This window comes from Bacillus sp. N5-665 (genome assembly GCF_022637375.2).
Classification (GTDB): Bacteria; Bacillota; Bacilli; order Bacillales; family Bacillaceae_G; genus Bacillus_A; species Bacillus_A wiedmannii.
On the sequence record NZ_CP093325.1, the window covers coordinates 4,555,578 to 4,613,248 of the forward strand.

57 protein-coding genes and 4 pseudogenes (2 of these 61 cut by a window edge) are annotated in these 57,671 nt (G+C 34.9%); 23 read left to right on the top strand and 38 right to left on the bottom strand.

From position 1 onward, the window contains the following. A protein-coding gene (gene dhaK / locus MNO09_RS26015; protein ID WP_088106925.1) for a dihydroxyacetone kinase subunit DhaK crosses the window boundary here: on the bottom strand, positions 1-1,264 show its 5' portion. Its footprint begins 488 nt before the window's first position; 1,264 of the gene's 1,752 nt are visible here — the first part of the coding sequence; it begins with the start codon at positions 1,262-1,264; the stop codon falls past the left edge of the window. 178 nt (positions 1,265-1,442) lie between these two features. On the opposite strand from dhaK, the gene dhaS reads away from it, so the two are divergent. Continuing rightward, the gene (gene dhaS, locus MNO09_RS26020; protein ID WP_000204220.1) at positions 1,443-2,009 is read left to right on the top strand and encodes a dihydroxyacetone kinase transcriptional activator DhaS; all 567 of its coding nucleotides are present in this window, start codon (positions 1,443-1,445) and stop codon (positions 2,007-2,009) included. A gap of 19 nt (positions 2,010-2,028) precedes the next feature. Then, a complete protein-coding gene (gene dhaQ / locus MNO09_RS26025) occupies positions 2,029-3,027 on the top strand; it encodes a DhaKLM operon coactivator DhaQ (protein ID WP_078182889.1) in 999 nt (332 codons plus the stop codon). Between the two features lie 91 nt (positions 3,028-3,118). Here the strand turns inward: dhaQ and MNO09_RS26030 are convergent, their stop codons facing one another. After that, positions 3,119-3,772, bottom strand: a complete 654-nt coding sequence (locus MNO09_RS26030; protein ID WP_088106924.1) for a DUF2306 domain-containing protein — start codon at positions 3,770-3,772, stop codon at positions 3,119-3,121. A gap of 124 nt (positions 3,773-3,896) precedes the next feature. Further along, positions 3,897-4,526, bottom strand: a complete 630-nt coding sequence (locus tag MNO09_RS26035; protein ID WP_070168500.1) for a VanZ family protein — start codon at positions 4,524-4,526, stop codon at positions 3,897-3,899. A 153-nt stretch (positions 4,527-4,679) separates the two neighbouring features. Here MNO09_RS26035 and MNO09_RS31100 point away from each other — a divergent pair. The 4 genes and pseudogenes from MNO09_RS31100 to MNO09_RS26055 form a co-directional block, all read left to right on the top strand. Continuing rightward, a pseudogene (locus MNO09_RS31100) lies at positions 4,680-4,844 on the top strand (IS3 family transposase); the annotation flags it as partial. A 194-nt stretch (positions 4,845-5,038) separates the two neighbouring features. Further along, a complete protein-coding gene (locus MNO09_RS26045) occupies positions 5,039-5,350 on the top strand; it encodes an ArsR/SmtB family transcription factor (protein ID WP_000433539.1) in 312 nt (103 codons plus the stop codon). Between the two features lie 287 nt (positions 5,351-5,637). Continuing rightward, positions 5,638-6,813, top strand: coding sequence for an MFS transporter (locus MNO09_RS26050; protein ID WP_070168499.1), 1,176 nt, complete (start codon positions 5,638-5,640; stop codon positions 6,811-6,813). Positions 6,814-7,407: 594 nt separating this feature from the next. Further along, entirely contained in the window at positions 7,408-7,512 is a 105-nt protein-coding gene (locus MNO09_RS26055; protein ID WP_075310385.1) for a YjcZ family sporulation protein, read from the top strand. A 105-nt stretch (positions 7,513-7,617) separates the two neighbouring features. On the opposite strand, the gene MNO09_RS26060 is transcribed toward MNO09_RS26055, so the two are convergent. Genes MNO09_RS26060 through MNO09_RS26070 form a run of 3 tightly spaced genes read right to left on the bottom strand, consistent with a single transcriptional unit; the run spans position 7,618 to position 9,047 of the window. Next, positions 7,618-7,989 (bottom strand): ATP synthase subunit I, encoded by a 372-nt coding sequence (locus tag MNO09_RS26060; protein ID WP_000620589.1) that lies wholly within the window; start codon positions 7,987-7,989, stop codon positions 7,618-7,620. A gap of 22 nt (positions 7,990-8,011) precedes the next feature. Then, on the bottom strand, positions 8,012-8,596 hold the full coding sequence (gene pssA, locus MNO09_RS26065; protein WP_140399210.1) for a CDP-diacylglycerol--serine O-phosphatidyltransferase: 585 nt from the start codon (positions 8,594-8,596) through the stop codon (positions 8,012-8,014). After that, the gene (locus tag MNO09_RS26070) at positions 8,589-9,047 is read right to left on the bottom strand and encodes a MarR family winged helix-turn-helix transcriptional regulator (RefSeq protein ID WP_088106922.1); all 459 of its coding nucleotides are present in this window, start codon (positions 9,045-9,047) and stop codon (positions 8,589-8,591) included. Before MNO09_RS26070 ends, pssA begins: the two co-directional genes overlap by 8 nt. A gap of 431 nt (positions 9,048-9,478) precedes the next feature. Between MNO09_RS26070 and MNO09_RS26075 the strand changes: the two genes are divergently transcribed. After that, positions 9,479-9,745 carry a YmzC family protein gene (locus MNO09_RS26075; RefSeq protein WP_088106921.1) on the top strand — a complete coding sequence of 89 codons (267 nt, stop codon included), beginning with the start codon at positions 9,479-9,481 and terminating at the stop codon, positions 9,743-9,745. A 295-nt stretch (positions 9,746-10,040) separates the two neighbouring features. Further along, positions 10,041-10,151 (top strand): YjcZ family sporulation protein, encoded by a 111-nt coding sequence (locus MNO09_RS26080; RefSeq protein ID WP_000505686.1) that lies wholly within the window; start codon positions 10,041-10,043, stop codon positions 10,149-10,151. 67 nt (positions 10,152-10,218) lie between these two features. Here the strand turns inward: MNO09_RS26080 and MNO09_RS26085 are convergent, their stop codons facing one another. Further along, positions 10,219-10,647, bottom strand: a complete 429-nt coding sequence (locus MNO09_RS26085; RefSeq protein ID WP_088106920.1) for a hypothetical protein — start codon at positions 10,645-10,647, stop codon at positions 10,219-10,221. Between the two features lie 181 nt (positions 10,648-10,828). Between MNO09_RS26085 and MNO09_RS26090 the strand changes: the two are divergent. The 3 genes and pseudogenes from MNO09_RS26090 to MNO09_RS26100 all read left to right on the top strand — a co-directional run. Continuing rightward, a pseudogene (locus MNO09_RS26090) lies at positions 10,829-11,251 on the top strand (pyocin-S2/colicin E7-DNase domain-containing protein); the annotation flags it as partial. Positions 11,252-11,270: 19 nt separating this feature from the next. Then, on the top strand, positions 11,271-11,486 hold the full coding sequence (locus MNO09_RS26095; RefSeq protein ID WP_001086227.1) for a bacteriocin immunity protein: 216 nt from the start codon (positions 11,271-11,273) through the stop codon (positions 11,484-11,486). 177 nt (positions 11,487-11,663) lie between these two features. After that, the gene (locus MNO09_RS26100; protein WP_255289658.1) at positions 11,664-11,792 is read left to right on the top strand and encodes a hypothetical protein; all 129 of its coding nucleotides are present in this window, start codon (positions 11,664-11,666) and stop codon (positions 11,790-11,792) included. A gap of 414 nt (positions 11,793-12,206) precedes the next feature. Here MNO09_RS26100 and MNO09_RS26105 read toward each other — a convergent pair whose 3' ends face one another. Further along, entirely contained in the window at positions 12,207-12,452 is a 246-nt protein-coding gene (locus tag MNO09_RS26105; protein WP_000013662.1) for a hypothetical protein, read from the bottom strand. A gap of 199 nt (positions 12,453-12,651) precedes the next feature. On the opposite strand from MNO09_RS26105, the gene MNO09_RS26110 reads away from it, so the two are divergent. From MNO09_RS26110 to MNO09_RS26125, 4 genes are all read left to right on the top strand, one after another. Beyond that, complete coding sequence (locus MNO09_RS26110; protein WP_000540385.1) at positions 12,652-12,777, top strand: YjcZ family sporulation protein; 126 nt, start codon at positions 12,652-12,654, stop codon at positions 12,775-12,777. Positions 12,778-13,000: 223 nt separating this feature from the next. Further along, a complete protein-coding gene (locus MNO09_RS26115) occupies positions 13,001-13,342 on the top strand; it encodes a PadR family transcriptional regulator (protein ID WP_000683172.1) in 342 nt (113 codons plus the stop codon). Next, the gene (locus MNO09_RS26120) at positions 13,335-13,817 is read left to right on the top strand and encodes a hypothetical protein (RefSeq protein WP_000606993.1); all 483 of its coding nucleotides are present in this window, start codon (positions 13,335-13,337) and stop codon (positions 13,815-13,817) included. Before MNO09_RS26115 ends, MNO09_RS26120 begins: the two co-directional genes overlap by 8 nt. Continuing rightward, positions 13,814-14,341 (top strand): permease, encoded by a 528-nt coding sequence (locus tag MNO09_RS26125; protein ID WP_140399208.1) that lies wholly within the window; start codon positions 13,814-13,816, stop codon positions 14,339-14,341. Before MNO09_RS26120 ends, MNO09_RS26125 begins: the two co-directional genes overlap by 4 nt. A gap of 42 nt (positions 14,342-14,383) precedes the next feature. Here the strand turns inward: MNO09_RS26125 and MNO09_RS26130 are convergent, their stop codons facing one another. Continuing rightward, positions 14,384-15,859 (bottom strand): MDR family MFS transporter, encoded by a 1,476-nt coding sequence (locus MNO09_RS26130; protein WP_088106918.1) that lies wholly within the window; start codon positions 15,857-15,859, stop codon positions 14,384-14,386. A 142-nt stretch (positions 15,860-16,001) separates the two neighbouring features. On the opposite strand from MNO09_RS26130, the gene MNO09_RS26135 reads away from it, so the two are divergent. Both MNO09_RS26135 and MNO09_RS26140 read left to right on the top strand, forming a co-directional pair. Next, positions 16,002-16,577: a TetR/AcrR family transcriptional regulator gene (locus MNO09_RS26135; protein ID WP_088106917.1), complete on the top strand. Its 576-nt coding sequence runs from the start codon at positions 16,002-16,004 to the stop codon at positions 16,575-16,577. A 206-nt stretch (positions 16,578-16,783) separates the two neighbouring features. Further along, positions 16,784-17,671 (top strand): DMT family transporter, encoded by an 888-nt coding sequence (locus MNO09_RS26140; RefSeq protein WP_088106916.1) that lies wholly within the window; start codon positions 16,784-16,786, stop codon positions 17,669-17,671. Positions 17,672-17,840: 169 nt separating this feature from the next. On the opposite strand, the gene MNO09_RS26145 is transcribed toward MNO09_RS26140, so the two are convergent. Continuing rightward, a complete protein-coding gene (locus MNO09_RS26145) occupies positions 17,841-18,608 on the bottom strand; it encodes a TSUP family transporter (protein ID WP_088106915.1) in 768 nt (255 codons plus the stop codon). Between the two features lie 110 nt (positions 18,609-18,718). Between MNO09_RS26145 and MNO09_RS26150 the strand changes: the two genes are divergently transcribed. Continuing rightward, the gene (locus MNO09_RS26150; RefSeq protein WP_088106914.1) at positions 18,719-19,504 is read left to right on the top strand and encodes a TrmB family transcriptional regulator; all 786 of its coding nucleotides are present in this window, start codon (positions 18,719-18,721) and stop codon (positions 19,502-19,504) included. Positions 19,505-19,600: 96 nt separating this feature from the next. On the opposite strand, the gene dnaB is transcribed toward MNO09_RS26150, so the two are convergent. The 10 genes from dnaB to dcm all read right to left on the bottom strand — a co-directional run bounded on the left by dnaB (position 19,601) and on the right by dcm (position 34,618). Further along, positions 19,601-20,887, bottom strand: a complete 1,287-nt coding sequence (gene dnaB, locus MNO09_RS26155) for a replicative DNA helicase (protein ID WP_241950067.1) — start codon at positions 20,885-20,887, stop codon at positions 19,601-19,603. Next, a complete protein-coding gene (locus MNO09_RS26160) occupies positions 20,884-21,747 on the bottom strand; it encodes a DnaD domain-containing protein (RefSeq protein WP_088106912.1) in 864 nt (287 codons plus the stop codon). The genes dnaB and MNO09_RS26160 overlap by 4 nt, the downstream gene beginning before the upstream one ends. A 197-nt stretch (positions 21,748-21,944) precedes the next feature. Beyond that, on the bottom strand, positions 21,945-22,271 hold the full coding sequence (locus MNO09_RS26165; RefSeq protein WP_088106911.1) for a nucleoside triphosphate pyrophosphohydrolase: 327 nt from the start codon (positions 22,269-22,271) through the stop codon (positions 21,945-21,947). A 51-nt stretch (positions 22,272-22,322) separates the two neighbouring features. Continuing rightward, complete coding sequence (locus tag MNO09_RS26170; protein WP_088106910.1) at positions 22,323-23,066, bottom strand: MerR family transcriptional regulator; 744 nt, start codon at positions 23,064-23,066, stop codon at positions 22,323-22,325. Positions 23,067-23,074: 8 nt separating this feature from the next. Continuing rightward, positions 23,075-23,326, bottom strand: a complete 252-nt coding sequence (locus MNO09_RS26175) for a hypothetical protein (RefSeq protein WP_140399206.1) — start codon at positions 23,324-23,326, stop codon at positions 23,075-23,077. 3 nt (positions 23,327-23,329) lie between these two features. Then, positions 23,330-23,668 carry a magnetosome magnetite crystal formation protein family gene (locus MNO09_RS26180; RefSeq protein WP_088106908.1) on the bottom strand — a complete coding sequence of 113 codons (339 nt, stop codon included), beginning with the start codon at positions 23,666-23,668 and terminating at the stop codon, positions 23,330-23,332. Between the two features lie 620 nt (positions 23,669-24,288). After that, positions 24,289-29,373 carry a DNA phosphorothioation-dependent restriction protein DptH gene (gene dptH, locus MNO09_RS26185; protein ID WP_241950068.1) on the bottom strand — a complete coding sequence of 1,695 codons (5,085 nt, stop codon included), beginning with the start codon at positions 29,371-29,373 and terminating at the stop codon, positions 24,289-24,291. Beyond that, positions 29,354-30,739: a DNA phosphorothioation-dependent restriction protein DptG gene (gene dptG / locus MNO09_RS26190; RefSeq protein WP_088106905.1), complete on the bottom strand. Its 1,386-nt coding sequence runs from the start codon at positions 30,737-30,739 to the stop codon at positions 29,354-29,356. Before dptG ends, dptH begins: the two co-directional genes overlap by 20 nt. A 3-nt stretch (positions 30,740-30,742) precedes the next feature. After that, a complete protein-coding gene (gene dptF / locus MNO09_RS26195) occupies positions 30,743-33,109 on the bottom strand; it encodes a DNA phosphorothioation-dependent restriction protein DptF (RefSeq protein WP_088106904.1) in 2,367 nt (788 codons plus the stop codon). Positions 33,110-33,334: 225 nt separating this feature from the next. Then, entirely contained in the window at positions 33,335-34,618 is a 1,284-nt protein-coding gene (gene dcm, locus MNO09_RS26200; RefSeq protein ID WP_088106903.1) for a DNA (cytosine-5-)-methyltransferase, read from the bottom strand. A gap of 342 nt (positions 34,619-34,960) precedes the next feature. On the opposite strand from dcm, the gene MNO09_RS26205 reads away from it, so the two are divergent. After that, a complete protein-coding gene (locus tag MNO09_RS26205; protein WP_088106902.1) occupies positions 34,961-36,346 on the top strand; it encodes a Sau3AI family type II restriction endonuclease in 1,386 nt (461 codons plus the stop codon). Between the two features lie 116 nt (positions 36,347-36,462). Here the strand turns inward: MNO09_RS26205 and MNO09_RS26210 are convergent, their stop codons facing one another. From MNO09_RS26210 to MNO09_RS26240, 7 genes are all read right to left on the bottom strand, one after another. Then, complete coding sequence (locus MNO09_RS26210; RefSeq protein ID WP_098116490.1) at positions 36,463-37,938, bottom strand: Sau3AI family type II restriction endonuclease; 1,476 nt, start codon at positions 37,936-37,938, stop codon at positions 36,463-36,465. Positions 37,939-38,053: 115 nt separating this feature from the next. Then, positions 38,054-39,007, bottom strand: a complete 954-nt coding sequence (locus MNO09_RS26215; RefSeq protein WP_088106900.1) for a helix-turn-helix transcriptional regulator — start codon at positions 39,005-39,007, stop codon at positions 38,054-38,056. An 88-nt stretch (positions 39,008-39,095) separates the two neighbouring features. Then, positions 39,096-39,512 carry a hypothetical protein gene (locus MNO09_RS26220; protein ID WP_088106899.1) on the bottom strand — a complete coding sequence of 139 codons (417 nt, stop codon included), beginning with the start codon at positions 39,510-39,512 and terminating at the stop codon, positions 39,096-39,098. Positions 39,513-39,580: 68 nt separating this feature from the next. Next, positions 39,581-41,431, bottom strand: coding sequence for a PDDEXK-like family protein (locus MNO09_RS26225; RefSeq protein ID WP_088106898.1), 1,851 nt, complete (start codon positions 41,429-41,431; stop codon positions 39,581-39,583). 137 nt (positions 41,432-41,568) lie between these two features. Further along, complete coding sequence (locus MNO09_RS26230; protein WP_088106897.1) at positions 41,569-42,537, bottom strand: tripartite tricarboxylate transporter substrate binding protein; 969 nt, start codon at positions 42,535-42,537, stop codon at positions 41,569-41,571. Then, positions 42,534-43,211 carry a response regulator gene (locus MNO09_RS26235; protein ID WP_048561559.1) on the bottom strand — a complete coding sequence of 226 codons (678 nt, stop codon included), beginning with the start codon at positions 43,209-43,211 and terminating at the stop codon, positions 42,534-42,536. The genes MNO09_RS26230 and MNO09_RS26235 overlap by 4 nt, the downstream gene beginning before the upstream one ends. 19 nt (positions 43,212-43,230) lie before the next feature. After that, positions 43,231-44,820: an ATP-binding protein gene (locus tag MNO09_RS26240; RefSeq protein ID WP_088106896.1), complete on the bottom strand. Its 1,590-nt coding sequence runs from the start codon at positions 44,818-44,820 to the stop codon at positions 43,231-43,233. A 224-nt stretch (positions 44,821-45,044) separates the two neighbouring features. Here MNO09_RS26240 and MNO09_RS26245 point away from each other — a divergent pair, with 224 nt between their 5' ends. Continuing rightward, positions 45,045-46,367, top strand: a complete 1,323-nt coding sequence (locus MNO09_RS26245; RefSeq protein ID WP_088106895.1) for an MFS transporter — start codon at positions 45,045-45,047, stop codon at positions 46,365-46,367. 710 nt (positions 46,368-47,077) lie between these two features. On the opposite strand, the gene MNO09_RS26250 is transcribed toward MNO09_RS26245, so the two are convergent. Next, positions 47,078-47,983, bottom strand: a complete 906-nt coding sequence (locus MNO09_RS26250) for an IS3 family transposase (RefSeq protein ID WP_116480688.1) — start codon at positions 47,981-47,983, stop codon at positions 47,078-47,080. Next, positions 47,953-48,273 carry a helix-turn-helix domain-containing protein gene (locus MNO09_RS26255; protein WP_070169591.1) on the bottom strand — a complete coding sequence of 107 codons (321 nt, stop codon included), beginning with the start codon at positions 48,271-48,273 and terminating at the stop codon, positions 47,953-47,955. The genes MNO09_RS26250 and MNO09_RS26255 overlap by 31 nt, the downstream gene beginning before the upstream one ends. 85 nt (positions 48,274-48,358) lie before the next feature. Here MNO09_RS26255 and bla point away from each other — a divergent pair. Further along, positions 48,359-49,255: pseudogene (bla, locus tag MNO09_RS26260) on the top strand (class A beta-lactamase); the annotation flags it as partial. 170 nt (positions 49,256-49,425) lie between these two features. Here bla and MNO09_RS26265 read toward each other — a convergent pair. From MNO09_RS26265 to MNO09_RS26275, 3 genes are all read right to left on the bottom strand, one after another. Further along, positions 49,426-49,584: a hypothetical protein gene (locus MNO09_RS26265; protein ID WP_000548946.1), complete on the bottom strand. Its 159-nt coding sequence runs from the start codon at positions 49,582-49,584 to the stop codon at positions 49,426-49,428. Between the two features lie 173 nt (positions 49,585-49,757). Beyond that, entirely contained in the window at positions 49,758-49,895 is a 138-nt protein-coding gene (locus MNO09_RS26270) for a hypothetical protein (protein ID WP_170771053.1), read from the bottom strand. Positions 49,896-50,183: 288 nt separating this feature from the next. Next, the gene (locus tag MNO09_RS26275) at positions 50,184-50,579 is read right to left on the bottom strand and encodes a hypothetical protein (RefSeq protein WP_061672102.1); all 396 of its coding nucleotides are present in this window, start codon (positions 50,577-50,579) and stop codon (positions 50,184-50,186) included. Between the two features lie 433 nt (positions 50,580-51,012). Here MNO09_RS26275 and MNO09_RS26280 point away from each other — a divergent pair, with 433 nt between their 5' ends. Both MNO09_RS26280 and MNO09_RS26285 read left to right on the top strand, forming a co-directional pair. Continuing rightward, the gene (locus tag MNO09_RS26280; protein ID WP_061672103.1) at positions 51,013-51,585 is read left to right on the top strand and encodes a tyrosine-type recombinase/integrase; all 573 of its coding nucleotides are present in this window, start codon (positions 51,013-51,015) and stop codon (positions 51,583-51,585) included. Between the two features lie 120 nt (positions 51,586-51,705). Next, the gene (locus MNO09_RS26285; RefSeq protein WP_088107418.1) at positions 51,706-52,491 is read left to right on the top strand and encodes an ABC transporter ATP-binding protein; all 786 of its coding nucleotides are present in this window, start codon (positions 51,706-51,708) and stop codon (positions 52,489-52,491) included. Positions 52,492-52,672: 181 nt separating this feature from the next. Here MNO09_RS26285 and MNO09_RS26290 read toward each other — a convergent pair. The 6 genes and pseudogenes from MNO09_RS26290 to MNO09_RS26315 form a co-directional block, all read right to left on the bottom strand. Continuing rightward, positions 52,673-52,947 (bottom strand): annotated as a pseudogene (locus MNO09_RS26290) (BA_1872 family lipoprotein); the annotation flags it as partial. Positions 52,948-52,971: 24 nt separating this feature from the next. Then, positions 52,972-53,943: an ABC transporter ATP-binding protein gene (locus MNO09_RS26295; RefSeq protein ID WP_140399258.1), complete on the bottom strand. Its 972-nt coding sequence runs from the start codon at positions 53,941-53,943 to the stop codon at positions 52,972-52,974. After that, positions 53,936-54,928 carry an ABC transporter ATP-binding protein gene (locus MNO09_RS26300; protein ID WP_088107420.1) on the bottom strand — a complete coding sequence of 331 codons (993 nt, stop codon included), beginning with the start codon at positions 54,926-54,928 and terminating at the stop codon, positions 53,936-53,938. The genes MNO09_RS26295 and MNO09_RS26300 overlap by 8 nt, the downstream gene beginning before the upstream one ends. A gap of 26 nt (positions 54,929-54,954) precedes the next feature. Beyond that, positions 54,955-55,806, bottom strand: a complete 852-nt coding sequence (locus MNO09_RS26305) for an ABC transporter permease (protein WP_088107421.1) — start codon at positions 55,804-55,806, stop codon at positions 54,955-54,957. A 6-nt stretch (positions 55,807-55,812) separates the two neighbouring features. Continuing rightward, on the bottom strand, positions 55,813-56,763 hold the full coding sequence (locus MNO09_RS26310) for an ABC transporter permease (RefSeq protein ID WP_088107422.1): 951 nt from the start codon (positions 56,761-56,763) through the stop codon (positions 55,813-55,815). Positions 56,764-56,823: 60 nt separating this feature from the next. Continuing rightward, positions 56,824-57,671: the 3' portion of an ABC transporter substrate-binding protein gene (locus MNO09_RS26315; RefSeq protein WP_088107423.1), read on the bottom strand. 742 nt of this gene lie beyond the right edge of the window; 848 of the gene's 1,590 nt are visible here — the last part of the coding sequence; its start codon lies off the right edge, out of view — the gene reads right to left on this strand; the stop codon is at positions 56,824-56,826.

The following is a 57,671-nucleotide window of genomic DNA, read 5'->3' on the forward strand; positions in this document are numbered from 1 at the left end:
CAATAGAATGCCACTCACGTTTTAATTGCTTAAATCCTTTTGCCACACTCATTCCGAAGTCGCCGTCACCAGCGTGCGTGTCTAACTCACAGAACGGCACTTCATTTTTAATAATAATGTCGCTCATTTTATCAACGAGATAGATCATGTTGTTTAATGTAATGACATTATCGTTTATAACAGCGTGCTCTTCCGCTGTTTCTATTTCAAAGGAAACTTCCTTCTCTTCTGCTCCTTCAAGCACATTCATGTACTCGACACTTTCAACTGGTCCATCTACTTTAAACGCTGGTGTATTACACTCTTTCGATATTAATGTTTTTAGCTCATCATCTAATTTCATTACTGTTAAAGACATACCAGCCATATCGATACTCGTCATATAGTTACCGACAAATACTCTATTAATTGTAATGTTTCTAGCAGCTAGTTCTCGCGTCACTGCGTTGTTAAATAAGTAAAGTTCTTGCAGTGGTGTTCCGCCAAAACCGTTAACTAGAAGCGCAATTTCTTCGCCATCTTTTACTCCTAAATCTTTTACAAGATCGTTTGTCATACGGTTCGCTAGTTCATCTGCTGACAACATTTTTTCACGCTTAATTCCTGGTTCACCGTGAATACCTACGCCGTATTCCATTTCATCTTCTGCAAGTGTGAAAGTAGGTGATCCGCTCGCTGGAACTGTACAAGACGTTAACGCTAAACCGATTGTGCGCACGTTAGCCGCTGCTTTTTCCGCGACAGCTTTCACCGCACCTAAATCCATACCTGCTTCCGCTGCTGCGCCGGCAATTTTATGAACGAGAATAACGCCCGCAACGCCGCGGCGTCCTACTGTATACAAGCTATCTTCTACCGCAATATCATCGTCCACTTTTACGTAGTCGACTTCAATTCCATCTTCTGTCGCTAAATGCGCACCGTTTTTGAAATTCATAATATCGCCGCTGTAATTTTTAATAATTAATAACGTTCCTTTTTTACTAGCTGTTTCTTTAATTGCTTGATATACCTGAATTTGTGAAGGCGAAGCAAACACATCTCCGCACACTGCCGCATCTAACATTCCTTTTCCGACTAGTCCTGCATGCGCCGGCTCATGACCACTACCGCCACCACTAATTAACGTTACTTTATTTTCGTTCATTTCTTTCTTCTTAATGACTTTATATTTTTTCAAAAGCTCAAGCTCTGGATGAGCCATAACCATTCCGTTACACATTTCCATTACTAATGTTTCTGGTTTATTTATAATCTTTTTCATTGTGATTCTCCCTCAATTCCTTTAATATATTGTGATATATTTGAAATCTTCTTCTTACTATCCATGTTAAAATGAAAGCGTTTTATAGTAAACGGACAAAATGGACAATCTGTCTAAAGACACCGCTCTCATTTGTAGGTAGGATTTTTATATTACTAACATTCTAGGGATGATTCAGATGACCTCTTCTATAATTTCTAAAAAGATAATCGCGAACTCATTGAAGTATTTAATGGAAACAGAGTCATTTCATAAAATATCAGTGAGCGATATTATGTTACACTGTCAAATGCGTAGGCAAACTTTTTATTATCATTTTAAAGATAAATTTGAACTATTAAGCTGGATTTATAGAGAAGAAACGAAAGAGAATATTATCGACTTTCTCGACTATGAAACGTGGGAAAACATTTTCGATTTATTATTTGATTACTTTTATGAAAATCAAAAATTTTACCGAAATGCTTTTAAGGTCATTGAACAAAACTCGTTTAATCACTATTTATTTGAGCATACGAAAAACCTATATATGAAGATTATTGATGAACTATCTGTGAGCTGTGGATTCAGCCTATCTGATGAGACGAAAAATACGATTGCCTCCTTTTATAGTCACGGCTTCGTTGGAACGATAAAAGATTGGATTGAAAGCAAATGCGAAGTAGATCCTTCCATTATGTCTTCTCTCATGAAAAATATGATAAACAATCAATTACTACTATTACTGGAGCAATCAGCAAAGTAATTAAAGGGTGGCAAAAGCAATGAAAAAGATTATGAATGATGTACAAAATATCGTTCAAGATATGATGCATGGTTTTTATTTTGAACATAACGACAAAGTAAATTACGACGAAACAAATAACATCATTTATGTAAAAGATATAGAAAAACTGAAGCAAAACGTTGTTATCATAAGCGGCGGTGGTAGCGGACATGAACCTGCTGATATTGGTTATGTAGGAAAAGGTATGCTTACTGCGGCAGTAAACGGCAGTATTTTCACTCCGCCTACAGTGGAACAAATTATTGCGGCAACTCGCCTCATGCCAAAAAATAAAAGTATTTTATTCATCATCAAAAACTTTAAAGATGACGTAGCAAACTTTCTTGCGGCTGAACAAATTGCTAAAGAAGAAGGAAGAAAAATTGACCATATCATCGTAAATGATGACGTTTCAATTGAAGATGATGCTTCTTTTAATAAAAGAAGACGCGGCGTCGCTGGTACTGTTTTCGTTCAAAAAATACTTGGTGCGGCTGCTGAGAGCGGACATTCTTTAGAAGAACTAACAACACTTGGCCGTTCTATCACCGAAAACTTACACACATTAGGAGTCGCCCTTTCACCTGCAAACGACCCAGTGAAAGGAAAAGCTTCATTCACATTAAACGACGACGAAGTCTTTTACGGCGTCGGCATTCACGGAGAAAAAGGATACCGTAAAGAAGCGCTATCTTCTTCTGAAATATTAGCGATCGAACTAATGAACAAACTAAAAAGCATTTACCGCTGGAGAAAAGGTGACAACTTTGCTATTCTCATTAACGGATTAGGTGCAACTCCACTAATGGAACAATACATTTTCGCAAATGATATTCGCCGTTTATGTGAGCTGGAAGGCTTACATATTACATTCGTAAAAGTTGGTACGCTACTAACTTCTTTAGATATGAAGGGTGTTTCGCTCAGTTTGCTTAAGGTGGAGGATTTGGATTGGGTGAAGTGGTTGAAAGAACGTACGGAAACTGCTAGTTGGTAATACAAATAGGATGACTTCAATTGGCCATCCTATTTTTGTACGAAATTCAGCTATAAAAAAATTCTGCCCTCAATATGACAGCAAATTTACATTAAAAATGTAAATCCTCATTTCCCTGGTACTTTCCTTTATTAAGTCTTTTTCTTATGAATAATTCTGCAACAATTAAATTGGGTACCCACGCTAACCAAGCAATAATAGCGTAACTAAGTTCAAACCGCTCTATTCCAAATAGAACGATAAACAACGGTAGCCAAATTCTTAATGTAACTGCTCCAAAGGTTAAAGAATAATTTCTAATCATCCAATTCCGATGGTCTTTAATTTTTTTATTCTTAACTCTATTTAATGCTTGATATGCTGATGTTAGCCAAAATATGGATAACAAACCGAAACCTAACTTCGCTACCAACCCTCCCGTAGCATAAAAGGATAGGTACAGTCCAGAAACGCCTCCTAATAATATACCAACCATATAGATTTTCCCAACTATTCGATGACGGTTGATATTCTTTTCTCTAAATTTAGTGGATAATGTAAAAGGGCCAGTTACTAATGCTACTATACTAGTTGTAATATGTATAAATAGCATCATATACCAGAACGCACTTAATTTAGATCCAAACATAAGCTTCGCTTTTACAAGCCCTGTTTGAAATCCATCCATAATAAAATATTGGACAACAACATAGCCAGTTACTAAAAGAGCAAAAAAAGTAAATACAAACCAAATTTTCCTGTTCAAATTTTACTGCCTCCTTATTACATTAAGTAATTAGATTATACATTACTGTTCATTCTAGGGAAAAATAGAAAAGCATTCTTTACTGATTTATTCAATACATTGTTTTTATAAACGAGATTGTAGCTTACAGGTCTCCAGGATAATAAATGAACATCGCACCTACAAATGAACACACTAAACAAAAAACAGCTTCGTATTTTATAACTAAAGAAGAGTTCGTATCCAGCTTTTTTCCCTCTCTTCTTAATATCATTTTAAATAATGCTGTATATAATACTTTATATAATACATACCCAATAATCGCCCCGAGGGTATTCGTAAATAAATCATCAATATCTGTAATTCTATTATTTAGTAATTGATTTAACTCAATTGCCAATGAAAAAAAGAATCCCGCACATACGGTGTTTTTCATTTTTCTAAACTTTGGCCAAATAGTCGGTAATAAAAAACCGAATGGCATAAACAGTACAATGTTCAAAAGATACGTAGTACTACCTGCCGTATCAAATAGAGTCAAGTTAATTTGACTGACACGAATCCACGTTTCATATCTACTTATATCCCATACAGTCGCGATTTGCGTCACCTTATACACGAGCGAAAGGTAAAACAGAAAAACATACACCCATAGAAAATGCCGAATAGATATATTGTTTTTCGCTTTAAAATAACATCCAATTTGAAACACAATACAAAAAATAATAGTAAAAAAATAAGTATACAAATAACTCATCAAAACTTCTGTATGCATGTAGAATCCCCTAACTTTACATTTTCATCTATGACTTTGTTGTTTATAGGATAGGAAAAACTTTTAAAATAAAAAGTGGGATAAACATAAAATTTTTCTTAAATCTTCAGTTGGGTTTTATTATTACTCTTCTTAGGAATCCGCCATTGATAGCTAGGCAACAACATGCTTAAACGTAACAATATTATCGTTTTTGCACGTAATCCTCGTAATACTTTAACCGATGAAGCATATATAAAATCATGTGAATCGTTTGTTCAGTTAACACATGAAATTAAGAAATATATGACGTACTATAATCACTCTTGCTATCAATAGAATTTAAAGAAGATGACTCCTGTTTGCATACAGAAATCATCTTTTTTAGGTTGCCTAACTTTTTTAAAAATGTCCTTTACAAAGGGTACAGATCAAGAGCACCTTATTACTATTCAAGGGGATTAACTATACCTTCTTCCCTTAAAATCACTAAAACCCATTTACAAATCTATAAAAGTAGATATAATATCCTTATGGAACCTTTATTAATTTATAAAGCATTGTCAAATGAAACAAGATGTCAAATTTTATCATGGTTGAAAAATCCAGAAAACCATTTCGATGAAAAACCTTATCTAGAACAAGACCTTAACTTTCAAGTTGGCGTATGTGTAGGAGATATCCAACTTAAAACTGGCTTAGCCCAATCGGTTATTTCTAGTTATTTATTAACTATGAAAAAAGCAGGCCTACTAGAGTCTGACCGAATTGGAAAATGGACCTACTATCGTCGAAATGAAAAAACAATACGAGAGTTTTCTGAATACGTCCAAAACGAATTATAAAATGAAAGCTAATAATCAATCAGCATACTAATTGATTATTAACTTTCACACATTCTGCTTTTTTACAGGTATCCAATGACTTTTGTATAAATTGCACTGCCTATAAAAGCAAGAAACATCGAAAGGAGAAATTTTTTTAACATATCATATCTAGTTATTTAGATATCTGTTATTGTATTTCAAATTACATACTCCTGATAATATCGGCATCCAATCATGCTTATAATAATGCTTCTTTGTTAATGAATTTATTTTCAAAATACTGATACGAATGGAGAGTTTTATAAATGAAAAAAGTAAATCCTTTACTTATTCTGACACTCGCAATAGGTGTGTTCGGAATTATTACTACCGAGATGGGTATTGTCGGCGTATTACCACAAATCACTGAAAAATTCGGAATTTCAACTACACAAGCTGGATTTTTAGTAAGTATATTTGCACTAGTTGTTGCTATTTCTGGTCCATTTTTAATTCTGCTCGTCTCTAGTATGAATCGCAAAATAATTTTATTAACAGCAATTTTCATATTTGTTATTTCAAATTTAATCTACGCTTATACAACACAATTTGAAATCATGCTTATTTTTCGTATTTTACCGGCAGCGCTTCATCCACTCTTCTTTTCAATCGCTCTTGTAACAGCTGCTAAACTTGTCCCTCCAGAAAAGAGCGGTCAAGCAGTTACAAAAGTTTTCATGGGAATTACTGTTGGCTTTGCTTTAGGTGTACCACTAACCTCTTACCTTGCAGACCAATTTTCACTCGAAATGGCTTTCTTATTCGGAGCATTCGTTAACACTGTTGCATTCATTGGAATACTACTCCTACTTCCTTCTATGCCTGTTAAAGAAAAAATGTCTTTCGGCAAACAAATTCGTATACTCGGCAAACCAGGATTATGGTTAAATATTTTAACCGTCACATTCCTTTTTGCAGCCATGTTTTCCGTATACAGCTACTTCGCTGAGTACCTTGCAAAAGTAACTTCCATGAATGGATCTCTCATCAGTATCATGCTATTCATATTTGGTATAGTTATGATTTTAGGTAATCATTTATTTGGTGGTCTTCTGCAAAAAAGCATAATAAACACTGTAATATCATTCCCTATTCTATATTCTATTGTTTACATATTGGTTTATTATTTAGGTTCCTACCTTGTTCCAATGATTTTTATAGTATTCATTTGGGGAATCGTACATGCTGGTGGATTAATTGTTGGTCAAACATGGTTAATAAGTGAAGCTAAAGAAGCACCCGAATTTGGTAACAGTCTATTCGTTTCGTTCTCAAATCTCGGAATTACTTTAGGAACCACTATTGGAGGCTGGTTCATTTCAAACTTAGGTATTCACCAGCTTATTTGGAGCGGATTTATATTCACACTACTCTCATTTCTATTAATTATAATAAAACTAAAATTTTTCAATTCTAATAGCCAGGCTTCATTATCAAGCTAGTACATTTTCAGTTCCAAATTCGATAAAAAACATTATAAATTCTTCTTATAAGATTTTATTAACTAAAAAGTATAATGCTCAAAGCCTTTAGCCATAATTACGACTAAAGGCTTTTTTGTATATAAAAATAAATCTAAAAGGAGCTAATTTTATGGAACATAATCAAAATGGAATACTTGCTTTAATTGTTTTATTTTTAGGATTAGTGTTTTTTGTTAGTGGAATGGTTTATCATTTATGGGGCTCTTTTTAATGGTATGATTGTAATCACTCATAAAAACCCTCAAGTATGTCGTTCCTTTATTAATTTCAACGTTTAGACAGATACATCATTCAAAAACTAAAATGTGTATTGCAATTATCGATATGAAATATTTCCAAAAACAACTTAACATGGTAAAATAATATTCGGACGGGAGTCCAATATTATTAAAATTAAGATGGTTCAAGTCGGAGAAAGGCACCTTAGGGTGTCTTTTCTATATTTTCAAAAGGACCTGCTCAATTATTGTGTAAAAAACATAAAGTAAGTTGAATCCATTAAAATACATGAGTGACCCCTTGTTTTCCCCTCTTATTAAAGGAGGAACTATTATGGGATTTGGTGGTAGTTGTAGTAGTAATTGTGGCGGCGGCTTTGCTTTACTAGTTGTATTGTTTATTTTATTGATCATTGTTGGAGCTTCTTGCTTCTGCTAAAAAACTATCGGAAAAGACACTCTTATATGGGTGTCTTTTCTTTGTAATAAAAAGCTCTCTATAAAGGAAAGTTTTCACATCCAAATTAGTGATTTACACAGCACTTTATTTCTTCTCATCCCTCATACTGTAATAACCTAAATTAATAATAATTAAGAAATACCCACCCATAATTCCAGCTGCAAATGTCCACATGTACTCACGGTGTTCAATTTCATACATAATAATCGCACCGAGTATGGCGGCTGCAAACCGATTCATCATGCCAAGCATTGGTGCTTTTTCTTTTTTTACGATGCTATTTCCGAACTTTTCAATACGCCTTCCTAAGATCCAGGCGCAGTACATACTAACTAAAAGGCCAACGCTTATCCCTACAAACTGGGCTGAGAAAGGTGTCATCAACCATCCCAATAACATCACGCCTAGTAAACAATATATTTGTATGTTGAATGATCTTAATGCCATACGAATCATGTTATGCTCCTTATCTTTCCTATTAATCCCATCTTTCGGACTTCAAGCTTTCCGATATATCCTTTTTAAAATGGGGGAATTTGATTTTGCTCACCATTAAATAAGCGAGTACGCATGTGCCCAATGCCACGGAAACTGGATTATGTAGGAGGCATAAAATGAGGAGACACATTGCCGCAAATGGAATGGGCATTCCGATGAATGTTGGGAGTTTGCTTTGTTGTGTATTAAATCTCGCAAGCCGCAGCATTCCGCAAATACTATACGCAAGGGCACATATCATCCCAATAAACTGCAAATCTTTTAAAGCGACACTATATGCAAGAATAGACGGTGCCACACCGAAGGTCACTAAATCCGCAAATGAATCTAATTCACCGCCCATTTCCGAAACAGAATCTAGTTTCCGAGCGACCATACCATCAAACAGATCAAATACCATACCTGTAATAATGAACATAACTGCACCATACATATCGTGAACGAAAACAGCGTGAATAGCCAAAAGCCCACACACAAAATTTGCTATCGTAATCATATTTGGTATGTAACTCATCACACGCTTCTCCTCCTTTCTACTAATTGCTTCATCTTGCTTCTTACTCATTAGACTCAAGATCCTTCTGTTTTTCTTCCAATATCACTTTATTTATTTTCGTTAACGTATCCGTCATTTGCTCTAAGGCATTGATATCAATTTTTGAGAAGTATTTTTCAATTAATACATCATCTAACTTTGCCAATTGCTCTATATACTTACTACCGTTTGGACCAAGTGTAAGGAAATACTCCCTTTTATTGTTAGGATTAACTTGTTTCGAAATCATCTTCTGTTTTTCCAATTTCGATAAAACTTGGCTCACGGCACTTTTCGTTATATTAAAAGTAGTCGCAATGTGATTTGCTGTCGTGTTTTCATTTAAATGAATATGAAATAGCATGCTCTCTTGCTGCCCAGTAAGACCGAACTCATCCTTTAAATCTTGAAATAGTAAAATGTAGAGTTCCGTGTAGGCTCGATTCATTTCATTAATTACTTCTTTATACGATTTAGTCATAGCGTTCTTCCTCCATGCTGTTATTTCGGTTTTAATAGTTTAGTTCACTTAACTAAACTATATTATACCTTTATGTTCGTGTAAAGGGAAATCTATCTCTATACATTCCTATAACACGGAATAAAGTATGCCCTTTGCCTTTTCCACTGCTTTTAATAGATCAAATTCAGAATGATACATCTATCATTCTGAATAAATAAACATAATCATTACAAAAATTCCATATAGACCCATTACTGGTTAAAATGTTATAATGAAATTACCCTACATAGTTACTCATATTCCGATTGAGGAACTAGCGTCTTATTAAGCAATGCGCATAACTCAAATAAAAAAGACACTTTTTACAGTGTCTTTTTTATTTATATTCTATTCGTAAGGATTCTCTCTTTTACACACAAAATCTATTACATGACAAAGGAGACCATCAAATGGAACATCCTGTTGCAAGAGAACTACGTTTCATACGTATATGCCTCATCATCTTGATCATTGTCATCGCGTTTTGGGATCGTGAGAAAACTGTGGAAATCACTGACCATGGTAGTGATCCTACCTTAAACATTAGCAATATGACCCAAGTTGGTGATAATACATTTGCCTATAAAGACGAGTCGAATCAAATTAAAATATTTAAGTTTGACCCGGATACAAATGAAATAAAATTAATAAAAGAATTTTATGCTAACGAATATTAATTACATAAAGTGAAACTTTAATCAGTGGGGGTTTTCTTCATCCCCCACTGATTATTAGCCCTCACCAATCGGACTTTTATGGGCAGTTGATCCCCCACCTAAATTCTTTGCTTTCGCTGAATTTTGAGGTGGGGGTCTTACTGCCCATTAAAGCGGGATAAAGGCACCTCAAGGTGTCTTTTTTATTTTCAAAAGGACCTGCTCACGTTTATGCGTCAAAACATAAAGTAAATAGAATCCGTTAAAAAACACGAGTGACCCTTTGTTTTCCCCTCTTATTAAAGGAGGAACTATTATGGGATTTGGTGGTAGTTGCGGCGGAAGCTGCGGTTTTTCTGGAGGATTTGCACTATTAGTTGTATTGTTTATTTTATTAATCATCGTTGGAGCTTCTTGTTTCTGCTAAACAAACTATCGGAAAAGACACTCTTATATGGGTGTCTTTTTTTTATTTTTGCATAAAAAAAGATTATTTATATTCTATCACTAACATCGGATACTTTTTCGCCGACGGCAGACATTTCTTTTTTTAGATTTCCTATTCCCTCTAATATTTTATCATGTCTTTCCTCTTCTTTATAAAGCTTTACACATTCCTTTAGACTATCAGCTTGATATGTATCTAAATACTCCATAAATTTATCAATTATTTTAGTTTCGCAAAATAATTGAGGTAATTGTGTAGAATGAATAAATTGATCCAACTTATGTGACATTTCTTTCTTTAGTCTTTTTTGTTTATTTAATAAAAAGCACTTGCCTATGAAATAAACATAAATTTTAGTGACTTGTTTAGTAATTGGAAAAAGCAAAAGAATTAATGCTATGATTACGTTAATTCCTATCAGCATAGGCCATTGACCTGTATTAGTTATAAAAAGTTCTTTTAATATAAGAGTCATAGATATAATTTATTTTAGTGATATAACAATTATTTCTAAAATAACTAAAACGATTACTAGTAAGGCTCCACTTAAAAGAATAGGTCTCTTTGCCCTATTATATTGCCTATTTCATTCTTCATATTCTCCTGCTAGTTGTTTACCTTTTGTTAATACTGCTCTAAGCTGTTCCTTCTCCCCAAACAAGCCCTCCATTATGTTTGCAAAAACTTCAAGTGCAGTAAAAAGAAAGACATCAGGTACAGTGACCTCAAGTTTTAACCTCGAACGAAGTTTAGGTACCCAAAAGAAGTTAATGTATAATGATGGTGCTATTGGTATTATTCCGCAAGAAGTTCGAGAAGAATTTTGGAAAACACTTTCTGATTCGAGCTATGCTAAAGAATTTAGTTCTATGAATATAAAACTTATGAAAAAAGGTAAGGCACCTTACTCACCAATAACAGAACATTGTGGTAACCATAATAAATATATACTACATCCGAAACAGCCTATTAATAAAAGTGGAGATGTCTATAACCTTGATAACTTAATCATTGTATCTCCTAAGATTCATCAAACAATATTAGATCCATCTTACCATTTTTGGAAAAAAGGGCTATAAATGATAGGAGGAATATAACATGAATAGTAAAATGACTAAAGAAGAGCTTATTAAACTTGTAGAGCAAATATGTGATCCTAAATTGCCAGATGAGTTAGGTAGTAAGTATATTGATATCTTAAAAGAGAATGTACCCCACCCAGCTCCAAGTGACTTAATCTTTTGGGATTTTAGAGACTTAACACCTGAAGAAATAGTAGAGATTGCATTGAATTACAAAGAAGAAAAAAAGTAGAATACTATGTCCGTAATAAGGTCGCTCCTTTATGGAGCCTGTTTTATTTTATAACCAGAAAATCTAATCGTTACCATGCCCCTTAAAGAAAAGACACCATAAGGTACCTTTTCTTTAAAAACTAAAAAGTATGAGAAATGGAACCTTTAGCCATAATTACGACTAAGGGCTTTTTGTATGTACATAAAAAAAGGAGCTGACTGTATGGAACATAATAAAAACGGAATGCTTGCTTTAATTGTTTTGTTTGTAGGACTAGCATTTTTTGTTATCGGCATGGTTTATCACTTATGGGGAACAGCTTAAAAACAAATAGTAATCCATTTAGAAGAAATTCAGACGCAATATCCTGAACTTCATCTCATTAAGCACCAATAATCATTTATCTAGTCATGAAACCCCTTATGATGCTTCAGGGGTTTCCGCTTTAAAACAATTATAAAAAAAGGCCCCATCAATGGGGCGCTCAAAAAATAATATAAGTAAATGAATTAAAACAAATAACAGACAACTAAAATATATAAGATTAACATCATTTAATCTATATATATGCAATATTACATAAAAAAATCTTATCATTACATGCTATACTAAAAAAGGAGTCGACAATCGTTATTTTCTTCTTATTTTTAAAGCAATATGGATATATACCTTCTTAACTCATTTGGATTGTACAAGTAAAAGAAGACATCTTACTAGATGTCTTCTTTTCTTATATTTTTATGAATTCCTTTGAGCAGATGCTCTCCAAGCACGAAAAGATGTTGGGTGTCCAGAATGAGCTCTTTGCTTTGCAGCAGCAACAGCTGGTTTTTCTTCAATAGTCGTTGGTTTCTCTTCCACAATCGCTGATTTTTCTTCAAGAGCAATTACAGCTGTTTGTATTTTTTCCAACTGCTCTTTTAAAGCTTGCTGTTCAATCTTTAAATCTGTAAGTAATCGTAAAATCATTTCAGAATTGGCCATAAAGATCCTCCTTCCCCCAATACACAGAATAAAATACAATATGTCATCAGCATAATACCCGTGACAAAAATAAGGTCGTCAACTCTTATAAAATCTAAGCACCTTTTATTTTTCAAAAGGACCTGCTCAAGTTTATCCGTAAAAACATAAAGTAAATTAAATCCATTAATTAATGGTCTTTATGGAAGGAGGAGTTAATATGGGCTATGGAGGTACTTGTGGTGGAGGCTGCGGTTTCGGCGGCGGATTCGCTTTACTTGTTGTACTCTTTATCTTATTAATCATCGTTGGCGCTAGCTGTTGGGGCGGCGGATTCGGCTGCTAATAAGAGGCACTCTTGAGAGTGTCTTTTTTTTGTGTTTTTTGATGTACAACCCTTCTCATTAATAGTTTATCAACGTTAATAGTTAGAGAATAGTATCCTTGTAATTCTCCCTCGAAATTCGCACATTTTAAAATTGACATAGCACTTCATGCACCATATACTGTTAACAACAGTATACTGTCATTAACAGTATAAATCCTAATTCATTCAAGGAGGTATATCCATGAAACATACAGGAAGACATACAGGTGCATTTCTTTTGTTATTTTTAGCTGCGGGTGATAACTATGGCGGGCAATTACTGCAAAAGTGCGAAGAAGAACTTCCCGTCAATCCAATCGATAGCGCCATTTTATATCGTACGCTAAAGAAATTAGAAAACGAAGGTGCAATCGAATCTTACGTAAGTACAGATCATCAAGACAAACCGAGAAAGATGTACAAAATTACGCCTGCCGGAAAGGAACAATTGGCAGATTTTCAAATGGATATTGAAGAAAAAATGAAGAACTTATCCTTTTTCATAGACAAATATAAGGACTTAAAGGATTCCGACCATGATTAATGGCGTGATCCTTTACACATTAGCCATTATTCTTACGGGGATTTCTTTTATGAAGGACCGCAATAAAACGAAAGAAGCTCTAATGAAGTCATGGAAAATGTTTCGCAATCTCTTACCTGCCATGCTCTCCATCATGCTCTTCGTTGGCTTATCGCTTTCTATATTAACGCCGTCTTTCATCTCTTCCATCATTGGGGAACAGTCTGGATTATTAGGTATTATTTATTCAGCAATACTCGGCTCCGTTGCACTTATTCCAAGCTTCGTCGTGTTTCCACTTGGTCATACGTTAGTCCAACACGGAGCAGGCCTTCCTCAAATTGCGGCACTTATGTCTACACTCATGTCAGTTGGAATTACAACATTACCGATGGAACAAAAGATATTCGGACGAAGCTTTGCTTACGCACGTAATGCATCTGCATTGCTCATGTCTCTCCTATTCTCCTATATCATTTGGGTGGTGATGGTATGAAGGAACTAAAAAAATATCGCTTCTTTTTCATCTTACTACTGGGGCTCATTGTATTAACTTTTATAAATCAATCTTTAGGATGGAGCGCATTACAATTAACAGGGAATAGCATTTTAGATATGTTGTTTCTCCTTCCCCCTGTCCTACTATTTGTAGGATTACTTGATCAATGGGTGAAGAAAGAAACGCTCATGAAATATATGGGCAAAAATTCCGGCGTATACGGAATCTTATTCTCTCTATTATTAGGCGGCATTGCAGCTGGTCCGCTCTACGTTGCCTTCCCAATTGCAGCACTACTCCTAAAGAAAGGCGCAAGTATTCGGTATATCGTCTTTTTCTTAGGCGTTTGGACAACTGCGAAATTGCCAATTCTCGTGTATGAATTTTCTTCATTTGGAGCTACTTTTACACTCATTCATATTGGTTTCGGGCTAGTATTCTTTTATGTAATGGGGCTTCTTTTTGAGAGGTTTTATGATCAGGGGCAGTTGCTAAGGTATGATGTTACGGAGGAAATGTAAAAAGACATCTTTATCTCTTAAAGATGTCTTTTTATATAAACCTTAATTCTCGTTCTGTAAAACACTCGCTGCCTTTACTCCCTTTTTCTCTTCTTTTAAAAACAGCGATACGATACATGCAATAATGATAAAGACTAACCCTAGTGTAAACGCACCTTGGAATCCAGATGTTAAACCATTTAACTTCTCTACTGGATCCATTGGATTTGCGGAACTTTCCATATAGCTAGCTGTTCCTGAAGACATTTTCGAAATAAAGATAGCCGTACCAATTGCGCCAGCTACTTGTTGCAACGTACTAAACAGTGCTGTTCCGTGTGGATATAAATCTGGTGTTAATTGATTTAAACCGTATGTTTGTGCTGTCATGACAAACATGAGTCCAACCATTAATACGCTATGCATGACAATAATTTGTACCATTGATGTGTCAGGCGTAATGCCTTTAAATAAGAACATCGCAATCCCCACTAACACAATACCAGGAACGATAATAACTTTCGGGCTAAATTTATCAAATAGTTTACCCGCGATTGGTCCCATTACAGCGCTAATAACACTTCCCGGAAGCATGATAATTCCTGATTTAAAAGCTGTAACGAGTAACACTGTTTGCAGGAACATCGGTAATAAAGTCATCGTTGAAAATAATGACATCATCACAATGACTATTAATCCAACTGATAATGTAAACATCGGAACTTTAAATGCGCGTAATTCTAAAATTGGATTCTCAATTTTCAATTGTCGAACGGCAAAAATACATAATGAGATAAGCCCAACAAGTAAAGTGCCATACACTTTCGCATCAGACCACCCTAAATCACCCGATGCACTAAAGCTATACACAAGTCCTCCAAATCCTAATGTCGATAAAAGGATTGATGGATAATCTACTTTTGGTCTTGTTAACTCTGAAACATTTTGAATGTACTTCATACCAATCATAATTGAAATGATCACGATTGGAATAACAATATAGAATAACCAGCGCCAATTTAATGAATCCACAATTACTCCAGATAATGTAGGACCAATTGCCGGAGCTGCCATCATCACAAGTGCGATTAACCCCATTGTGGCACCACGTTTTTCAGGGGGACAAATAATTAAAATCGTATTCATTAATAACGGTGTAATTAATCCCGTCGCTACAGCTTGGACGATACGGCCGACTAATAAAACAGAAAATGTCGGTGCGAATCCCGCAATTAATGTACCGACTAAAAACGTTACCATAGCGATCAAAAACATTTGTCTTGTTGTGATCCATTGCTGAAGTAACGCTGTAATCGGGACTAAAACCCCAACTACTAACATGTAAGCTGTAGACAGCCATTGAATCGTTGAAGCCGTTACGCCAAATTCTTTCATTAATACGGTTAACGCATTACCAAGTAACGTTTCGTTTAATAATGCAACCATTGCCCCTAAAAGTAATGCAATTAAAATCGGGGTATGTTTCATATTAGAAGTATCAACTTTGCCACTTACAGGGCTCTTAGTTGTCATATCCATATGCAAATTCTCCTCCTATTTCTTACTTAAAAAGCTTTAAATAAACCCGAACACATGTAATATAATATACATATGTAGATTAAAAAGGGAGAATCAATTTTCAGCCATTGTATATTTAATCTACAAAAAAGGAGAATTGTAGATGAATGATAATGAAAAACAAATTGATTTACGTATTAGACGTACACATAAATTACTATGGGATTCCTTATTTGAATTAATGACGCAATCAAAACAGAAATATAGTACGATCACGATTAACCAAATATGTGACCGCGCGATGGTACACCGAACAACCTTTTATAAACACTTTGAAGATAAAGACGCTTTATTAGCATTTGGATTTAAACGATACAGCAAGATGATTGCGGGAATACCGGTTTCAGATCGATTAAGTAAACCATTTCAAGTAATGGAACAATTTCTACACCATGAAGAAATCGGTAAAATATTAGAGACGCAAATGTCTGATGAACAATTTCTTAGCCGGACACAGTATTTAAGTCACGAAACGAGAAAACAAGAAATAGAAGCGTTAAATCAACTTTGTAAAAATCATACTATGCCAAATGATTTAATCATTGAATTTTATTCAGGGGCAATCACCTCATTAAGCGCATGGTGGTTTAAAAATGAAAGAAGCGTTTCTGCGGCTGAAATGGACAGGTATCTCCACCAACTTATTAATCGGGAGATTTTTCAGTTTGAAAAAGAATAACTTCACCATCAAAAAAACGCCTATATGAAATAGGCGTTTTTTGTACATACTACATACCAATTTTCTTCAAAAGTGGATGAAAAGGCTTCATCAATGAAATAAAACGTCGATAAATTTAAGTTACAAATATTCAGAATTAATATTAAAATGAAAAATGGGGATAGGGGTATGGGATTATAAATTTTATACATAACGAGGGAATAGAAATGAAACTACAATTAAAAGCGGATTTAGGACTACTACTAGTGACATTTTTTTGGGGTGCATCCATCCTACTTACAAAGCTTGGACTTGATGGGATTGAAGAATATAATTTAATTGCATTACGATTTATTATCGCCTTTCTTTTATCAGGTTTAATATTTTACAAACATTTATTCAAAGTCGATTTTAAAACGGTAAAATATGCATTTATACTCGCTTCTGTCTTATTTATCGTTTACATTTTTGCGACTTTCGGTACAAAGTATACGAGTGTTTCTAATGCTGGTTTCTTACTATGTCTCACAGTCATTTTCATTCCGATATTATCAGCTATATTTTTAAAACACATTCCCGAAAAGAAAGTTATATTAGGAATTGTGTTAACGATAATAGGAATCGGATTATTAACATTAACTAGCGAATTCAAAATCGGTAACGGCGATATATTTTGCATACTATCTGCCTTATTTTATGCGATTCACGTCATCATTACTGGAAGCGTAACGAAACATGTGAATTCCATTGCACTTGGAGTCATACAACTAGGTTTCGTCGGTCTATTTAGTCTTATTTTTTCATTCATTATAGAAACACCAAAACTTCCTAGCACGATCGACTCATGGCTAATCATATTAGCTTTAAGCATATTTTGCACCGCAGTCGCATTCATCGTGCAAGTAATTGCCCAGCAATACACGACGCCTACACATACCGGACTTATCTTTTCATTAGAACCTGTCTTTTCCGCAGGCTTCGCTTTCGTTTTCACTGGTGAAACACTTACTGGGAAAGGATACTTAGGGGCGACACTTATATTAGTGAGTGTTTTGATTGCTGAGGTGGATTTTAAGGGGTTGTTGCGGGTTAATTATAAGAAGAATATGGAATAGTTACTTCGCTAACGTACATAAACATACCCCGAAAATATTCGTTTGTATTATTTTCACCCTATTACCTTAATTTTTTTAGATGCTATCTTTGAATAAGGTAGCATCTAAAATATGTTACAAAGAATTATTATATTTATGTAGCCTGCATAGCTAACCTTTTCTACATTACTTACTGCACATAGTCATACAGATTTTTCGCTAACAATAAACAAGTTACTGTAATGAAAAGAGCACGAACATACCCACTTCCTTTTTTTATAGCAAATTTGGAGCCAACGATTCCTCCAGCAATTTGAGCAATCCCCATTATAAAACCATACGCATAGTTTACTTGCCCTACATACATAAATATTAACAATGCACCAACATTACTTCCTAAATTAAGAAACTTCGCATTACCTGCCGCTTTTAAAAAATCATATCCAATAAATAAAAGAGCGAACATTAAAAACGAACCTGTGCCAGGACCTAGAAATCCATCATAAAAACCAATAGCAAAAATAAAAAAGGTAAAAATAATGACGTGTCGACCAGATAATTTCTTATGAGTAGAAATACTACCCCAATCCTTTTTAAATATCGTATAAATAGCGACTGCACCAAGCATTACCAACATCAATGGCTTCAGTACTTCTGGGTTCATTAAATGAACGGTCCATGCACCTACTATAGAGCCTATAAAAGTGATTGGAAATAATTTAAAAGCCGATTTCAAATCAAGATTACCAGAACGATAAAACACAATATTACTAGTTGCACTTCCCATTGTTGATGCTAGTTTATTCGTGGCTACTGCACTTGCTGGATTCAGCCCTGTAAATAATAAAGCTGGTAAGGCAATGAGTCCACCACCACCTACAACTGAATCAATAAATGCAGCTAAAAATCCAAAAGCAATCAAAATAATTAATACTGATGGGTCTAAATAAAAGTCCATACTATTAACCTCCCCTTTAGTCACTATTCGAATAGTAACTAATAATTTGCTAAATGTAAACAGTTATTGTAACGTTAAAATATAAAAGTAAACATCGGAGGACAAAAAAAGTGGACTACATAGTACAACAGCTTAAAAAAATTGGTTTTAATGAATATGAAGCTAAATCTTATGTATCTCTTGTTAAACAGGGGCCTGTCACAGCCTACCAAGTGAGTAAGGATTCAGGTGTCCCAAGAGCGCGAATTTATGAGATTTTAGGTAACCTTGTAGAAAAAGGAATTGTCATGAAGGAAGAAATAAATGACACCACTCGCTATTCACCTCTACCTGTTGAAATCTTTTTACAGAAAGCTCAATCAGAATGGCAGTCTACTTATGAAGGAATTAGTGATTCGTTAAAAAAACTCGAAACTTCCGAGGAAAAAGCGGATAATCGAGTGATTACTTTAAAAGACAATAAAACAATCATTAGCTATTGTCAGACATTAATAAAAAAAGCAGAACAACGTATTGTCATTTCAATGTGGGATGAGATGTATGAAGCATTAAAAGAGGAACTATCTGCGGTAGCTGATAAAGTTACAGTACAAGGTATTACCTTACATGTTGAAAATCCAATTAAAAATTTAGAAGCCCATCGTATCACACCCTATACAGAAACTCTGTCTACAGAACATTGGTTTATTTTATCCATAGATTCTAAAGAGATGATTTATGGACCATCACTTGAAGAGCGTAATGTTGCCTTTTATACAGATGATCCGGTTCATATATACCTATTAGAGGATTATGTGTGGCATGATGTGTTAGTGAACCGACTTGTCCGACTTAGCCAAGACGATTTGGAACAATGGATTACTACAGAGAGAAAATCCTTCTTTATGGGGAAATAAGAAACATATTTAAAGAATCAAAAAATAAAGCATAAGTGAATGAAATGGAACACTTATGCTTTATTTTATTTACAAAGTGATGCTCGATCCTTTTCACTATTTCTCCTCCACAAACCGCCCAAACTCCTTCAAAAATCGCAGTTTAAAACTACCCCCAGGTCCATTCCGATGCTTCGCCACATGAATCTCCGTCATCTCTTTCTGCACCGTTTCCTTATCATAATAATCTTCGCGATACATAAGCATAATGACATCCGCATCTTGCTCAATTTGTCCTGTCTCTCTTAAATCAGATAAAAGAGGTCGCTTATCTTGTCGTGCTTCTACGGAACGAGATAATTGTGACAACGCTACTACACAAACATGTAATTCACGTGCTAATACTTTAAGCTTACGAGAAATTTCACTAATCTCCTGAAATCGATTGCCCTTATGCTTTTGATCACCTGTAATAAGCTGCAAATAATCTACAATAACTAAAAGCTTCTTATCACCGTGCTTCCTCTTTAACTTACGAGTTTGCATCCAAATATCTTGCACCGAAATGCCTGCGTTATCGTAAATCTCAAATGGTAATTCCCCAATCTCCGCAAACGCCTTACTCACCTTTTCCCAGTCCTCTATCGCAAAACGGTGCTTCGGATTTTTCAGCCTACCTCCTGATACTTCCCCTACGCAAGACGCCATCCTTTTTAACAGTTGCTTACTACTCATCTCTAACGAAAATAGTCCAACCGCCGCTCCAGACTTCGCCGCATGCAGTCCTACATTTAACGCAAACGCAGTCTTCCCCATAGAAGGACGCGCACCAAGAACGACAAAATCACCTTCCTGCAATCCGCACGTCATTTTATTTAGCGATGTATAACCAGTCTCAATACCCGTAATCTCTTTCGCATCTTGATGAAGCTCTTCATATAAATCAACTAACGCATCCTTCAAATCAAACTCACATACACAGTCCTTTTCCTCTAACTCGCAAAGTGCCGTAATCGTCTCACCAATAATTTTCTCATTCTTCTCCGCAATAAGGCGCTCTCCCATCTTGTACCCGAGAACACCAGCCTGATACATTTTCCAGGCACCTCGAACAAGCCCCTCATAATAAGAGAAGTTGCTAGTAGTAGGCACACCATCCATTAACCCTATAAAATACTCCATTCCCCCGATCCCCTGCAAAAATTTCGGATCTATCCTAGAAATGAACGTTACAAGATCAATCGGTTGCCCCTCTTCTTCCATTTTTCGCATTAACTGAAATATAGACTTATGCACCGGCATCGAAAAATACTGCTCCGTCAAACGGCACTCCTTAATAAGCTCTCCATCAAGTAATAGAGAACCTAACACAGTCTTCTCCGCCTCCACATTTTGAATACTCATGGCCGCCACCCGCGCTCCGCTAAAAAGCGCTGCAACTCTTCCTCAGACGGGGCATTCTTCTCCCACTCCTCACACCTCGCCAAAAACTCCTCCGTCTCCCCCGTACTAACAGACGACTCCTTCTTCCTAAAGCTCGCCGTATCTGCCTCAACCTCACACACTTTCGTAAAACCTTTCCCGTGCCAACCTCTCAAAATGCCCTTCACATAAGCAACCGTCCGCTTATTATTCTCAAACGCAATTTGAAGAGCCTTCAGCACAAGCTCCTCTGACAAATCCTCCATCCACGCACTCAGTTCCTCCACAGTATGCGGAGACAAACTACCGAAATGTTGCTCATAAAAAGAAAACACACGACTTCCCGTCTCTTCCTCTATAACCTCTTCTTCCGCCTCTGTCTCCTCGCAAACTGGCTCAACATCATCCACAGCCAAATCACTCGGCATACCGAAATGCGCTAAAAGCATCGGAACATTCAGCTCCTCCTCTACGCACTTCTGAAGAAACATATGTACAAACTCCTTATTCTTCACACCCTTAAGCTCACGAAGCACACACTTCTCCACATTCGTATTCGTCACAGGATTATAACGAAGCCAATTTAAAACGAATAACTCCCGCGTATCCGCATCATAAAGAATCTTCCCATAATCAACAAAGCGCTGCACAAGCTTATCAACAGTCTCCCGATTATAACCAGTCTCCATCTCAGCTAACCGCTTCGGAAAAGGAAAAATCCCGCACTGCGTCGTCTTCGAACAAGTCAACAAATACACATAAAAATACCGCTCCTCCGGCGTCAAATCCAAAACAAAATCATCCTGCCAAAAATTCACCTGCACAGTACGATACACCGCCATCCCAATTCCTCCCATTCTCATTCAAAAATGAAAATTTCCTCTTTGTACTATATATAGGAAGGAGGGCCAGGTTTTTGGCGTGTTATTTCAAAATTTTTTTCGACTACTACTACGGTGTTTGTTGTTGTTTTTGTTTTGTTATGTTTTTTCTTAGTGATTTATTACTTGGTAGGGGCTTGCAAGGGGCTTATGAGGGGCTAGTTATCGGTTACTTCGATTAGAAAGACTCGATTTGAGAAGCCACCTCGTTCTTCTGCTTTCTTTTTACGGATGTTGTTGATTTCTTCTAGTGTTGTGCCTTCGTATTCGGCTAGGGCGTTGATTAGTTCTAGTAGGTCGGATAGTTCTTCGAGTTTATGCTCTTTTGTGTCTGCTTCTAGATATTCGGTTAGTTCTTCTTGTGTTTTTTTGCAGAGTTCCTCTATGTATTCATCTTCGTTTAGGATTCTTGTTGTGGGTGTTTTTCCGTTGGATTTTATGATTTGTGGGATTTTGTTTCGGATTAGTTTGTTGTAGGTTGGCATAGGATTTCCTCCGTTTGGTTTTTCTTCTATTATAATGGAAAAGCAGTTTAACTAGGGGTTAAACTGCCTCATTGCTTCTTTTATATAGTTTTCTTCTTCGGTTGTGAAGAGGGTTGGGAATTCGGATAGTGGGAGGTTTGATTTTTGGATTATATCCTCTATATCACTTTGAGGTGTATCAAGATAGTTCGTTACCTCTTCTATTACATTGAAAATTTCCTTCAAGGTAACTTGAACGTCATGATGACTCGGATCCTTCTCTTCTTCCTTATACTTTTTCAACTTTCCTATCACATCCATAAAGCGCCGATCAAACTTCTCTTTTAGTTCCTTATTATTATAAAAAGCTCGAACACTATCCATTGAAAAGTGTTCCTCTAACCATTCCTTATTTTCTTTCTCCCATATAAAAGTTTGCAGAAAAGAAGAAAACAAAGCAACATCCACTCGTTCTTCCTTTTGAAACTTCTTCGTCATCTCATCCATATGCGAAAGTACCTTCGCAATTCTTTCTTGCTCTGCCAAAAGCAGTTCTCTTTGAAAATGTATTTTTCTTAAAAATTCTTCCGCCTCTATATCACGCTGCAATATAATATTTTGAATTTCTCCAAGCGAAAAGCCGAGATGCTTAAACGATTGAATTTGCTGCAGTACATACAAATCATCTTTCGTATATAACCGATGCCCGCCCTCAGTATAATCGCTCGGCTTTAATAAATTAATCTTGTCATAATAACGAAGCGTCCGCACCGTAACATCCCCAACACTTGCAAACTCACTAATCATCCAAGCCATATAATCACCTACTCCGCTAACTTCTCTCTCACATACTGACGCATACGAGAAAAACTCATCTCATTCTGCCTACAATATTGAAACAAACCTACAACAAGCAATACAAAAGGAACATACCCTCTATAACGATGTTCATACTCACTAATACCATCATAAAAGTACTCATACTTCCGTCTTCGTAAAACGATATAAATCGCAATAAACAACACTGCGAGCATTATAAAAATTCGCTTTCCTCTTATCTCCACTTCTTGTCTCATCACCTATTCTCCTTCCACTATATACTTATCTTCTTTAAATAACGGAATTCGAATGAAATAACGATATGGTTCGTCGCGTATTACTTTCCACGCAACAATGATCACTTGAACGACCTCAATGACAAATACAATCCAAAACAAAATATCACTAATACGCGAACTAATATTAAATAGAAGAAAGATTAACAAATGAAAGTTGAACGCCTTTCGGCAATGGTATTTGTACACTTCATTTTTCAGTGCCAGCGTGATGTACATGAGTAGTGGTGAAAAGATTCCTATTGCGGCTGAGAGTAATAGCATGATGATGGTGTTTCTTTTTTCTTTTGTGGTAGTTTTCATGAGCGGTTTGGTCCCCCCTTTTTGATTTGTCTTCTTTAGGTTAGGGGGTGACGTTGAGGGAGGTGCAAGAATAAACTATAATTTGTTATAAAAAATAGACACAATGGAACATCTCACATACTCCATTGCGTCTATTTATCTTATTAAAAATTGATTATCTATCAAAAAACATTTGAAATAAATACTCCAACCAAAATAACATACATGTAATAAATATCCCAAACACTATATTTTCATTAACCTTCTTAAAAATAGCATTCCATTTAACTACAATATATTGATTCACAACACACCAATAGAAGAGAAACAAGATTGAGATACCAGTCAAAGGAATCATAAAATTCACCCCTCTTCCCCCTTTCATTTTTATGATTCACCTATTATATCTCCACTAAATTAAAAGATCAACTGTATATATCCTCTTTAAATACTAAGAATTTATCTAGTCACGAATTTCTCCCATATTAATCTCTATGAAAATCACTTAAAAATTAAAAGAACTTGACAAGGGAGGCCTCCTACTATTTCAAAAGTTCAACACACTTAGTAATACAAAAACCACCCCAAACAAATATAATGTACAAGGTGGTTTTCAAAAACTTTCATCTCACTATTAAGTATTACTTCAATCTATCCTGCAACGCACTAATATTAATAATTACAGGACTACCCGACTTCAACGTACCATCTTTCTGTAACATTGGTCCTGAAGTGATACATTGACCTTTCTTCAATGTTGCAAGTCGTTTTTCCCATTCTTTTCGCACAGCTGTATCTTGAGCAAGATTTGATGCAATGGCACTAATTTCATTTTCTGGTGGCATGAAATACACTTTTTGACTTGAATTCTGTAGTCGTGAAATTTCATCTGTTGTAAACAGTCCCTTTAATGATTGTGTTGCATACCAACCTGACCAGCCAAATTTCCTTCCTTCAGTTAAAATTTTGGCACTTGGTGATTTCTCTCTATGATCAAGATTTTGTGCTTCATCTAATATAACTGGGAATGGTTTATTTTTATCTCCGTGGTGCAATTGATAATTCCAAATATCCCATAAGATAAACTCTGTAATCATGAGCTGTACATCTCTATTAAAACCTGTTAATTGTACAATAAACACTTTACCTTTTTGGTTTAGTATGTCTCCCCAATCATATACAGCATTATGATTAAATGGATTCTTATCAATAAACGGCTTAATTTGTGATCTTGCTGTTTTAGCCGGCCCAGAAGTATCTTCTTCGAGCTCTGCTAATAAATAATTTAAATTCATATCCTCGCCATATTTATCTAAACCACGCATTACTGCTTCGTATATAGCGTTTTGTTGCTGGATACCTAAATCTTTATATACAGCAGAAAATACACTTTTAATTCTTTCAGCAACATCTGTATTATCTTCATCGATATAAATTCCTTCATCCAATTCTTTTTGATTTCGTCTAAATGGATTTATTGGAAATTTGTCTTTTGCTACTAGGAATTGTTCAACATTATCTTGCAGTTTCTCTTTAAATTCCGGTTCTAACTTAGAATTCTTAAATCCATCTGTATAGTCAAATATCATACTAGAAATTCCATTTTGCGCCAGTTCAAGAAGCAGACATTGAATGAAATAACTCTTACCTTGCCCTGATTTACCCGAGATTAAAATATGTCTATTTGCTAACTCTGGGTTTCCGAATTCCCAATATATTTCTTGAGTCGAGCCCTCTACCGTTCCTAGAAGAACGCGGATGTCTTTTAATCCCTTTGTTTCCTTTTCTTCTACCGTCCCTTGAAAATGAGACACAGTTGGAACGACTTTATTGCTAGAGTCTTTTAAATCTTGATTAGAGCCATGATTCTTATTCAATAATCTATCTGGATTAATATCAGTTCCACCAGAATGAATTTTCATTTTGAGCGCCTCAATTTCTTCGACTACTCCTTCATATCCATCCTCTTCGGTTAATTCCACTAATAAAATATCTTCTTCAATTTTAGTAGATCTCCATGATTGTTCCTTTTTGAATGATAAAATTGCACCTTTTCCAATTTTACTATCCAAATGTCCACTCATTTCGTAATCATCATTTAATAATCTCTTCTTTAGTTCTTCAATTTTCTCATAAGATTTTTCTGGCCAAATGTTGTTTGCAATAAATTTCTCGGCATTCGCTAGCAGTAACTGTACAAAGAAGTTTCGGAAAAACTTATGTTTAAATACATGTAAACCCTCTTCACTTGTTTTAGAAAGTTGCGTATCAAATAGTTGCTTAGTAGCATTAATTTGCTCTTTTGCTTTTGCAATAGCACTGTCTTGATTTAAGCCGATTTTCACTTCCACTGGATAATAATGCACTGATAATTTATCATCTTGCATTTCTACTCCGATTAACAGTAAATCGTCACTATGTGCACCTTTTCCGCCTAGATTTTTTGCAGAAAATACACCTTCACTTTTCGTTAATTTCACCGCTCCAGCGACACGCAATATTTCTTCTAATGAGATAGGAACCCATAAAATATTCTCATGATCTAAAGCACTTAATATATACTTCACAGCTGAAATAATACTTAACTTTTCTCTTGAGAATTGTCCCTTACTTCCTATAATTCGTAGCAACCACTCACCATTTAGACTATTAAAAGCTCTAATAGCTGTATTGATTTTTTCAGGTGTCGATACAATTTCTTTTTCTGCTAAATACTGTTCAATAACCGCTCGGTATTGTCTTGCTTTATCCGTTACTGTAATTGCATCATACTGGCTTGATGAAGAATATTGATCACTATAATGAATAACCAATAAATTACGTGATGATTCTTGGAAGAAATCTAAGCCAACATTAGGCTCAATAAATGTTACCCAATAAGAAGACTCGTATAAATGTTCCAGAACTTTTTCATCATAAGTAGATGTTCTCGTAACAATTGTTTCATTCTTACGGTAAGGATTTGTACCATCGTTATTTAAATTACTTCCTAATTCATTCATTCCTCGAGCAGTTTGAATTAACAAATGTTCATTATTCAATACATTTTTCAATCCAAATCCTGTACGATAATCTACTTCTGTACTAATAGATGATAGAGATGATAACATCCCATTTAAAGATAATCCTGTTTCAATATCTTCCATTGTACTTTTCGCATGCTTCTCATTTGAAATCATTTTATAGAATGAGATATGTGCGTAACCATATTCTTTCGTACCAATAAGTTTATAATAGAAAACATTTTCACGAATCAGTCTTAATACATCTACTGCATCAAGATTCTTTGATGCTAACGATAATTCAAAGAACTCCTCAAACTTTTGAACATCATCATATATGGAAAACTTTTCAAAGGCGCTTAGTATATTACTCTCATGATATAAAGCAACCTCTACTGGTATAATTTTTAATGGCCCTTTTTTATCAATCTGCTTCTTAATAAACTGTACTAAACCTCTTACTACTTCTTTATCATTATTTATATTAATCACATTGATTCGTATCGGAGACTTAGATTCTTGTAAAAATAAGTATTGGAAATGCTCCACAAACTGTTGAAGCTTTTCTTCAACTACATTAGCTAAAAATGCATTAGATTCTCCAATCGCAACCTTATGAAGTGGTTCATAAACAGTCCATTCAGGCGCTTCACTTTGAGAAACTGGGCGATATAATTCATCATTTTGTCCATATATATACGGCAATAGATTATTAGGATGCAGACGATTTAAAATATGCATTTCAACTACTTCGTTTTTAATTTCATCATTAATACTTAACTGATAGGCAACATTAAGAGGATGCAACGGTGTTAGTATAACTCTTTGTTCCTCTTCAATAACTCCCAACTTAAACAGATTTTTTTCTTCTTCTTTTAGCATTACATTCTCTTGTATATGAGCAACGCTTTCGTTAAAAGATTTCAAGTATCTTATAGATAGGTCTCTTAATTTATCGTTCACAAAACACAGACTAGGAACCGTATTATTAAATTTATAGTAATTTAATAATTGTTGGTACGCATCTCTCAATAATGGGTTCATTGGTAATTCGACCTTATTTAGGCCTGATACCCCTCTAGTTGCAAAAGCGAGTTCATTTTCAATCCATACTCTTTCATCTTGCAAATAATTTCGAAATCCTTCTCGTGCTGAAAATTCCCTTGCACCTTGTTTTAATTTATTTGTATCAAGGTTATATTCGAAGCTTTCTTGATGTTCTCTTTTTAATTTCCATACCCTTTCTCCTGATACCGGAACAGTCTTTGCAACTTGCTCTCTAATAAGAATAGGAATTAAAGATGTTTCAATTTGAACAGAAAAGGATAAGCTATCGTCATTCCACGCAGGGGAAGATTCAGAGACTTCAAAACTCCCACCTTGCCAATTTATAATCTGTGCATCTTCCTCAATAAATACTTCTTCTGGCTCATTAGAAATATCTCCAAAAATAATACATTCTTCAGCTTTATTCATAACTACATTTTTTTTATTCACATTCACTTCATAAATTGTTTGAAGAGATTGTAAAAACGAGGCTTCACATTCTACAACAGCAATATGAAACTCATATTTCGACTTAGATTGCATTTTATGTGTATATACAACTTTATGGAATGAAGTCACATTTTGCTTATGTGCTAAACTAACAGTTAGCTTTTTCCCAGATATCCCACAGAAACCCTGTGAATTTTTATGAATGTATTCCTTCTTCAACTTTTCTTCAAATTCAAAGTTCAGGTTGATATCTTCTATCTGTGTAGGATTAAAAACGATAATATGGCGTTTACGTCTCCCAGCCTTTGTCTCAGCTTGTGCTTTTTCCCAATATAGCAGACCTTCTTTTGAATATTTCTTTGCTGATTCAATATATTCTAATGGGCGATCTATTTCAGTCATTTTATCGTAAGAATCTTTAATAAGAACATAATCCGCTTGCTGCCAATCTTCCTTCTTTAGACGAGACACACCTTTTTCATCGAATAATTTTTCTAATTGACTCTCTAAATGCTCATACTCGTGCATATGTTGTACTTTCTCAAAGAATGAAGCATTCTCTTCTAATCTTTTTTTCATTTGCGCTGAAGTAAATTGAATTAAATTTTCATCATAGAAAATACCTAGATTAGAATAATCTTCTCTCGCAATCTCTTGTTTTGATAAAAACCCAAGAATTTCTTCATAATCCCAAAGAGATGGTCGTACAATTGTATCATCTAATTTTTTACGTAAATAAAATGATAGTACTTCCCTTTCATCTTTGTTTAACTTAGAAGTTTCAATTTCCTCTTTTAATGTTTTTAAAATTGATTTCACATTAAATGGCATACCTTCTTTTTGTAAATCACTGCTACCACCCTTAATACTATCCAGTGTCTCATGACATATACTAAGTAAAGCTGTTTTCTCCCAAACATCCTTTTGTTCACCGACTTCATTACGAAGTGTTACTAAAAAGTCTGGAGTAACATTTGCCGATGTAGTCGCAACAACTACTTTCATTTCCTCTGAAACCTTAATAGCAATCGTTTCGTATGGAGTTCCTTGCTTATGCTGATAATAAAACGCCTGCGATAAATCTTGTTCTTTTAATGTGTCATAAAATGCTTGTACTTGTTCATGATTATCAAATTGAAGGTAAAATCGCTCTCCACCTCTAAGATTTTCTGCTTCTAAATAATTTATTAGTTTATCTGAAAGATAATTATAAAATTGGTTTAACATACTGTGCATCACCGCTATCACTTTTTTTGTCTATTAAATTCAGCTTATCAAATAACTGTACAATTTCTTCTTTTGAGTACCGATCAAAGAATAAACCTCTAGCCTCTAAATCTATAAATACTTGCTTCAAAGGTTTTCTTTCCTTTTTTAAACTCAATGCTGTTAGTAGCAATAACATATCTTGACTAATATTAAGCATATAACCAAGTGAACCTCGAGTTTTTAAGAAATATTTTTTCCCAACCTCTTCTATTGATAAAGAGTATCTATGTCGAGGGCCTTGCATCGTATCTTTTTCATAGGCTTCTTCTATACTACGGAATAAGGATTGTACAAGCGTATCATATTCTAATTCTGAATTTCCTTCATAAGCCTTAAGACCTAAATGTCTTCTATATTCCATAACCCAATCAAAAAGCATCTCTAAAAATGCTTTTTTATCCTCATCGGATAATTGCTGATATGTTTCCTTTAATTCAGGATAGCCACCTGCTTTTTCTACTCCCATTAAGAAATTTAAATGTTCTAAGCAATTAATATGTAGTAGTAAATGTCTACCTGTATCTTTAATCATTTGATAACCATGAGTATAACCTTTTCTATTCTTACTCGTAGACTCCCAGTCGAGTGTAAAATAAACTTCGTTGTTCTCACTAAAGTTCGCCTTTCCAACTTGTGAAAGCTTTAAAGTCAATTGAGTAATATATAAGAAGTAATAATAACTAAGAAACAAGTGATAATGGGTTCTAAAATAATCTTTATGTTCCGCTAAAAATTGAAAATCTTCTTTGAATAGCTTCGAGATAAATGGAATTTGATTAACATAACGACTTTCTTTCTCATCTTTCTCTAAATGATTTAATTGCTTTAAAACAAGACGTGACATTAAATCTGTTGAATCGCTTTTTCCAAAAATCTCTTTTACTGTTTCTTTTTCACCTAATAAGACGTCTGAAAGGAATCTAGCAATATCTTGTTCTCCTTTTTTATCTGCTCTTTCACTTAAAGATAAATATTGAAATAGATGCAAATGAAAAATTTTAATTGTATTGTCACTATCTTGTAAAAAAGTACGTAGTATTTGTTCAAATTGCGACTTATCCTGCTTTGATACATCAACAGATTTACTAATCTCTCCGATAAGTTCTTCTAGGTTAACTTCCATTTTCAACTTATTTCCGCTGACTAGACGCGTAAACTCTCCTAATACTCCCTGAAACCCTTTTGCGAACTTTGCCCGCTCTGTTCCTCGGGTAGAGAAAGGTAACAGAGGAGCTTTTTTATTTATTGTATGTTTTAATCCTAATTTTTCTGATTTAATACTCAGCGAGCTTTTTAAATCCTCTAAATTCTCTCTTACAATCATTTTCTAATCCCTTCTAAACGTAAATTCTTCAAAATCTTCGTCATATGTCAATTTAAACATTCCATTTTCATTAGATTGAACAAACAATAATTCTTTTTCTCTATTTCCTAATTTCATTATCTTATCCACAAATTCAACGAACTGAATACAATCTTCTTTATCCTTTTTATTCGGACGATAACCTTTTGAAAGTTTGACCATCATTTCATATAACGGATAATCAATTTCTAAATATACAGGAGCTACTTTATCTTCATTGGAAAAAGCAAGTAATATATTTAATTTAAATCGATTTAAAACCTCCGGTCCTATCCCTTTCAAATGTCCTACAAACGGCTTGATTTTAAGAGACTGTGCAACCTGAGTAGTATCATTTGAGTAATCCATAAATACATAATCTGACTTCGGACTTCCGTTCCACAAGAAAATTGATTTTCTCACTAAATTATACATATCTTTTAAATCAGATCGATTTCCTTTATTAAAAGCATATAAATATTCCATATATTTTTTATAATTTTCATCCCCAAACATTTCATTTAAAACCGGGGATAAAAATAATGACATACGTATTAATGTTTTATTGAATACCTGTCTAGATGAATCACTTAACTCAAAGAAAGAACCCATCTCTTCTAGCCCTTCTATCCATCCATCAAGTCCATGTAAATTCAAATGCTTTTGGAAAGTATTCTTCATATTTACTGAATTGTTTAGCTCAATTAGCATTTGGTCTACACTATTTGATCGTAAATGAATAGGATCCATTTTAGAAATAACTGCTAGTAAATTTGATTTTTCTTGGCCATCAAATAATAGATTCGGTAATAAGGCTTCGGTTTTTTCCATCATACCTGCCCCAAGAAAATCTTCATTCTCATGAGAAGGTACTAAAATATCATAAATAAAATTAAGCATGGAACGTGTCGAAATAATCATCTTATGCTTAACTATTGCTTCAATTAATATGCTTAAAACACCATCTCGTATTTGTTGCTGTTGCAACAACTCATAATTCACCATAAAGAATCCATTTATACCACGTTGCTTATCCTTCAAATAAGCTTGATAGAATGGATTTTTTTCTGACCCAATCACAATTCGCTTTAAAATAGATGAAAAGTAATCTGATTTTGGCCCTTCACTAGTTAATTCAAAAGGTTGATAATCACTAAAGCTAATCAAGTGGAAATTACCGCTTTGTTGATTAGTAGCAACTTCATTTGCCTCAAATATTCCTGATTCCTCAACAAATTTTGTTAAAATTTGATAGTGCTCTTTTGCATAATCTGATTCAATAAAGTTATGTAGAACTCCTAGGTTAATAGCTAAAATTAGCTTGCATCTAGAACCATCAATCTCACTATCACTATATGGCTTTAATACTTCCGCTAATGTATCAAGGGAACTCTTTTGTGGATCAAAACTTTCTGTAGCATCATTATGCACCGAAAACTCTTCCATCAATTCAGGATATTTATTTTTCACATACGATAATAAATGTGATTTCCCATCTCCAACGCTACCACACAAGAAAATTAATTGACTTGTATTTTGCCCAGCTGCTGCTGTTAGAGCAGACATCATATCGTTCTGTATCGTTCTTTCAACATGTAAATAATCCTTAAACGAACTAAATTCATTAGGATTTTCGATAGCCTCTTGAGATGATTCTTTCAGCTTCGAGAGTTCTGCTAGTAAATAGCTCTCTCCTTCTCCTAAAATAAAATCATCATACACAAAATTGTTATCTGCTTCTTCTTCATTATCCACAGACTGTTTATCTTCAATTTCTAACCCTACCGCAATCTCAGCGTTATTTATTTCTGTTAATTCCTCAGTTTGATTTGATGTATTTTGTTTACTTGCAATCTCAATTAGCATTTTTAACTTTTCTTCTAAACTAGCAGATATCTTTTCTTCTAATTTCTCCACAATATGTACACTACTCTTCGGCTGTGGATGTTTGTATTTCGGGGCAACAAACTCATAACTCCCGTATACCTCCATAAACCACACTGCAATTTGGAATAGATTTTTATGCATTTTAAAAGCACTCTCTACCCCACTTTCAATATGTTCATGTGCCGCTTTATTTCCTAAATAGCGAACAGTATCAAATGAACGTGAAATTTCCTTTGATAAAATATCTTCTCTTTCTAATTTTTGAATACGCTCTACTTGCTTTAAATATTGTACGTCGTACAGTTCATGCTCTTCCGCAATGCGTTTTGATAATAGCTCTGCAAATATTCTTCCCTTAATTAAAACCGATTGGGGATCTTGATAAAAAATATTTTCAATATCCCTACCCATCTCCGCTAACTCAGGGAATATCTCTTGTAGAAAATCAAATGTATATTTCTCCAATGATGTAACACCTCTTAATCTAAAAATACGTTTCGAATATATTCCATATTATACAATATCTATAGAGGAATTGTTGGTATTAGGAAAAAGGAAATAAGCGGATTATTCATTCTCAATTAGAAATTTGCAAAAAAATAATCTGAGTTATATAGCTAGCTATATAACTCAGATTATCTCAACTCTTTATTATTTCAAATCTTTAATAAGCATGCATATGTTTATTCCCTAGAATAAACTCAACTGCACAATACTATCCATCTTCTCTTCTTCTTCGTTAATCTCTAAAATCCTTTGACCCATTCGCTCCACCAAATCAACCACTAAAGCATTTCCCATACAAAAGTATCTATTTCTTTGTGGCATTCCAGTATTCGTCCAGTCCATCGGGAAACCATTTAATAATTCACATTCAGCTGGCGTTAAATATCTTAGTCTTTTTGTATAAGGATCTTCAATGACATGGGAACTTCTATTACATGTGCCTTCACTTGTTAACATTGTACGTCCAGGCTTGTTTAAATCATCAGGGAAAGCCATCCCTCCCTCAGAGTAGAAATATTTATGACCTGTCGCCTTTGACACTCTTTCTTCTTTTTTAGGACCTTTAAGATACTTAAGTTCCTCAAATTCCGTTCTTCCCTTTTTGTTAACCTTATCCATTTTCAAATAATATGATTCATCTGCAGGACCAAATTTATCATATACCTTTTGAACAACTTCACCTAAAGTCTCTGGACTTTCAGTTACTGGAACTAATTCTTCCGTATATACTTGTCCATCCATCATTACGCCAGAATTATAGTATTCGGCTTTAAATGTATCAGAAACCTCAATAATATCGACTGGCAATTCAAATTGCCCTCTTTTTTTGTTTTCTTCAGGTGCTTCATACACATTAAAAATTGGAGCGAAGAATCCATTTTCACACAATATCTCTAAAGGCTTCATTTTACTTTGAACAGATGTGAAATGAGATTCTTTTAAGTACGCAAAAATAAATACTCTTCGTCTTCTTTGAGAATTCCCATAATCCGCAGCGTTAATAACTCTCCATTCCACTACATATCCTGCATCTCTAAAGCTCGCCAGCATAATAGAAAAGTCACGACCTCTTTGTTTTGCTGGTGATTTCAATAATCTATCTACATTCTCTAACAAAACAAATCTTGGCTTGCGAGAATTAACTATGTTCATTATCTCCCAAAAAAGAACACCTTTTTTTCCTTGTATTCCTTTTTCATTTGATAAAGTACGTGCTACAGAATAGTCTTGACAAGGGAATCCACCTACTAATAAATCATGCTCAGGTATTTCCGGCCAAGCTTCTGCTATATCTCTATTTACATGTATTCCTTTATTTTCAAAGCGAGTTGCATAACAATTAAATGCATGTTGTGCTTTAGTTGAGGGCTCCCACTGGTTTCCCCAAAGAACTTCAAAGTTTTCATTTGCTTCTAGTCCTAATCTAAAACCTCCTACTCCCGCGAAAAGTTCTACTACTTTCACCATAAATACGCGAACATCCTTTCGGTATTTTATTTATCTATGCTTCATTATAATAAAAAGTGAGGAAAAGATCAACTATAACATTTCAAGAACCATACTTTTTTACAATTCCTTATTTTGGCTTGTAACAATTAAGGAAACAGTTCGCTACTATATCAATATTATAAAGGAAGAAACTTCCCTTGAACAGATCCAATATAGCCGTTATCTAATAAAAAAAATCGTCTTTTCCTTCTTATAAATTTTACTTATATAAAATTGAAACAGCTTTTTATTATAGCATAACTTTAATATGTATTGTTTAAAATCATACAACGCAGTACTGGATACAGAAAGGAGTTTATTATGGACTATACTACAATAGAAGAACTAATGAAAAAAGCACATGAAGCTGAAGGAAAAACATTTGGTGAAATCGATACAACTGACCGACTTGCAAATGCTAAATCAAAAGGTGGACTAGGGCAAGTAATCGAGGAAAGCTTTTTTGGATACGAAGTCAATTCAAACGCAGAAGCTGACTTTCAACACCTTGGTGTTGAACTTAAAGTAACTGCATTTAAACAAAATAAAAACGGTTCACTATCTGCCAAAGAGCGGCTAGTCTTAAATATTATCAACTATATGGAAGAAGTTCATACACACTTTGAAACATCAAGCTTTTGGAAGAAAAACGAAAAACTACTATTAATGTTCTATGAATGGGTACCTGGTGTAGACCGTAAAGATTTTCACATTACAAAAAGCCTTTTATTCACCTATCCCGAAGCTGATTTAGAAATAATTAGACAAGACTGGGAAACCATCGTAAATAAAATTCGTGCCGGCAAAGCACATGAATTATCTGAAGGTGATACAAACTATTTAGGAGCTTGCACTAAGGGTTCCAATAAAAATTCACTTCGCTCACAACCGTATTCTGAAATTCCAGCAATGCAAAGGGCTTTTTCGTTAAAGCCTTCTTATATGACAGCACTAGTTCGCAGGTATCACCTAAACGAAGAACTAGTAAGTTTTACAACAACAAATGAACTAAAAGGAAAATCTTTAGAAGAAATCCTTTATTCAAAATTTGAAAATTACATAGGCTTAACTGATCAAGAAATCGCTCAAAAATTATCTATTGATTACAAACCTACAACCAAAAGCTTTGTTCCATTATTAGTAAGCTCTTTACTTGGCATCAAAGGAACTCGACTCGATAAAATTGAAGAATTTGCGAAAGCTAATATAGAATTTAAAACAGTTCGTTTAGAGCCCAACGGTAAACCCGAACAAAGCATGTCATTTGAAACAATCGATTTTCATCAATGGACAAACGAATCATGGGAAGAAAGCGAAATTAGAGAACGCTTCTATCAAACCAAGTTTTTATTCGTAATTTTTGAATTTAACCAAACAAAAAAAGAAAATCCAAATCGTAAACTCTACTTTAAAGGTATTAAACTTTGGAACATGCCTGCTCCTACAATAGAAAAAGAAATACGTGTACTATGGGAAGAAGTTAATAAAGTAATACATGAGGGTATTCAAATTGAATATAAAAAACGTGGTGACAAAGTCGTCGAAGCAAATAATCTACCAAAAATAAATTTCAACGGTGTCGCGCATATTAGACCAAAAGCCCGCAACGGTGCCGATAAAGTAACTTTACCTGATGGCCAACATATTACCAAGCAGTGTTATTGGTTAAATAATTCATACATAGCTGATATTATCAATTCGAAATAACCAATGAAAATCCGTTCCTTTTCAATAGGGAAATAAACAACGTGGCTGTAAAAAAACATCCACGTTGTTTTCTTTTCAACAAAATTAATCTCACAACTTATTTCTTTTATCCCTACCTATTTCAAATTCCCATTAAGTTGTTTCAAAATATAAGTATTATTAATCCAAAAACTTTGTTTTACCATCCATCTACCATCAGGTAATTCCTCTGCATGAGAATAATTTCCTTTACCTACTTCTTCTCCATCTTCCAGTACATAAAAGGATTGACCACAATGGGCTTTCATATGAATAATAGCATTCTCCTTCTTACCAGGTAAATTATTCATAATAGCTATACCATTTCCCCGCTCTGTTTTAATCAATTTAACACCATTAGTAACAATAGATTTTACATTCTGCCATCCGGATTTTACAATACACTCTAAATCTGTATAGGGCATATTCCACATTTGACACCCTTTTAACTCGTAAAATTGTCCATTTTTTTTAAAAACAACAAATAAAAACTTTGTTTCTTCAAAATAAGATCGTAGTTTCGACTCTTCCCATTCTTCATTAATAAATTCCTTTAATTTCATTTGGGGCAGAGAACTACTTTCTTTTATAGAACCATTCTCTTCTAACCTTATTGCTTTCACAACAATATTAGCCTTTAAAAACTCTGCTGCTCTATTAGATTTTATTCCTAACATTCGGTATGCTAAATCAATCCATTGAGATTTATTACCATTATATTCTCGACCAAATAAGTTACATAGCTCTGTATCCATGTATCCTACATAAGAATTAATCTTCAATATAACCAGTTTATCAAATGTAATATGCTTTAATTCTCCTGCATCCTGAACAATAGGTTCATAAGTATCTAAATTTCCCGCAATATACTTATTCAAAATATATGTCATATATGAATTTTTAAAACAAAAAGCCCTTTTACGCGCAGGAATATTTTCCCCATAGTACTGTGGAACAGTACTTTTTTTAGCTGTAGCTCCCTTCGTACAGGCACCTAAGTACATTGTGTCGCCCTCAGAAAGTTCATGCGCTCTTCCATTTTGAATTTTACGAACTATCTTCTCGTAATCATCTTTAATTATTTTCATATCCTCTTCTGGTGGAGAAAATAATTTAATAAAATCGATTGGATATAAAAGTTTATTTTCAATGTCCTTATCACGCAAATAATATACTAACAAAAGTATTTTAATTTTCTCAAACACATGGGATGTCTCAAAATCCAGTTCAATTGGCCTATCATAACCTATCATTGTAATAACTAATCGTTCACCAGCGCTTAGCCTACCCCTTTTTAACTTTTGATATGGAGAAACCTTAAGCTCAACACCTGCTTCATAAAAATCAGCTTGTTGATTGCTATTAAGTTTATACCCAAAATAGTGCTCTTCAAGAAGTTGCCCCAAGCTACCTTTATTTTTTGATTTACCATATTTATCAACAATATTAACTTTAATATCTTCATTTATCTCTGCTTCTTTTACAACATCTAAAAAGCTCTTTCCTATAAGCTGTTGAGCATATTTTTCAATACTCAATGGATTAGTTGCATCATATTTTATAGCTCTTTCCATACTATCCCCCACCTTGTTCATTTCTGTCTTTTTTGGTAAAAACATTCTCTATGTATATCCAATACTCTAAATAACTGCTATCTATTTAAGTATCATTATCTAAACTTCTAATAGTTTATAAGCCAACAAACTCATAAATCTCCAACAACTTCCTACCCTCCTCAACAACCTCTTCCCTCAAGCCCCTAGGTTCCATCACCCTAACCGAAGCACCCATACCCAAAATCCATTTCTTAATCGACTCTTTCCCGCTCATTGTCGCCCGGAAAAGAATGCTGCCATCATCATTATGTTCTATCTTTTGATTCTCTCCCCAAATGGATTCTGGTACGGATACGGCGAATGGTGGATAGATGAGTAATTCTACCTCTAACGGTTCTTTCATGATGCCGAATTTCGGAAATTCTTTTCTGATATCGAAATTGTCGGGTATTTTATATGTATCATACAAAGTTTTAATATCTTTTATTCGAGATAGTTTAAACATACGTTTTTCTTTTTTATCATTGCACAGTGCTAGGCAGTAAAAGAATTCGTTGTAGTGCACAAAGCCGTACGGGTCGATAATTCGTTCTGATCTTTCACCAGACAGATTCTCATACTGGATTTTTACTTTGCTTCTTGTAAATAGCGCTTCTTGTAGTTGTACATATTTTTGATTTTCATTCGAAAATGCATAATTTGGCTTCGATCTTTGCACAAAATATATATGGCGGTCTTTATTCGTTTCTACTTTCCGAACGGCATTCAATTTATCTAACGCTACTTGTGCGTCCTTTGCATAAATATCATTACCTTTTGAAACTAGTTTTTGAATAGAGAATGTTAATGCATCTAGCTCTTGTTGCGACATATTTTTAATGGGAAATAGCGATGTATTCGAAAGAGAATAACCACCGTACCTGCCTTTCGTTGTCTCTATTTTTATACCTGCCATTTCAATATCATCACGATAAATACGGACCATCCGCTCTTTCACTTCTAACAATTCTGCCAACTCACTAATCCTCATTTTCCCTCTCGCATGCAGGAGTTCAATCATGTATAGGCAGTTACTTAATTTACTCATATAATTCCTCGTTTCTATTCATCCATCCTCATTCAAGTATAAAAGAATAGAATCATCTTTCAAGTTGTTTCTATATACTTCCAAATCATCAATATATCACTCCAAAATGTTCAGTAGCACATCCATAACATACACCATCTCTATCAAGATGTTCCGGCAAAGTCTTTGTATTACAAAACTGACACTGCTGATACCGCCTCTTTCTAAAATCAGCCACCATACTAACACTCTCTTTTATTTCCACTGCTTTCTCACTGTCACTTAATTCCTCTAGATGTTCCCATAATAATATATGATGCGTAAACCGTGTCATATCTGGTACAGCAGGACTATTCCATACTAATCTATGAAACCCTATTTCTAATCCCATTTCTCCTGCACGAATAAACATGTTCGGATCAAAATCCAGTCCTCGAACTGCGAATTCGGCATCTAATTCTTTCAACTTAAAAAGCTCCAATTGTTTTAAAATAAATTGTTGTATCTCTGTTTTTGCTAATTTCATTAATGACTAATCTCCTTTATTACATTAAAACAAATGCCAAGTACATTCCTCTGCACTTGGCATTGCTTTTAAATATGAACTTCCTCTTTAGCAATGTCTGTTAACATCTGAATAATATTTTGACAGTCCGTATCATTAAATAACTCGTTCATAGCCTGTATAACAATGTCTTCATCTGACCAATTACTTATATTACTTGTATTTGTGTAAATTCTTGTATACGACGCTTCTGGCCTTTTCGCCGCTGCACTTATTTTTCTTCCTTTATTTTCAAGCCTTGTTAATAGCGCTAATCTCTTTTGTGATTCTAGTGGTCCAATTTCTAGCGTCAGTTTCAATCTATTATCCTTCAAGCGTTCAAACCACATAATTGCACAGTTATTTAACCACCAATTCCATTTCGGTGTTCCAAATTGTTCTTCGAGTTTGCGAAACTCCGGCATAATAAATGATGGTAGTCGGTGATGAATATTGTAAAAACCTTCTTGGAACTTTTGTTCATGGACGAATAATTGAAAAGCGTTAGCTAAAGTATCCACATCTGTTTGACTGCTTTCTACCGCAACAATTTCAGAAGAAGAATCCTCTTCTCCGTATACAAGCCCTTTTATAGTATCTCCTATAGCTGCAACCACTTGATTAAAATCAGCATTGTTATACATATCATTCATCACACGGAGAATTTCATCTTGATCTGCCCAATCACTTATATTTTCATATCCAGCATAAATTCTTGTATACATGGATCCAGCTTCTTTTGATTTTTCTTTAATAGTAATTCCATTTTCCTCTAACTTGCATAATAACTTTAATCTCTGCTTGTATTCCAACGGCCCAACTTCAACGATAAGTTTCATACGTCCATCTGCTTTTCTCTCAAACCAAGTTATAAGAGCATTATTTAGCCACCACTCATGATTTGGAGCTCCAACAATCTCATCAAGTTGTTTCCATTCTTCGAAAATGAAAGATGGAATGCGAATATGTTCATGGTAGCAATCTTCCGGTATTTGATTTTTCTCTACAAATTGTAAAAATGCCTCTCTCATGACGCTATTGCCAGCTCCATGTATAAAGTGCAGCGTTTCAGCATACTTCTTATAAATTTTGCGAAGATCTTCCTTTTCTTCAGCGTTCAACTTCTTCACAGCACTTAACAACTCTTTATTAACAAACTTTCCAACTACTTTTCCGTTACCATTTAAGCATAGAAAATCAACAGCGGCCTTATGGCTCTTATACACTGTTAACGCTAGTTCAATGTCTTCCTCATCACGAACAAGTTCCCCCTCTAATATATCAATATAGTAGGAAAGAAAATTTTTTATCGTACTAGACGTATACTCACTATAAATATCTAATTGCCCTTTTAGTATATTTAATATATCTCCATAATCTAAAGTAAGATACGACTCATGACTCGGCACACTACCATCTAAACTTAAAAAGATTGGAATGATCGTATACCCTGCATATTTTCCGCTAACAAAATCTATGTAATTTTGTAATTGTCCATCCGATTCAGATGACTTATATTTATTCTCAATAAGAATAGCAACCTTTTGTGCCTCTGATATCGCCAAAATATCAATTCGTTTATTATAATTCGTCTGTACCTCACGGAAAACTTCCAAATCTTGAAGAGACTGCTTATGTAACTTAATAAAATCATATTGACCAATCCGTTCCTCATTCTCTGCTTTTACAAACGTTTTAGAAAGTATTTTATTTACAAACATAGAACTTAAATGATGATTCTCCGTAGGATCAAGTAACCAAGCAATCATATTAGAATGCCTAATCTCAAATTTATCTACCTTCAATATTTTAAAAGGATTAAAACGATTAAACTTACTATGCAACTTCTCAAACTCCATCGAATTATCTAAAAGTGATAAAATCTCAAAATTATAATCCATTCCCCACACCCGCCGTTTATAAATTTGTGAATCAATACTCTTTAATAATCATTTTAATAATTTGTTATAAATTAATCATAACTCATAATGTGACATTATTTACGTCACATATCCTATTTCTTACAAATATACATGCATTAATTACTAAGCTTAACCATCCCCCCATACCACCCACTACTCTCCTCCAAAAACCCCCGCGTCTCCCCACTCCCCTTATAAAAACTCTCCCAACCCCGCTCCCTCAAAATCCCCTTCCAACTATCACTCTCCACCATCTTCTTAATAACACCATCCCAATAAGCAACCTCTTCCTCCGTCATATCTTTCGGGCCCATGATTCCTTTCCAGTGCTGGAATATGACGTCGATTCCTTGTTCTTTCCATGTTGGGATTTCTGGTAGGCGGTCTAGTCGTTTTGGTGCGGATACGGCTAGTATTTTTATTTTGCTGGCTTTGTATTGTTTTTCGGCTTCGGATAGGGTCATGGTTGCGGCGTCTATTTGTTTGTTCGTTAGGGCGTTTATGATTTTTTCTTTGTTTTCGTAGACGAAGAATTGTAGTTCGGCTGGGTTTATGCCGAAGGCTTTGCTTACTTGTACGAAGGATAGGTGATCGTCGTTTCCTAGACCTGGGGCAACGCCGATTTTGAAGTTTTTCTTGTTTTGTTTTAGTTGTTCCATTAGTTCGTTTGCGTTATCTATGATGCTATCTTTTGATACGACAACGACCTCCCAGTCCGACGCGAGTGTTGCGAGCGGTGTGAAGTCTTTATATGTTAGTTTACTGTGGCCTAGTAGGTTGTTCGTTATGAGTAAGCTTGAGTTAATCGCCAGTACATGTCCGCCTTTTTGTTTCGTATATTTCCATCCGACGTCACCACTGCCACCTACTTTGTTTGTGACTGTGATTGGTTTTGTGAAGATTTTTTCTTCTGTCAGCGTTTTTTGCATCGCTCGTGCTGTTAAGTCCCATCCGGCTCCTTGAACGTTCGGCGCAACGATTTCTACTTTGTCGATGTTCACTTTATTCGTATGGGATTTTTCAGAGGAACAACCAGCTATTACTCCTGTCATGATCCATATATATAGTAATAATCGGTTTTTCATAGTCCTCGCCCTATTCGATATTTTCGTTCTGGTCGTCCGATAATGCCGTATGTGTACTCTACTGTGCATTCGTTTGTCGCCACTAAATATTCTAAGTATCTTCTTGCGGTTGTTCTGGAAGCACCCATTTGCTCTCCCATTTCTTCTATTGTAATGCCCTCTTCGAATCCTTTTATAATGTCTTTTACTTTTTGCAGTGTTAACGGATCAACGCCTGTCGGTAAGTTTTTTACGTCTTGTGTTTGCGAAGTACCGAAAAAGTTATCTATGAGTGCTTGATTCACTTCATTGTTACTATGTAATAATTGCTTCTTTCTCTTATAGTCTTCAATTGTGCGAACAAATTTTTCTAATGTGACCGGTTTTATAAGGTAGTTGCTTACGCCATTTCGAATTGCTTTTTCTAACATATGGTTTTCGTTCGCCGCTGTCACCATAATGACGTCAACGTTTGGAAAATCAGCATGAATTTTCGGCAATAAGTCGGTTCCGATTCCATCTGGTAAATAATTATCTAATAGAAGCAAATCGATTTCTTCCCTTTGTAGTAGTTCCATCGTTTCTTTCGCGTTCAATGCTTTTCCAATCACTTTTACGTCCTTTATTTTTGATAAAAACTCCTCCTGAATTTGCGCGACGCGAAAATCATCTTCTGCAATTGCAACCTTCAACATATGCCCATCCTCCTGTTTGTCATGTACTTTCTTTCAATGTTTTCGGAAGGTAAATTGTAAAAATCGCTCCCCCATTTTTCTCGTTTTGAATTTCAATTGTTCCTCCTAGTAGATCTACCATTTCTTTCACGTTTGCTAGCCCGTAACCACGATCGTTGCCTTTCGTTGAAAATCCTTTTTGAAAAATGGTCGTGATTTTTTCTGCCAGTATCCCTGCTCCACTATCTATCACTTCAAACACAATATCGTGTCCAATATCCGTAACAAAGAAGGAAACATTCTTCTCCTCTTGCTCACTCACCGCATCAAATGCATTATCGATTATGTTTCCAAGTATCGTAATAAGGTGCGAAACTTTTATATGCTCTGGTAATGGATGAAGCGCACTATCTCCTTCAATATGAAAATCAATTTTCTTCTCAGATGCAGTTCCGAGTTTTCCTAATAAAATAGCTTGTACTTTCGCATCATGAATTTGATGGAATAAAATATGGTTTTGGCTTTGATGAATGTTAGATTCTTGTTGGATAAATTCAATCGCTTCTTTGTAATGTCCTAACTGAAGTAATCCTGATAAAACGAAAAGTTTATTTGTAAATTCATGTGTTTGAGCGCGTAAGTCCTCTGAATACTTTCTTACCTCAGATATCGTATTCACTAAGTTTTGCAGTTCTGTTTTATCTCTAAAACTACATACAACGCCTACCGTACTGTTATTTTCGAGTATCGGCGTCCTATTTAAAATAAACACTTTATCTTGAAACGCGATTTCTTGATCGTTTTCTAGCACTCTCCCCATATTAAATTCTGGTAAAACTTTTGAAATGTGTTGCTGCATATAATCACCATTTACATGTAGCATCTCTTCTGCCGACGTGTTCATCATCGTAATAAACCCGTTTTGATCGATAGCAATAATCCCTTCTTTTATAGATAGTAGTATCGCACTTCGTTCCCGGTATAGCGCTGCGATTTCATTCGGCTCTAAACCGAGTGTATCTTTACGAATGCTACGTGCTAAAAGAATGCCGCCAACAATTCCGGCTAATAACACCGCTACGGAAAAGAGGATAATTTCTTTCGTTCTGCTCAGTATGTTAGATTCAATACCTTTTATTAGAAACTCCACTGTCACAACGCCTACGACTTGATCGTAGTCTCCGTTATGAACAATAATGGGCGCCTTCGCCATTAAAGCTGGACCACTTTCACCATTTCCTTCAAGCGTATAATAACCGCCAAAAGTGAGTGCTTCATAGTTATATGGATTGTTACTTTTTGTTCCAATCAACTCCTGATTAGAATGGGAGTACATAACCCCATAGCAATCTTCTATAATGACATAATCTGCACTAGCTTGCTCACGAACTTGTTCTGCAATGGATTGAATCGTACTTTTATGCTCGTTATTTTGAAAAGCATCTTTTATAGCTGGCATAAAAGAAAGCGACTTCGCTGTTTGCAGTGCTAGCTGCTCCACTTGGCGCTTCGTATCAACGGACTGAATGTAAACAAATATTCCCGCTAATAGGAGAACGACAAATAAAATTAACGTAATAATTAAGCTTACTATTTTCGTTTGCAATGACACTTTTCGTGATTTTTTCATGCTTCATATCCTTTGATGAAATATTCAAAACTATCAATCTCCTTTTTCTATTATTATGACAAAACTAAAAATGAAGCAACTATTAAAACTCTCCGTGTACATAAAGTACAAAAAGAATAAAACTGTCATAATATTGAGATTTAATTCTATAGACAGTACAATTCAACTACAATGAACACGCTTTCATATATACCTTTTATTACTAAGCAAGAGGAGGAATGATTATGGCTCAAGCAAAATCTAATCGAGTCGCCGGCAATATTTTCAAAGGTTCAGTCGGCAATTTAATTGAATGGTACGACTGGTACGTTTACTCTGCTTTCGCTGTTTATTTTTCAGCAGAGTTCTTTCCTAAAGGCGATCCAACGAGTCAGTTACTGAACACTGCGGCTATTTTCGCAGTTGGATTTTTAATGCGCCCTATCGGAAGTTTATTAATGGGACGCTATGCAGATCGGCACGGACGCCGGGCAGCATTAACGCTTTCGATTACAGTTATGGCCGGTGGTTCTTTAATTATCGCCTGTACACCTAGTTACGAAAGCATTGGGATTATGGCGCCAATTATTTTAGTTCTTGCCCGTTTACTTCAAGGACTATCACTTGGCGGAGAGTACGGAACTTCCGCAACGTATTTATCTGAAATGGCTAGTAGTGGACGCCGTGGTTTTTATTCAAGTTTCCAATATGTAACGCTCGTTGCTGGACAGATGGTTGCGTTAGGCGTTCAAATTGTTCTTCAGCAATTGCTAAGCGAGCCCGATATGAAAGCTTGGGGTTGGCGTATTCCATTCATTATTGGGGCGATGGGAGCAGTAGCTGTATTATGGCTTCGCCGCACAATGGATGAATCGGAGCAGTTTTCAAACATAAAATCGCAAAAACGCGAAAGCGCAGGAACCGTTCGTGCGCTTATGAAACACCCGAAAGCAGTATTAACAGTAGTCGGTCTAACATTAGGAGGCACTGTCGCATTCTATACGTACACAACATATTTACAAAAGTTCATGGTAAACACAGTCGGTCTCCCGAAAGAAGTTGTAAGCTGGATTAACTTTGTCGCACTACTTATTTTCGTCGTACTTCAACCAATTGCGGGGCTACTATCCGATAAAATTGGACGCCGCCCACTATTAATGACTTTCGGTATTCTCGGAACGTTACTAACAGCACCAATCTTCTTCTTTATGGAAAAAACAACAGAACCAATGGTAGCATTTTTACTCATGATGGTCGGCCTCATTATCGTTACTGGTTACACTTCCATTAACGCAATTGTAAAAGCCGAACTCTTCCCAACTGAAATTCGCGCACTTGGCGTAGGTTTACCGTACGCACTAACCGTTGCGATATTTGGCGGAACTGCAGAGTTCATCGCATTATGGCTAAAGAGTATCGGAATGGAATCACTATTCTACTTCTACGTAGCTGGATGTATCGCGATAAGCTTTATTACGTATTGGCGTATGGATGAGTCATCGAAGACTTCGCAGATTGAGGCGGAGCTTGGTGGTGGGGATAAACTAGCTAATAATAAATCTAGTTAAAATTACGTATTCTATGTTCTTCGTTTACCTGAACTCGATTTTCTTTTTCTAAAAAAGCATAATTCATTAATATACAATTTAAAAACCTCTACTTATATGTAGAGGTTTTTGTATGACGAAAAAACACGTAGTTCCATTGTTATTTTACAAACCCCAAATTCTTCCTCATCTTAAAGTGGAACAAATTTATTACTTAGAGTGTCTAATAAGTGTATTTCTAATATGAGCTGTCCAGATTGGATACAACATATCCCGTTTGACATCTATTTTTATGTATTATAAAAAAATGAAAGGACTTATTATTCCCAAAAGTAAAAAACATGTATTGTAATACTACGGTTAAGTATTACAAGTTTAATACTTTCACAGGTGAATCATTACAAGTGGAAACAAAAAAGAAATAACGCAAACTGTGACTTATCAATCATATAAAGTGAAACTTTAATCAGCGGGGGTCTTACTGCCCGGCAAATAGCGGGATAAACGTTTTGGATGTCATTTAACCTGTGAAATTTTAGCTGCAGTAGTATTGTTACCCAATGCCATCTTTAATTGCATTGGTATTTAGAATACCTAGACAAAATCCATATATTCTTGAAAGAGGTTGAAAATTTATGTTCGTTTTAAACAAGTTCTGTAACATTTTACATTACAAAAAGATTGTACCTGGTCTTGGTCTTATCCCTGTCAAGTAGACAGTATTAAAAAGACTAAGCAGCCATCGAGATTCGATATTCTATCGGAGCTCGATGGTTGAGTCGTTTTTGGAAACGTTTATAGTTATAAAAGTAAATATATTCTTCAATTGCTTGTATTAAATCCGCTTCTGTTTTAAAATGATTCAAATACAACATCTCCGATTTAAAATGGGAGAAAAATGACTCGATACAGGCATTATCATGGCAGTTTCCTTTGCGAGAGTGGCTGCCAATGATACCTAAATCTAAAAGTCGTTTGTTGTAGGCATGAGATGTGTACTGGAACCCCTGATCTGAATGGAGAATGGTTCCACGCACATCTCTTTTTTGTGCCAACATTTCAATTGTATCTAATACAAGTTCATTATCATTACGCTTGGATATTTTCCAAGAAACAACTTCGTTATTATAAATATCTTGTACAACAGAAAGATAGCGGAAGCCCTCTTTAAATCTTAGGTAGGTAATGTCTGTAACAAGTGCTTCATTTTGTTGGCGATCTTTGAATTCACGGTTTAAAACATTTGGAAAAGTATTAGAATAATTCCCTTTAAAGAAGCGACGCTTCTTCCGAATAATAGACTGAATGTTAAGATCACTCATTAATCGATATACCTTTTTGTGATTTATAAAATAACCCTCTTCTTCTAAAGCAATTTTCATACGTGGATAACCATATTCTTTGTGCTTTACGTGAATAGATTGAATTACCTTTTTTAATCGTTTATCGGATTCTAGTCGTATGTTGTTCATACTTTTTGTATGAACCCACTTATAGTAACTTGAGCGATGTACACCCGCAAAATTAGTAAGCCATATAACGGGATATTTTCTCTTTAGTAATTCAATGATATGATATCGTTCTTTATATTTTAGTACGCCCCCATTTACAGATTTGGATACTGCTTTTTTAAATATTCAACCTGAGCCTTATAGTAATCACGCTCTTCTTCAACAGTTTTAAAATGAATCCGTTTAACTTTTAAAGGGTTAGGTATACCTTTCATTTTATTATTTTCCCCACGAGTATCTGTAATTTCACCACATTCTTTATATTTTTTCACCCAATTTTTAAGTTGTGTAGAGCTTCTAATCTGATATTTCTCCGCTATCATATCGTAGCTTCCTTCACCGTTTAAATAACTTTGAACAGCTGATAACTTTATCTCATTTGAGTATGTATTAAATGTTGTACCTTTTTTGGCCATGAAAAATCCCCTCCAAGTAATAGTGTAACATCCATGTGTATACATGGTCTTTTTCACACTGTCTACCTAAAGGGGATAATATCAACCTGTAGTATTACTTTCATGTGTATCACTTATAGGCTGTTCCAATAGTAATGCTCAATCTGAACCACCTAAACAAACGAATCAAGCTAATCAAATTAAACAAGAAAATACAGGAAATCAATCTTTTGCTAAACTTGAAAAAGAATATGATGCTAAGCTTGGTATTTATGCACTGGACACAGGTACGAATCAAACTATTGCTTATCATTCAGATGATCGTTTTGCGTTTGCATCTACATCTAAATCATTAGCTGTGGGCGCTCTTTTACGCAAGAACTCATTAGAAGCTCTTGATCAAAGGATTACGTATACTCATGAAGATCTTTCTAATTATAATCCAATTACTGAAAAGCATGTTGATACAGGAATGACGTTAAAAGAACTTGCAGATGCTTCTGTTCGATATAGTGACAGCACAGCACATAATTTGATTCTTAAACAGTTAGGAGGTCCCTCTGAATTTGAAAAAATCTTGAGAGAAATGGGAGATACTGTTACTACTTCAGAACGATTTGAACCTGAATTAAATGAAGTGCATCCAGGAGAAACACATGATACCAGTACACCAGAAGCAATAGCTAAGACACTTCAATCATTTACATTAGGAACTGCACTTCCAATAGAAAAACGTGAACTATTAGTAGATTGGATGAAGAGAAATACAACTGGAGATAAATTGATTCGTGCTGGCGTACCAAAAGGATGGGAAGTAGCTGATAAAACAGGCGCGGGATCTTACGGAACAAGAAATGATATCGCAATTATTTGGCCACCAAATAAAAATCCGATTGTTCTTGCTATACTTTCTAATCATGGTAAAGAGGATGCTGAATACGATGATAAACTTATTGCAGACGCAACCAAAGTCGTGTTAAACACCTTAAAAGCTACGGAATAAAGGATAATAGGTTAAAAGTTTTCTATTTTGGCGGGTGTTTTCTCTAGTAGGAGTTGTACCGTATTTTCATCAACTAAAAATTTAATAGTGTCTCAAAAACGAAATTTGGTGCTCCCCCTAAAACATCTGGACTATAATAGCCAATTAAAAAAATGCAAACAAAACGACCCTTAATCAGTCGTTTTGTTTGCATTTCCTTTTTCTAAAACCACAGAAAAGATAAGTACTATAGTTAACAGCATAATAAACCTTACTTCACTTCCGTCACTTACAAAAAATGAATACAAAGTATAAATTAAAATTAATATTCCATAAATAATTTTGTGCAATGTACTCCCTCCTTTTTGCCGTATATATTTTAGTATAAAAATTTGATTCAAGTCCTATATCCAAATGAAAATAAAAATCACCTGTGATATACACAAAGTACTTTTCTCTTGTTAATTTATCTATTTCACTATATTTATCTATTTTCTTTTTATAACTCAAACTTCTTCGAATCCTACTTTTCTAGAATTTGCTGCAATTCATCTTGTTCATATGGAATATGCTTATCTGTCTGTACATCTTCAACATTTGCTCCACCTGCTAATAATCTCCTGTACTTAAAAGAGTGCCCTGTTAATACTGTTTTAATCATTTTGTATTGCCCTCCTTTTGTTTGATTACTTGTATCATAAAACAGGTATCTGAAGTTGATATGTAGTCTATCTAGAGTGTATGTAAATTTAGAAAATCTCTAATAAAATGTTTGTATTGTAACGTTACCACCAAAACTATTGCCCTAAACACCATGATTTGAAGAGATAGGCCCCCATGTTCTAGTCTCAATTCCTCCTACAGTTCTATATTCAGTAAAACTGGTTAATCCCTATAATATAAAAAGAGCACCACTTTTTGGATGCTCCTCGTTATAACTATATATTATTTAATTTCCTTCTTTTGCTGGTACCATTTTTCCTTCTTGAGAATCTGTACCTTCTGTTCTTTCAACTGTTTTTGCATATTCTGGTTTCTCAGGGGATCCCATTTCAAATCCTGGTTGAGAATCTGTACCTTCTTTTGTTGGTACCATTTTTCCTTCTTGAGAACCTGTACCCTCTGTTCTTTCAACAGTTTTTGCGTTTCCTTTAGGAGTTGCTGGCACTGCATCTTTAAGTAAATCAAAGTTTTGTGAGAAAGACGTTGTTCCATCTACACTCTGTGTAATTACTTGATTTGAACTACCTTCATTTGACTTTAAATTGTCCATTTTCGCATCATCTGCACCTCCCGCTACCAATCCTGTACTTAAAAGTGCTCCTGCTAATAATGTTTTAATCATTTTTCATTACCTCCTGTTTATTTGTAATATTCATCAAAAAAGTATCTAGAGTTAATGTTTTAGTCATTATCTTTATCTACTTGCTTTTTGATTACATTTAGCATAAGACAAGAATCTATAGTTGATATGGACTGTATCTGGAGATTATGTAAAGAAAAATGGATGATCCATTGTATATCCTAATGGATACTTAGACAAGATTGAAACTTTATATGAATTTGAATAATTGAGTTCCCCTTTGTTTTTGGGTGTGAGGTTTTTAGCTGGAGTAGAGTGAGGGACTAACCCTTTCTAATTTGAAAGCAAACTTTTTAATATTAGTTTACTTTCAAACCCCTGAAAACATTAACTTTTCTCCAATTCTCCTGATATCCTCAAAATACACAATAAAAGTATACATTCAAAACACTATTAATAAAGAGGTCAAAAATCCATGAACAAAAAACAACATCTCATTGATGTCCAACCCATCCGTAGCAAAGAACAAATTGAAGATATGAAATGGGCTCTTAAACGTCATTGTTCTGAACGAGACTATATTCTGTTTCTTATCGGCATCCATACCGGATTACGTGTGAGCGATCTACTTCAACTTGAAACACAAACCATATTGAAATTAAAACGCAAAAAAAGAAAAGAATTCAAAATCAAAGAAGGAAAAACGAAGAAAGAACGTATGATTAACCTTACTTCTATTTTTGACGAAGTATACTCTTATAGCCAAATACTAGAAAGTACCTGGTTATTCCCTTCTCGAAAAGGAGATCAACCCATTAGTAAGATCCAGGCTTATCGACAATTGCAAAAAGCCGGAGATTTTGCCGATGTAGAATCCATTGGTACCCACACCATGCGAAAAACCTTCGGCTATTGGTTCTATAAACAAACAAAAGATGTTGCTATGTTACAAGAAATTCTTAACCATAGCACACCACACATCACCCTGAAATATATTGGAATTAATAAAGAAGAAAAAGATAATAATCTTGATATATTTCAAATTTAATTTATTTAGAATTACTATTTTTTTAATTATATTTTCGAAAAAACGTTAGATTATACATTTTTTCTTTGTTATATTTAAAGAATAATTGGAGTATTAAAATCAACTGATAGAGGTGTTTGCGTGGAATTATTTGAGTATTATAAAAAAAAGGGGAAGTTGAAGTGTTTAATTGGAACTGGGCTTTTTCTTTATGGATTAATTGGTATGTATAATACTTGGGGTAATATTAATTGGGGACCAGTAATCTTAATTATTATAGCTTCTCTTGTATTTTTTAGTATTGGATTTTGGCAATTAAGAAAAGGAAATTTACTAGAAAAAAATATAGTTAAAAATGATTTAACATTTTGGGATATTGATACTTATGTTTTGTTAGAATTACCCGGCAATAATAAACATTTAGGTTTATATACTCCTGATGGAAGATATGTAGCAGGAACAAAGATGATTTCTTCAACATTACCTATTTTAAAAAATAAAGAAGTTTTTGGATTGGAAGCAAGTGATGGAGAAATTCTTGCATATTTTCAAAGTGAAGTTGAAAATTATGATTGGGCTATTTATGATTCGAATTATAATTGTGTAGGTATGTTTAAAGAAAATATGATACAAGGATTTGGAATGGTACGTGGTTCTTTGATGAATGAAAAAGAGATAAAAATTTCTGAGATAGAAGTGGAATTTGATTTTTTCGAAACGTCTTTTCATACAATGGATGATCGTATATTAATAAACTGCAAGAGGGGATATATGCCTTTAGAATGGAGTAAAAGATTTGGCTTAAATGTACCGATTATTAAATTAAGTAATAATATTTCTAATGCTGAAAAAATATTTGGTTTAGGTATTCTTCTTTATATTTTAGAAACAATTAAAGTAAGAAAAAGTAGGATTTTTAATGATTAGAATTAAATATTTATATTATGAAATTTATTGAATCTTTTATTAGAGATTACATCGCCGAAAGTGAAATATTGTATATTTTAGAATTACTTTACGTTTACTTCTTAAAATTGATGAGCATTTGTTATGCCAGAACCAACTGGAAATGGAAACGGCAAGCGAGTATGCTCCGCTTGCCGTTTTTTCATAGCTTCGTATGTATTTGAATTTCTTTCGCTTTCTCTTCTTCACCCTTCACGCGTACAATTAAATCATATGATCCGGGTTTTGGCGCTTCAAAAGAAAGCAAACCTTCTTTTGAGAAGTGACTTCTTCTTCATAAATGACCTTATCATCTTTTGTGACTTGCAATAAAATCGTACCTTCTTCAACTGCTGCCTCATAAGGAATTTCCACATTTCCTTTTTCAGCTTTAAGCGTTTGTAAATCGTAATACCCCTGCAAAGAAAAAAGCACCAGGTCCCCCCGATGCTTCCCCCCACTCTAAAACAAATGACAAGCCACCTGATGCCCTTTCGCAATCTCCACCATCTTCGGTACTTCCTGTGCGCATTTTTCAGTGGCGAATTTGCAGCGCGTTCTGAATTTGCAGCCGGATGGTGAGTTGAGTGGGCTTGGTACTTCTCCCTCTAAGATGATCCGTTCTTTTCCTATGTTTGTTGGATCTGGTTCTGGCATAGATGAGAGTAGTGCTTGTGTGTATGGATGTGCCGGTTTTGTGTATAGGTCTTCGCTGTCGGCAATTTCTACTATGTTTCCTAAGTACATGACTCCGATTCGGTCTGATATGTGTCTTACCATAGATAGGTCATGTGCGATGAATAAGTATGTGACGCCTGTTTCTTCTTGGATGTCTTGCAGCATGTTTACAACTTGTGCTTGGACTGAGACATCTAGTGCTGAGATTGGTTCGTCGCATAGGATAAAATCTGGTTTTACAGATAGTGCGCGCGCGATGCTGATACGCTGTCTTTGGCCTCCGCTAAATTCGTGCGGGTAGCGATATAAGTGTTCTTCTTTTAGGCCTACTTTTTTTAGCAGGTCTAATATGATTTCTTTTTGTTCTTCTTTTTCGTAAGAGCCGTGAATGTTCATTGGCTCGCTAATAATTTGGAATACGTTCATTGCCGGGTTTAATGATGCGTATGGATCTTGGAAAATGATTTGCATTCTTTTTCTATATTCTTTTAGTTCACTTTCCTTTAAACTTGCGATGTCTTTTCCGTCGAATAAAACGTTACCTGAAGTGACATCGTGTAAACGAATGATGCTTCTTCCTGTCGTTGACTTTCCGCAGCCAGATTCTCCTACTAATCCGAATGTTTCACCCTTTTTAATTGTGAAACTTAAGTCATCGACTGCTTTTAATTGCTCTGTTTTTCTGCCGAATAGCCCCTTTTTAATAGGAAAGTATTTTTTTAAGCTTCGAACTTCAATTAAGTTTTCTTCATGCATGTAATTCACCTACTGTCTTATCGTTTAACCAGCACATGGAACGTCTTTCGTTTCCAATTTCAAAATATGGCGGACGCTCTTTTTCACAAATGTCCATCGCATGCGGGCAACGCTCTGCGAATGGGCAACCTTGTGGCGGGTTTAATAAGTTTGGCGTTACACCTTGAATTGGCGCGAGTCTTTCTTTTACGCCGTTCAATATTTTCGGCAGAGAGTTTAATAGCCCTTTCGTATATGGATGATTTGGTGATTGGAAAATATCAAGTACAGGTCCTTCTTCCATAATAAGTCCGCCATACATAACGATAACACGTGTACAGTTTTGTGCGACTATTCCTAAGTCATGCGTAATAAGAAGTAACGCCATGTTCGTTTCGTTTTTTAAGTTTTTCATTAAATCTAGTATTTGTGCTTGTATCGTTACATCAAGTGCTGTCGTCGGTTCGTCCGCAATGAGAAGGTCTGGGTTACAAGACATCGCCATTGCGATCATAACTCGCTGCTTCATTCCACCGCTTAGTTCATGCGGATATTGTTTTACCCTTTCTTCTGGTGAAGAAAGACCGACTTGTTTTAACAAATTGACTGCGATCTGCTCCGCTTCTTTCTTTTTCACTTTTTGATGCCGTATAATTACTTCCGTCATTTGTTTTCCAATTTTCACGACTGGATTTAGCGCAGACATTGGATCTTGGGATATAAGTGAAATTTGATTTCCTCTAATAGAACGTAATTCTTTTTCAGATTTAGAAAGGATATTTTCATTATGAAAAAGGATTTCCCCTTCTTTCACTTTTCCTGGTGATGTGACAAGAGACATAACAGACTTCGCCATCACACTTTTTCCACTTCCAGACTCCCCAACGATACCAACTACTTCTCCTTTATTTAAACGAAATGTAACGCCACGAACCGCTTCTACTTCTCCGCTTTCTATGAAAAAAGAAGTCTTTAAATTATTCACTTCTAACAGTTTTTCAGACACGCTTCTCACTCCTTTCACTTAACACTTTAGTTTTCATTTCCAGCTCCTTTTGGTGCGAAAGCTTTCTTCAATGCTTCACCAATTACGTTAAAACTAAGTACCGTTAACAGGATAAGGAATCCTGGGAAGAGTGTTAAATACCAAGCTTCGCCAATATACCCTTGCGCATTGTTTAGCATACTGCCCCAAGAAGAATCTGGTTCTCTAATACCTAAACCTAAAAAGCTAAGTGATGATTCCATTAAAATCGATGTCGCAATTGTTAATGTCGCGGCGATAATAATGGTTGATAAAATGTTAGGAATGATATGTCTTACAATAATTGTTAGTGATTTTTGTCCTGATACTTTTGCATATAAAACGTACTCACGCTCTTTTACAGATAGTGTTTCTGCCCTTACAATACGTGCGGTGTCCATCCATGTTAGTAATCCAATAATAAGAACTAACGTCGTAATTCCTGGTTTTAAATAAGCATTTAATAACAGCATTAAGAAGAATGATGGAATTGACATAAGTACTTCCACAATTCGCATTAAGAAGTTGTCTAACTTTCCGCCAAAATATCCACTAATTGTTCCAACTGCGGTTCCGATTGTAATAGATACAACCATTGCAAGGAAACCGACCGCAAGTGAAACTCGTCCGCCATATAACGCTCTCGTTAAGTAATCTCTTCCGTAATCATCCGTTCCGAAAGGATGACTCATACCCGGTTCTTGTAAGCGATCTGGAATCGACATTTTGCTAGGATCGTACGGTGATACGAATGCAAAAATTGATGCGACCGTTAAAACTGCAAGTATAATAACTCCCATTGCAACAAACTTATTTTTCGTAAAGCTATGTTTTATCGTTTGAAATCTCCTATTATTCATTCCAAATCACCCCCTCATTCGAATGCGCGGATCTACTACGCCATATAAAATATCAGCAATTAAGTTACCGAGAATTAACATGAATGATGATAGTAATGTAATTGCCATGATAATCGGATAATCAAATCTAAAAATAGCATTTACCCCAAGTGAACCAAGTCCTGGCCATGAGAATACTGTTTCCGTAATAAACGCCCCGCCTACTAAACTTGGAATCGATAATCCGAAAATTGTAATGATCGGTATTAATACATTTCGAAGTACGTGATTAAATAAAACTGTTTTCTTCGAAGCACCGTACGCATATTGAATTTGCACATAGTCTTCTTCTAATTGCTGAATTGTACTTGAGCGAATATATCTCATATAAACAGAGATGTTTTGGAACGCAAGCACCATGCAAGGCAAAATGCCGTGCTGGACAATATCCCAGACGGAATCTTGACCGACTGTACGCATACCCATACTCGGAAGAAGATTCAACTTTAAAGAGAATAAGTAGATTAATAGTAAAGCGAACCAAAAGACTGGCATTGAAATTCCCACATAAGAGATAAAGTTTACAATGCGATCAAAAATAGAATTCTTTTTCACACCTGTAAGTAGTCCTAGTGGTATTGCGATTACAAATGAGACGAGTAAAGACGATCCCATTAAGCCGATTGTCGCAGGTAACCTTTCTACAATAAGATCTAAAACAGGACGATGGTTTTGAAGTGAATAACCAAAGTTCCCTGTTAAAATATTTTTTAACCATAAAATATACTGCATATAAATTGGTTGATCGAGCCCTAAACTTGTGCGAATACGTTCAACATCAATTGGGCTCATATTCGGCGTGACAAAGTTTCGTACAGGATCCCCCGGTGCTAGTTTTATTAATAAAAAAGAAATAATGGAAATAACAAATAAAAGCGGAATTGCATTTAAAAGCCTCTTCGCAATTACTTTATACACAAACTTCCCCCCCTCAAGCTAAAGAAGCTGATTTCCACCAGCTTCTTTACTGTTTGTTTCTTATTTCACTTCATAAATCTTAGATAAATCTTCAAACATTGTGACAGGAATTGCTTTTGCTTCTTTCAATCCATCAAACTTTTTATCTACTGCAATAACTGCTTTCGGATATGCGATTGGTAGATAAGGTAAGTCTTCTCTAGCTGTCTCTTGAATTTTATGGTATAGTTCTGCTCGTTTCGTTTTATCTGTTTCAACTGCAGCTTCTTCCCATAATTTATCGAAGTCAGCATTTTTATAACGTGCATAATTGTATTCAGCATTACTTAAGAATAAGCTCTTATATGAATCTGGCTCTGGTCCCATTATGTAACCACCGAATGTAATGTCATATTCTTTATTCTCTTTATCTAAACCTTTTTCACTTGCTGCACTAGCATCTAATGCATTCAGTTCAACTTCTAAGCCAACTTCTTGTAATTTTTGTTGTGTATAAAGCGCTAAGCTTTCCATAATTTTATTATTCGTTACATACATGACGCGTACTTTTTCTTTATCTTTCACGCCAGCTTTCGCTAATAAATCTTTCGCTTCTTTTTTATCATACTTATAATCTTTAATGTCTTTTGCATAATACATAGCGTCTGGCGTTAAGATTGAATTTGCTGGTTCTGCAAATTGACTAGAAACGAATGCAGAGTTAATCATTTCTTTCTTATCTAATGCATGTGCGATTGCTTGGCGCACTTCTTTTTTCTTCATAAGATCTGTATTTTGGTTATAAGATAAGTAGAATAATCTACCTTCAGGGAATGTCACCATTGAGAAGTTCCCAGTGCTATCTAATTTCTTAAAGTCTTGCGGCTCAATCATCTTCATGTTGATTTGACCATTTTGTAGTGAAACAT

What these genes read in the sequence shown, in the direction of transcription:
- MNO09_RS26245 (WP_088106895.1), top strand. Translation starts at nt 45,045, where the DNA reads ATGGCTCAAGCAAAATCTAATCGAGTCGCCGGCAATATTTTCAAAGGT.
- MNO09_RS26235 (WP_048561559.1), bottom strand. Translation starts at nt 43,211, where the DNA reads ATGTTGAAGGTTGCAATTGCAGAAGATGATTTTCGCGTCGCGCAAATT.
- MNO09_RS26280 (WP_061672103.1), top strand. Translation starts at nt 51,013, where the DNA reads ATGAACAAAAAACAACATCTCATTGATGTCCAACCCATCCGTAGCAAA.
- MNO09_RS26105 (WP_000013662.1), bottom strand. Translation starts at nt 12,452, where the DNA reads ATGGCCAATTCTGAAATGATTTTACGATTACTTACAGATTTAAAGATT.
- MNO09_RS26095 (WP_001086227.1), top strand. Translation starts at nt 11,271, where the DNA reads ATGAATAGTAAAATGACTAAAGAAGAGCTTATTAAACTTGTAGAGCAA.
- MNO09_RS26295 (WP_140399258.1), bottom strand. Translation starts at nt 53,943, where the DNA reads ATGCATGAAGAAAACTTAATTGAAGTTCGAAGCTTAAAAAAATACTTT.
- MNO09_RS26210 (WP_098116490.1), bottom strand. Translation starts at nt 37,938, where the DNA reads ATGGAAAGAGCTATAAAATATGATGCAACTAATCCATTGAGTATTGAA.
- dptG (WP_088106905.1), bottom strand. Translation starts at nt 30,739, where the DNA reads ATGATTGTAAGAGAGAATTTAGAGGATTTAAAAAGCTCGCTGAGTATT.
- MNO09_RS26060 (WP_000620589.1), bottom strand. Translation starts at nt 7,989, where the DNA reads ATGATTCGTATGGCATTAAGATCATTCAACATACAAATATATTGTTTA.
- MNO09_RS26130 (WP_088106918.1), bottom strand. Translation starts at nt 15,859, where the DNA reads ATGGATATGACAACTAAGAGCCCTGTAAGTGGCAAAGTTGATACTTCT.
- dptH (WP_241950068.1), bottom strand. Translation starts at nt 29,373, where the DNA reads ATGTTAAACCAATTTTATAATTATCTTTCAGATAAACTAATAAATTAT.
- MNO09_RS26180 (WP_088106908.1), bottom strand. Translation starts at nt 23,668, where the DNA reads ATGAAAACTACCACAAAAGAAAAAAGAAACACCATCATCATGCTATTA.
- MNO09_RS26220 (WP_088106899.1), bottom strand. Translation starts at nt 39,512, where the DNA reads ATGAAATTAGCAAAAACAGAGATACAACAATTTATTTTAAAACAATTG.
- MNO09_RS26215 (WP_088106900.1), bottom strand. Translation starts at nt 39,007, where the DNA reads ATGAGTAAATTAAGTAACTGCCTATACATGATTGAACTCCTGCATGCG.
- pssA (WP_140399210.1), bottom strand. Translation starts at nt 8,596, where the DNA reads ATGAGTAAGAAGCAAGATGAAGCAATTAGTAGAAAGGAGGAGAAGCGT.
- MNO09_RS26270 (WP_170771053.1), bottom strand. Translation starts at nt 49,895, where the DNA reads ATGATTAAAACAGTATTAACAGGGCACTCTTTTAAGTACAGGAGATTA.
- MNO09_RS26140 (WP_088106916.1), top strand. Translation starts at nt 16,784, where the DNA reads ATGAAACTACAATTAAAAGCGGATTTAGGACTACTACTAGTGACATTT.
- MNO09_RS26160 (WP_088106912.1), bottom strand. Translation starts at nt 21,747, where the DNA reads ATGGCGGTGTATCGTACTGTGCAGGTGAATTTTTGGCAGGATGATTTT.
- MNO09_RS26080 (WP_000505686.1), top strand. Translation starts at nt 10,041, where the DNA reads ATGGGATTTGGTGGTAGTTGCGGCGGAAGCTGCGGTTTTTCTGGAGGA.
- MNO09_RS26125 (WP_140399208.1), top strand. Translation starts at nt 13,814, where the DNA reads ATGAAGGAACTAAAAAAATATCGCTTCTTTTTCATCTTACTACTGGGG.
- MNO09_RS26225 (WP_088106898.1), bottom strand. Translation starts at nt 41,431, where the DNA reads ATGGATTATAATTTTGAGATTTTATCACTTTTAGATAATTCGATGGAG.
- MNO09_RS26145 (WP_088106915.1), bottom strand. Translation starts at nt 18,608, where the DNA reads ATGGACTTTTATTTAGACCCATCAGTATTAATTATTTTGATTGCTTTT.
- MNO09_RS26275 (WP_061672102.1), bottom strand. Translation starts at nt 50,579, where the DNA reads ATGATTAAAACATTATTAGCAGGAGCACTTTTAAGTACAGGATTGGTA.
- MNO09_RS26035 (WP_070168500.1), bottom strand. Translation starts at nt 4,526, where the DNA reads ATGCATACAGAAGTTTTGATGAGTTATTTGTATACTTATTTTTTTACT.
- MNO09_RS26070 (WP_088106922.1), bottom strand. Translation starts at nt 9,047, where the DNA reads ATGACTAAATCGTATAAAGAAGTAATTAATGAAATGAATCGAGCCTAC.
- MNO09_RS26115 (WP_000683172.1), top strand. Translation starts at nt 13,001, where the DNA reads ATGAAACATACAGGAAGACATACAGGTGCATTTCTTTTGTTATTTTTA.
- MNO09_RS26120 (WP_000606993.1), top strand. Translation starts at nt 13,335, where the DNA reads ATGATTAATGGCGTGATCCTTTACACATTAGCCATTATTCTTACGGGG.
- MNO09_RS26170 (WP_088106910.1), bottom strand. Translation starts at nt 23,066, where the DNA reads ATGGCTTGGATGATTAGTGAGTTTGCAAGTGTTGGGGATGTTACGGTG.
- MNO09_RS26110 (WP_000540385.1), top strand. Translation starts at nt 12,652, where the DNA reads ATGGGCTATGGAGGTACTTGTGGTGGAGGCTGCGGTTTCGGCGGCGGA.
- MNO09_RS26050 (WP_070168499.1), top strand. Translation starts at nt 5,638, where the DNA reads ATGAAAAAAGTAAATCCTTTACTTATTCTGACACTCGCAATAGGTGTG.
- MNO09_RS26230 (WP_088106897.1), bottom strand. Translation starts at nt 42,537, where the DNA reads ATGAAAAACCGATTATTACTATATATATGGATCATGACAGGAGTAATA.
- MNO09_RS26175 (WP_140399206.1), bottom strand. Translation starts at nt 23,326, where the DNA reads ATGAGACAAGAAGTGGAGATAAGAGGAAAGCGAATTTTTATAATGCTC.
- MNO09_RS26165 (WP_088106911.1), bottom strand. Translation starts at nt 22,271, where the DNA reads ATGCCAACCTACAACAAACTAATCCGAAACAAAATCCCACAAATCATA.
- MNO09_RS26100 (WP_255289658.1), top strand. Translation starts at nt 11,664, where the DNA reads ATGTACATAAAAAAAGGAGCTGACTGTATGGAACATAATAAAAACGGA.
- MNO09_RS26045 (WP_000433539.1), top strand. Translation starts at nt 5,039, where the DNA reads ATGGAACCTTTATTAATTTATAAAGCATTGTCAAATGAAACAAGATGT.
- dhaQ (WP_078182889.1), top strand. Translation starts at nt 2,029, where the DNA reads ATGAAAAAGATTATGAATGATGTACAAAATATCGTTCAAGATATGATG.
- MNO09_RS26085 (WP_088106920.1), bottom strand. Translation starts at nt 10,647, where the DNA reads ATGACTCTTATATTAAAAGAACTTTTTATAACTAATACAGGTCAATGG.
- MNO09_RS26240 (WP_088106896.1), bottom strand. Translation starts at nt 44,820, where the DNA reads ATGAAAAAATCACGAAAAGTGTCATTGCAAACGAAAATAGTAAGCTTA.
- MNO09_RS26055 (WP_075310385.1), top strand. Translation starts at nt 7,408, where the DNA reads ATGGGATTTGGTGGTAGTTGTAGTAGTAATTGTGGCGGCGGCTTTGCT.
- dcm (WP_088106903.1), bottom strand. Translation starts at nt 34,618, where the DNA reads ATGGTGAAAGTAGTAGAACTTTTCGCGGGAGTAGGAGGTTTTAGATTA.
- MNO09_RS26075 (WP_088106921.1), top strand. Translation starts at nt 9,479, where the DNA reads ATGGAACATCCTGTTGCAAGAGAACTACGTTTCATACGTATATGCCTC.
- dhaS (WP_000204220.1), top strand. Translation starts at nt 1,443, where the DNA reads ATGACCTCTTCTATAATTTCTAAAAAGATAATCGCGAACTCATTGAAG.
- MNO09_RS26135 (WP_088106917.1), top strand. Translation starts at nt 16,002, where the DNA reads ATGAATGATAATGAAAAACAAATTGATTTACGTATTAGACGTACACAT.
- MNO09_RS26255 (WP_070169591.1), bottom strand. Translation starts at nt 48,273, where the DNA reads ATGGCCAAAAAAGGTACAACATTTAATACATACTCAAATGAGATAAAG.
- MNO09_RS26205 (WP_088106902.1), top strand. Translation starts at nt 34,961, where the DNA reads ATGGACTATACTACAATAGAAGAACTAATGAAAAAAGCACATGAAGCT.
- dnaB (WP_241950067.1), bottom strand. Translation starts at nt 20,887, where the DNA reads ATGAGTATTCAAAATGTGGAGGCGGAGAAGACTGTGTTAGGTTCTCTA.
- MNO09_RS26305 (WP_088107421.1), bottom strand. Translation starts at nt 55,806, where the DNA reads ATGAATAATAGGAGATTTCAAACGATAAAACATAGCTTTACGAAAAAT.